General features: G+C 35.2%; 64 protein-coding genes and 4 tRNA genes (1 of these 68 only partly in view). 18 read left to right on the forward strand and 50 right to left on the reverse strand.

Annotated features, from left to right (window positions below; all coding sequences use genetic code 11):
- Positions 1–258 precede the first annotated feature (258 nt).
- Positions 259–1,641 carry a major outer membrane protein gene (locus DMB95_RS03710; protein WP_162056778.1) on the reverse strand — a complete coding sequence of 461 codons (1,383 nt, stop codon included), beginning with the start codon at positions 1,639–1,641 and terminating at the stop codon, positions 259–261.
- Positions 1,642–1,796: 155 nt separating this feature from the next.
- Here DMB95_RS03710 and DMB95_RS09545 point away from each other — a divergent pair, with 155 nt between their 5' ends.
- From DMB95_RS09545 to DMB95_RS03740, 7 genes are all read left to right on the forward strand, one after another.
- A complete protein-coding gene (locus tag DMB95_RS09545; RefSeq protein WP_162056777.1) occupies positions 1,797–1,970 on the forward strand; it encodes a hypothetical protein in 174 nt (57 codons plus the stop codon).
- A gap of 184 nt (positions 1,971–2,154) precedes the next feature.
- Positions 2,155–3,336, forward strand: a complete 1,182-nt coding sequence (nhaA, locus tag DMB95_RS03715; protein WP_142930984.1) for a Na+/H+ antiporter NhaA — start codon at positions 2,155–2,157, stop codon at positions 3,334–3,336.
- On the forward strand, positions 3,323–4,477 hold the full coding sequence (nhaA, locus tag DMB95_RS03720) for a Na+/H+ antiporter NhaA (RefSeq protein ID WP_142930985.1): 1,155 nt from the start codon (positions 3,323–3,325) through the stop codon (positions 4,475–4,477). Before nhaA (DMB95_RS03715) ends, nhaA (DMB95_RS03720) begins: the two co-directional genes overlap by 14 nt.
- A gap of 34 nt (positions 4,478–4,511) precedes the next feature.
- Positions 4,512–4,979, forward strand: a complete 468-nt coding sequence (locus tag DMB95_RS03725; protein WP_442861444.1) for a C40 family peptidase — start codon at positions 4,512–4,514, stop codon at positions 4,977–4,979.
- Between the two features lie 7 nt (positions 4,980–4,986).
- Positions 4,987–5,733 carry a glutamate racemase gene (murI, locus tag DMB95_RS03730; protein ID WP_142930987.1) on the forward strand — a complete coding sequence of 249 codons (747 nt, stop codon included), beginning with the start codon at positions 4,987–4,989 and terminating at the stop codon, positions 5,731–5,733.
- Between the two features lie 187 nt (positions 5,734–5,920).
- Complete coding sequence (locus DMB95_RS03735) at positions 5,921–6,679, forward strand: hypothetical protein (RefSeq protein WP_142930988.1); 759 nt, start codon at positions 5,921–5,923, stop codon at positions 6,677–6,679.
- 122 nt (positions 6,680–6,801) lie between these two features.
- Positions 6,802–7,896, forward strand: coding sequence for a hypothetical protein (locus DMB95_RS03740; RefSeq protein WP_142930989.1), 1,095 nt, complete (start codon positions 6,802–6,804; stop codon positions 7,894–7,896).
- A 90-nt stretch (positions 7,897–7,986) separates the two neighbouring features.
- Here the strand turns inward: DMB95_RS03740 and cutA are convergent, their stop codons facing one another.
- From cutA to DMB95_RS03770, 6 genes are all read right to left on the reverse strand, one after another.
- Complete coding sequence (cutA, locus tag DMB95_RS03745) at positions 7,987–8,325, reverse strand: divalent-cation tolerance protein CutA (protein ID WP_142930990.1); 339 nt, start codon at positions 8,323–8,325, stop codon at positions 7,987–7,989.
- Positions 8,322–9,407, reverse strand: a complete 1,086-nt coding sequence (gene aroC, locus DMB95_RS03750; protein WP_142930991.1) for a chorismate synthase — start codon at positions 9,405–9,407, stop codon at positions 8,322–8,324. The genes cutA and aroC overlap by 4 nt, the downstream gene beginning before the upstream one ends.
- Positions 9,404–10,069 (reverse strand): ribonuclease III, encoded by a 666-nt coding sequence (rnc, locus tag DMB95_RS03755; RefSeq protein WP_034905370.1) that lies wholly within the window; start codon positions 10,067–10,069, stop codon positions 9,404–9,406. The genes aroC and rnc overlap by 4 nt, the downstream gene beginning before the upstream one ends.
- Positions 10,070–10,118: 49 nt before the next feature.
- Positions 10,119–10,559, reverse strand: coding sequence for a ribonuclease HI (gene rnhA, locus DMB95_RS03760; RefSeq protein WP_142930992.1), 441 nt, complete (start codon positions 10,557–10,559; stop codon positions 10,119–10,121).
- Positions 10,546–11,532 (reverse strand): tetratricopeptide repeat protein, encoded by a 987-nt coding sequence (locus tag DMB95_RS03765; RefSeq protein ID WP_142930993.1) that lies wholly within the window; start codon positions 11,530–11,532, stop codon positions 10,546–10,548. The genes rnhA and DMB95_RS03765 overlap by 14 nt, the downstream gene beginning before the upstream one ends.
- A gap of 216 nt (positions 11,533–11,748) precedes the next feature.
- Positions 11,749–12,882, reverse strand: coding sequence for an alpha/beta hydrolase (locus tag DMB95_RS03770; RefSeq protein ID WP_238386904.1), 1,134 nt, complete (start codon positions 12,880–12,882; stop codon positions 11,749–11,751).
- 188 nt (positions 12,883–13,070) lie between these two features.
- Here DMB95_RS03770 and DMB95_RS03775 point away from each other — a divergent pair, with 188 nt between their 5' ends.
- Positions 13,071–14,963: an NAD(P)-binding protein gene (locus tag DMB95_RS03775; protein WP_142930994.1), complete on the forward strand. Its 1,893-nt coding sequence runs from the start codon at positions 13,071–13,073 to the stop codon at positions 14,961–14,963.
- 61 nt (positions 14,964–15,024) lie between these two features.
- On the opposite strand, the gene DMB95_RS03780 is transcribed toward DMB95_RS03775, so the two are convergent.
- From DMB95_RS03780 to DMB95_RS03890, 23 genes are all read right to left on the reverse strand, one after another.
- Entirely contained in the window at positions 15,025–15,882 is an 858-nt protein-coding gene (locus tag DMB95_RS03780; RefSeq protein WP_142930995.1) for a carboxymuconolactone decarboxylase family protein, read from the reverse strand.
- Positions 15,883–16,308, reverse strand: a complete 426-nt coding sequence (locus DMB95_RS03785) for a cytochrome P460 family protein (protein ID WP_142930996.1) — start codon at positions 16,306–16,308, stop codon at positions 15,883–15,885.
- A 12-nt stretch (positions 16,309–16,320) separates the two neighbouring features.
- Entirely contained in the window at positions 16,321–16,710 is a 390-nt protein-coding gene (locus tag DMB95_RS03790; protein WP_238386917.1) for a cupin domain-containing protein, read from the reverse strand.
- A gap of 266 nt (positions 16,711–16,976) precedes the next feature.
- Positions 16,977–18,167, reverse strand: coding sequence for an MFS transporter (locus DMB95_RS03795; protein WP_142930998.1), 1,191 nt, complete (start codon positions 18,165–18,167; stop codon positions 16,977–16,979).
- 10 nt (positions 18,168–18,177) lie between these two features.
- A complete protein-coding gene (locus DMB95_RS03800; RefSeq protein ID WP_142930999.1) occupies positions 18,178–18,582 on the reverse strand; it encodes a MarR family winged helix-turn-helix transcriptional regulator in 405 nt (134 codons plus the stop codon).
- A 389-nt stretch (positions 18,583–18,971) separates the two neighbouring features.
- Positions 18,972–19,460, reverse strand: a complete 489-nt coding sequence (luxS, locus tag DMB95_RS03805) for an S-ribosylhomocysteine lyase (RefSeq protein WP_142931000.1) — start codon at positions 19,458–19,460, stop codon at positions 18,972–18,974.
- A 74-nt stretch (positions 19,461–19,534) separates the two neighbouring features.
- Complete coding sequence (dcuC, locus tag DMB95_RS03810) at positions 19,535–20,917, reverse strand: C4-dicarboxylate transporter DcuC (RefSeq protein ID WP_142931001.1); 1,383 nt, start codon at positions 20,915–20,917, stop codon at positions 19,535–19,537.
- 91 nt (positions 20,918–21,008) lie between these two features.
- Positions 21,009–22,100, reverse strand: coding sequence for a DNA adenine methylase (locus tag DMB95_RS03815; protein WP_142931002.1), 1,092 nt, complete (start codon positions 22,098–22,100; stop codon positions 21,009–21,011).
- Positions 22,093–23,937 carry a DNA helicase RecQ gene (gene recQ / locus DMB95_RS03820; protein ID WP_162056776.1) on the reverse strand — a complete coding sequence of 615 codons (1,845 nt, stop codon included), beginning with the start codon at positions 23,935–23,937 and terminating at the stop codon, positions 22,093–22,095. Before recQ ends, DMB95_RS03815 begins: the two co-directional genes overlap by 8 nt.
- Before the next feature lie 114 nt (positions 23,938–24,051).
- The gene (infC, locus tag DMB95_RS03825; RefSeq protein ID WP_142931004.1) at positions 24,052–24,567 is read right to left on the reverse strand and encodes a translation initiation factor IF-3; all 516 of its coding nucleotides are present in this window, start codon (positions 24,565–24,567) and stop codon (positions 24,052–24,054) included.
- Positions 24,564–26,378 (reverse strand): threonine--tRNA ligase, encoded by a 1,815-nt coding sequence (gene thrS / locus DMB95_RS03830; protein WP_142931137.1) that lies wholly within the window; start codon positions 26,376–26,378, stop codon positions 24,564–24,566. Before thrS ends, infC begins: the two co-directional genes overlap by 4 nt.
- Positions 26,379–26,531: 153 nt before the next feature.
- Complete coding sequence (locus tag DMB95_RS03835) at positions 26,532–27,335, reverse strand: undecaprenyl-diphosphate phosphatase (protein WP_142931005.1); 804 nt, start codon at positions 27,333–27,335, stop codon at positions 26,532–26,534.
- Between the two features lie 59 nt (positions 27,336–27,394).
- A complete protein-coding gene (locus DMB95_RS03840; RefSeq protein WP_142931006.1) occupies positions 27,395–28,012 on the reverse strand; it encodes an ABC-type transport auxiliary lipoprotein family protein in 618 nt (205 codons plus the stop codon).
- Position 28,013: 1 nt separating this feature from the next.
- Complete coding sequence (locus DMB95_RS03845; protein WP_142931007.1) at positions 28,014–28,838, reverse strand: MlaD family protein; 825 nt, start codon at positions 28,836–28,838, stop codon at positions 28,014–28,016.
- Between the two features lie 3 nt (positions 28,839–28,841).
- Positions 28,842–29,570, reverse strand: coding sequence for an ABC transporter ATP-binding protein (locus tag DMB95_RS03850; protein ID WP_142931008.1), 729 nt, complete (start codon positions 29,568–29,570; stop codon positions 28,842–28,844).
- Positions 29,570–30,667: an ABC transporter permease gene (locus DMB95_RS03855; RefSeq protein WP_142931009.1), complete on the reverse strand. Its 1,098-nt coding sequence runs from the start codon at positions 30,665–30,667 to the stop codon at positions 29,570–29,572. Before DMB95_RS03855 ends, DMB95_RS03850 begins: the two co-directional genes overlap by 1 nt.
- Positions 30,664–32,562, reverse strand: a complete 1,899-nt coding sequence (gene tkt / locus DMB95_RS03860; protein WP_142931010.1) for a transketolase — start codon at positions 32,560–32,562, stop codon at positions 30,664–30,666. The genes DMB95_RS03855 and tkt overlap by 4 nt, the downstream gene beginning before the upstream one ends.
- Positions 32,563–32,580: 18 nt before the next feature.
- Positions 32,581–33,420 carry a polyprenyl synthetase family protein gene (locus DMB95_RS03865; RefSeq protein ID WP_142931138.1) on the reverse strand — a complete coding sequence of 280 codons (840 nt, stop codon included), beginning with the start codon at positions 33,418–33,420 and terminating at the stop codon, positions 32,581–32,583.
- A gap of 8 nt (positions 33,421–33,428) precedes the next feature.
- Entirely contained in the window at positions 33,429–34,553 is a 1,125-nt protein-coding gene (locus tag DMB95_RS03870) for a DUF7488 domain-containing protein (RefSeq protein ID WP_142931011.1), read from the reverse strand.
- Entirely contained in the window at positions 34,553–34,852 is a 300-nt protein-coding gene (locus DMB95_RS03875) for a YbaB/EbfC family nucleoid-associated protein (protein ID WP_034905286.1), read from the reverse strand. Before DMB95_RS03875 ends, DMB95_RS03870 begins: the two co-directional genes overlap by 1 nt.
- Before the next feature lie 59 nt (positions 34,853–34,911).
- A complete protein-coding gene (locus DMB95_RS03880; RefSeq protein ID WP_142931012.1) occupies positions 34,912–36,195 on the reverse strand; it encodes a UDP-N-acetylmuramoyl-L-alanyl-D-glutamate--2,6-diaminopimelate ligase in 1,284 nt (427 codons plus the stop codon).
- Positions 36,192–36,734, reverse strand: a complete 543-nt coding sequence (locus DMB95_RS03885; protein WP_238386903.1) for a histidine kinase — start codon at positions 36,732–36,734, stop codon at positions 36,192–36,194. Before DMB95_RS03885 ends, DMB95_RS03880 begins: the two co-directional genes overlap by 4 nt.
- On the reverse strand, positions 36,715–36,987 hold the full coding sequence (locus DMB95_RS03890; protein WP_137632332.1) for a NifU family protein: 273 nt from the start codon (positions 36,985–36,987) through the stop codon (positions 36,715–36,717). Before DMB95_RS03890 ends, DMB95_RS03885 begins: the two co-directional genes overlap by 20 nt.
- Before the next feature lie 184 nt (positions 36,988–37,171).
- Here DMB95_RS03890 and DMB95_RS03895 point away from each other — a divergent pair, with 184 nt between their 5' ends.
- Entirely contained in the window at positions 37,172–38,368 is a 1,197-nt protein-coding gene (locus DMB95_RS03895; protein ID WP_142931013.1) for a multidrug effflux MFS transporter, read from the forward strand.
- Positions 38,369–38,388: 20 nt separating this feature from the next.
- Here DMB95_RS03895 and DMB95_RS03900 read toward each other — a convergent pair whose 3' ends face one another.
- Both DMB95_RS03900 and DMB95_RS03905 read right to left on the reverse strand, forming a co-directional pair.
- Positions 38,389–38,886 (reverse strand): hypothetical protein, encoded by a 498-nt coding sequence (locus DMB95_RS03900; RefSeq protein ID WP_142931014.1) that lies wholly within the window; start codon positions 38,884–38,886, stop codon positions 38,389–38,391.
- Positions 38,887–38,951: 65 nt separating this feature from the next.
- Positions 38,952–39,620 (reverse strand): outer membrane beta-barrel protein, encoded by a 669-nt coding sequence (locus tag DMB95_RS03905; RefSeq protein ID WP_185906678.1) that lies wholly within the window; start codon positions 39,618–39,620, stop codon positions 38,952–38,954.
- A gap of 155 nt (positions 39,621–39,775) precedes the next feature.
- Between DMB95_RS03905 and DMB95_RS03910 the strand changes: the two genes are divergently transcribed.
- Positions 39,776–40,267, forward strand: a complete 492-nt coding sequence (locus DMB95_RS03910) for a hypothetical protein (RefSeq protein WP_142931016.1) — start codon at positions 39,776–39,778, stop codon at positions 40,265–40,267.
- A gap of 201 nt (positions 40,268–40,468) precedes the next feature.
- Here DMB95_RS03910 and DMB95_RS03915 read toward each other — a convergent pair whose 3' ends face one another.
- The 15 genes from DMB95_RS03915 to DMB95_RS03985 all read right to left on the reverse strand — a co-directional run bounded on the left by DMB95_RS03915 (position 40,469) and on the right by DMB95_RS03985 (position 48,001).
- Positions 40,469–41,095, reverse strand: a complete 627-nt coding sequence (locus DMB95_RS03915; RefSeq protein ID WP_142931017.1) for an outer membrane beta-barrel protein — start codon at positions 41,093–41,095, stop codon at positions 40,469–40,471.
- Between the two features lie 246 nt (positions 41,096–41,341).
- Positions 41,342–41,695, reverse strand: a complete 354-nt coding sequence (gene rplQ / locus DMB95_RS03920) for a 50S ribosomal protein L17 (RefSeq protein ID WP_137632337.1) — start codon at positions 41,693–41,695, stop codon at positions 41,342–41,344.
- A gap of 3 nt (positions 41,696–41,698) precedes the next feature.
- Entirely contained in the window at positions 41,699–42,712 is a 1,014-nt protein-coding gene (locus DMB95_RS03925) for a DNA-directed RNA polymerase subunit alpha (protein WP_137632338.1), read from the reverse strand.
- Between the two features lie 13 nt (positions 42,713–42,725).
- Positions 42,726–43,352 carry a 30S ribosomal protein S4 gene (gene rpsD, locus DMB95_RS03930; RefSeq protein WP_142931018.1) on the reverse strand — a complete coding sequence of 209 codons (627 nt, stop codon included), beginning with the start codon at positions 43,350–43,352 and terminating at the stop codon, positions 42,726–42,728.
- 9 nt (positions 43,353–43,361) lie between these two features.
- The gene (gene rpsK / locus DMB95_RS03935) at positions 43,362–43,754 is read right to left on the reverse strand and encodes a 30S ribosomal protein S11 (RefSeq protein ID WP_034905263.1); all 393 of its coding nucleotides are present in this window, start codon (positions 43,752–43,754) and stop codon (positions 43,362–43,364) included.
- 17 nt (positions 43,755–43,771) lie between these two features.
- Positions 43,772–44,137 (reverse strand): 30S ribosomal protein S13, encoded by a 366-nt coding sequence (gene rpsM / locus DMB95_RS03940; protein WP_137632340.1) that lies wholly within the window; start codon positions 44,135–44,137, stop codon positions 43,772–43,774.
- A gap of 3 nt (positions 44,138–44,140) precedes the next feature.
- On the reverse strand, positions 44,141–44,254 hold the full coding sequence (rpmJ, locus tag DMB95_RS03945) for a 50S ribosomal protein L36 (RefSeq protein ID WP_002781429.1): 114 nt from the start codon (positions 44,252–44,254) through the stop codon (positions 44,141–44,143).
- 153 nt (positions 44,255–44,407) lie between these two features.
- Positions 44,408–44,626 (reverse strand): translation initiation factor IF-1, encoded by a 219-nt coding sequence (gene infA / locus DMB95_RS03950; protein WP_034905261.1) that lies wholly within the window; start codon positions 44,624–44,626, stop codon positions 44,408–44,410.
- 128 nt (positions 44,627–44,754) lie between these two features.
- Complete coding sequence (gene dsbI / locus DMB95_RS03955; RefSeq protein WP_142931019.1) at positions 44,755–46,314, reverse strand: disulfide bond formation protein DsbI; 1,560 nt, start codon at positions 46,312–46,314, stop codon at positions 44,755–44,757.
- A 9-nt stretch (positions 46,315–46,323) separates the two neighbouring features.
- Positions 46,324–46,491, reverse strand: a complete 168-nt coding sequence (dba, locus tag DMB95_RS03960) for a disulfide bond formation protein Dba (RefSeq protein ID WP_137632342.1) — start codon at positions 46,489–46,491, stop codon at positions 46,324–46,326.
- A gap of 184 nt (positions 46,492–46,675) precedes the next feature.
- Positions 46,676–46,763: transfer RNA gene (locus tag DMB95_RS03965), tRNA-Ser, on the reverse strand.
- A 12-nt stretch (positions 46,764–46,775) separates the two neighbouring features.
- Positions 46,776–46,849: transfer RNA gene (locus DMB95_RS03970), tRNA-Cys, on the reverse strand.
- A 13-nt stretch (positions 46,850–46,862) separates the two neighbouring features.
- A tRNA-Leu gene (locus tag DMB95_RS03975) sits at positions 46,863–46,951 on the reverse strand.
- 3 nt (positions 46,952–46,954) lie between these two features.
- Positions 46,955–47,029 (reverse strand) — tRNA-Gly (locus tag DMB95_RS03980).
- A gap of 192 nt (positions 47,030–47,221) precedes the next feature.
- Positions 47,222–48,001, reverse strand: a complete 780-nt coding sequence (locus tag DMB95_RS03985) for a hypothetical protein (protein ID WP_142931020.1) — start codon at positions 47,999–48,001, stop codon at positions 47,222–47,224.
- Between the two features lie 118 nt (positions 48,002–48,119).
- On the opposite strand from DMB95_RS03985, the gene mutY reads away from it, so the two are divergent.
- Positions 48,120–49,151 (forward strand): A/G-specific adenine glycosylase, encoded by a 1,032-nt coding sequence (mutY, locus tag DMB95_RS03990; protein WP_142931021.1) that lies wholly within the window; start codon positions 48,120–48,122, stop codon positions 49,149–49,151.
- Here mutY and DMB95_RS03995 read toward each other — a convergent pair.
- Entirely contained in the window at positions 49,129–50,403 is a 1,275-nt protein-coding gene (locus tag DMB95_RS03995) for an MFS transporter (protein ID WP_260604821.1), read from the reverse strand. The two genes, mutY and DMB95_RS03995, sit on opposite strands and share 23 nt — an antisense overlap.
- 123 nt (positions 50,404–50,526) lie before the next feature.
- On the opposite strand from DMB95_RS03995, the gene DMB95_RS04000 reads away from it, so the two are divergent.
- A complete protein-coding gene (locus DMB95_RS04000) occupies positions 50,527–51,384 on the forward strand; it encodes a radical SAM/SPASM domain-containing protein (protein ID WP_142931023.1) in 858 nt (285 codons plus the stop codon).
- Positions 51,385–51,386: 2 nt separating this feature from the next.
- Here DMB95_RS04000 and DMB95_RS04005 read toward each other — a convergent pair whose 3' ends face one another.
- Complete coding sequence (locus DMB95_RS04005) at positions 51,387–52,058, reverse strand: tRNA threonylcarbamoyladenosine dehydratase (RefSeq protein WP_142931024.1); 672 nt, start codon at positions 52,056–52,058, stop codon at positions 51,387–51,389.
- 1 nt (position 52,059) lies between these two features.
- Complete coding sequence (gene surE / locus DMB95_RS04010) at positions 52,060–52,836, reverse strand: 5'/3'-nucleotidase SurE (protein ID WP_137632348.1); 777 nt, start codon at positions 52,834–52,836, stop codon at positions 52,060–52,062.
- Between the two features lie 240 nt (positions 52,837–53,076).
- On the opposite strand from surE, the gene DMB95_RS04015 reads away from it, so the two are divergent.
- From DMB95_RS04015 to DMB95_RS04040, 6 genes are all read left to right on the forward strand, one after another.
- Positions 53,077–53,766, forward strand: coding sequence for a Bax inhibitor-1/YccA family protein (locus tag DMB95_RS04015; protein ID WP_142931025.1), 690 nt, complete (start codon positions 53,077–53,079; stop codon positions 53,764–53,766).
- A 152-nt stretch (positions 53,767–53,918) separates the two neighbouring features.
- The gene (gene secG / locus DMB95_RS04020; protein ID WP_142931026.1) at positions 53,919–54,266 is read left to right on the forward strand and encodes a preprotein translocase subunit SecG; all 348 of its coding nucleotides are present in this window, start codon (positions 53,919–53,921) and stop codon (positions 54,264–54,266) included.
- Positions 54,267–54,278: 12 nt separating this feature from the next.
- The gene (gene frr / locus DMB95_RS04025; protein ID WP_142931027.1) at positions 54,279–54,842 is read left to right on the forward strand and encodes a ribosome recycling factor; all 564 of its coding nucleotides are present in this window, start codon (positions 54,279–54,281) and stop codon (positions 54,840–54,842) included.
- Positions 54,839–55,450: an orotate phosphoribosyltransferase gene (gene pyrE / locus DMB95_RS04030; RefSeq protein ID WP_142931028.1), complete on the forward strand. Its 612-nt coding sequence runs from the start codon at positions 54,839–54,841 to the stop codon at positions 55,448–55,450. Before frr ends, pyrE begins: the two co-directional genes overlap by 4 nt.
- Before the next feature lie 38 nt (positions 55,451–55,488).
- A complete protein-coding gene (locus DMB95_RS04035) occupies positions 55,489–55,899 on the forward strand; it encodes an RDD family protein (RefSeq protein WP_142931029.1) in 411 nt (136 codons plus the stop codon).
- Positions 55,900–55,911: 12 nt separating this feature from the next.
- Positions 55,912–56,511: the 5' portion of a ribonucleotide-diphosphate reductase subunit beta gene (locus tag DMB95_RS04040; protein ID WP_137632354.1), read on the forward strand. 423 nt of this gene lie beyond the right edge of the window; 600 of the gene's 1,023 nt are visible here — the first part of the coding sequence; the start codon lies at positions 55,912–55,914; the stop codon falls past the right edge of the window.

Here is a 56,511-nt window from a genome sequence, read left to right on the forward strand (position 1 = left end):
TTCTAAGACTTCGTTTCAAGTTTTTAGGCTTGAAAATTGAAAAGGAAATGAAATTATATACAAATAAGCTTAAAGTTTCATTAAATTTTGGTGGTTGGGGGAGAGATTATATTTTAAATTTTAAGAAAGTATGGATTATAAAGTATATTAAGTCGTTTTGAAACAAAGAAAAAAGTTTTTAAAGTCAAAGATAAAAAATATTTTAAGCACTATTTCTAAAAAAAACAAAGAGGCATAAAGCCTCTTTTTGTGTGAAATTTAGAATTTATAAATTGCTTGGAATCTCACAGTGTCTTTGGTGTTTTTAGCATCTTCATAGCCACCATTATTAGCTAATTCTACGCCTTTATCGCTTTTCCAGTCAAGATAAGAATACCAAAGCAAGAAATTGAGGTTTTTGCTGTAATTATAGCTTGCCTCTACAACAGCTTCCATTTTATCGCCACCGCCGTAATACTCAGCATTGCCTATATTTCTATCTCCAGCTTGAGTTGAACCATACACAAATTGCACGCCAAGTCTTAAATCAGAAGGAAGAGTATAGCCAGCTTTTACATAACCAAAAGTGTTTTGTCCAAAGCTGTTCATGATATTTGAACCTTTTACATAAAAGATTTCTCTACCGCCAGCAAGGAAGCTATCATCAAGTCTATTGATGGTAAATTTACCTTTTTTACCATATAAAACCCCACCTAAAGAACCATCAAAGCCATAGCCTTTTAAAGTTCCCATTAAGTTGATCAAATTTCCGTTTGCGATGAGTGTTTCATCTGCATTTGCACCGGCACTATTTGGCAAACTTGAAGGAGCTGATGTCATTTTTTGCGCAACCATTCTATCTTTTAAAGCAGAATCAACAGAGTTACCCAAATAGCTTAATTGCAACGCATAGCTTAAGTCTTGATCGATATCTAAACCATACACCACATCAAGAGCATAGAAAAACGCTCTTTTGTTAAGATAACCTAACCAAAGTTGTGTATCAAGGCTAGAACCACCTAGATCATAAGAGCCAATAGCAGCTGCACCATAGAAATTTTGTCTAAAGAGAAAATCGCCAACTGAATTTGCTGTTGTTGTGGCATTAGTATAATCATCTATATCGTAAAAAGGTCTATCACTATCTTCTTCAAAACTATCCACAGCAAAAGCGGTTAAAGTCAAACCTTCAATACCTGTGTAAGTTGCTCTAGCTGACATTGAAGAAATATCATCAGTCCAAATGGACGTAAATTCTTGCTTACCCCAGGTGAAACTTGTTGCATAATCAGCAAGATCATATTGCAAATACGCTTGGCGAAGATCAAAAGTTCTGTTTGTAGCCGTTGTGCTACCAGCTCCATAGCCACCATTATTATCTGGTCCGTATTGAACTTGTCCAAATACCTTAAAACCATCACCAATATCAGCTTTAGCACCCAACCTTGCTCTTATTTTGTGGCTTTGTTGCCCACCGATATTTCCTTGAGCACTAATGCCATCATTATTTTTAGAGCCGTCCCATCTACCTGTATCGTAGCGGTATCTTAACTGACCTGAAAAATCAACATTCTTAATCGCATCTTCTAAAGAGATCGCATTAAGTGCTGAAAACGAACCTGCAGCTAAAGCTGCGGCAAGACTTAGTTTAATTAGCTTCATAAAAACTCCTTTAAATTTTAAATCAAAGCAAACGCATTGTATCATAAAAAATACAAAAAAATTCCTAAAATGCGTATTTTTTGCACTTTTACTCTAAGTTTTATTTAGAATTTGACGATATAATCTTTGCAAATACTTATAGAAAAGGAGAGAAGATGATCCAAGATTCAACTTATGGTAACGCCTCTTTACTCGTTGCTACAAGCACTTCAGCTTTGCAAAAAGCTGTGCAAAGCAATGAAGAAATGATAGCTCAGCTCGTCGCAAGCACTACTGAAGCAAGCTCAAGCACCACAAGCTCAAGCAACGCACTTGATATTTATGCGTAAAAAAACTAAGGCTTTGTTTGAGTGCAAAGCCTTAGTTTTTTATTATAAAATTCTTACACATTTTTACATAAATTCTTTATTTCATTGCATTTTAAAACAAAAATTTAACTTTTTTTAAGTAAAATACCTTGAAATTTTGTCTTTACAAAAAACTCTATATTTTTAAGAAAGAACAAACACCATAATGAAAAATATCAAAAGACTTGTAAAAAATGAATCTTTTCCGGGATTTTTACTCATCGCTTGCACGCTTTTTGCTCTTGTGTGCCAAAATACTATATTTAGTGCTATTTATGAGGATTTTTTATATGTTAAAGTGAGTTTTTCAGTGAATGATTTTACTATCTCTAAAACCTTGCTCCATTGGATTAATGACGGGCTTATCGCTGTTTTTTTCCTCTGCATAGGACTTGAGCTTAAATATGAAATTTTAAGAGGACAATTACGACATATCAAAGCTGTTTCACTGCCTATATTTGGTGCTTTAGGCGGTATGATTGTGCCAGCTTTAATCTTTTGGGCGATTAATTATAATGACGCATTTGCAATGAAAGGCTGGGCGATACCAACGGCTACTGATATAGCTTTTGCGGTAGGAATTTTAATGCTTTTGGGTAACAAAGTCCCAGCAAGTTTAAAACTTTTTTTGCTTTCTTTAGCGATTTTTGATGATCTTGGTGCGATTGTTATCATCGCTTTGTTTTATACAAGTGAGCTTTCAAGCTTAGCCATTTTCGTGTGTATGGCTTGTGTGCTAGCACTTTTTATATTAAACTACTTACGCGTGAGTAAATTGCCTTTTTATTTTATCGTGGGTGTAATTTTGTGGATAGCCATGCTTGAAAGTGGCGTTCATGCGACTTTATCTGGTGTTATCGTGGCACTTTTTATCCCCATAGAAAGAAAAAACGGCGAACCTTTTTTAAAACATCTTTATCATGATCTTGATCCTTGGGTGATCTTTTTTATCTTGCCTTTATTTGCTTTTGCAAATGCTGGTATTGACTTGCGTGATATGGAATTTTCAGCCCTTTTATCGCCGGTAAGCTTAGGTATATTTTTAGGACTTTTTGCAGGAAAACAAATCGGCGTATTTTTATTTAGCTTTATCAGTATCAAGCTTAAAATCGCCACATTGCCACAAAATGTAGGTTATACTCAATTTTATGGAATTTGCATACTCGCGGGCATTGGCTTTACGATGAGTTTGTTTATCGATGGGCTTGCGTATGCTGAAAATGTGAATGCCTTTGAACATGCTGATCGCTTAGCTATCTTGCTTGCAAGCTTTGTGAGTGCTTTGGTTGCTTATATTTATCTTAAATGTATTAAGACTGAGAAAAAGGACAAACTTGCAAGCGCTTAAAAATTTTGTTAAAAACGAAGCTTTTGCCGGAGTTTTACTTATCATTGCAACCTTGCTTGCGTTGTGGATAGAAAATGGCTCATATCAAGGAGCATATAAGAATTTTCTCAGCCTTGAGGTTGGTTTTAAGGCTGGAGAATTTGGGCTTTTTAAGCCTTTTTTGCTGTGGATTAATGATGGGCTTATCGCAATTTTTTTCTTTTCTATAGGACTTGAGTTAAAAAAGGAATTTACGCAAGGCGATTTTAAAAATCCAAAAAATATTACCCTGCCTTTATTTGGTGCGATAGGCGGGATCATCGTTCCAGCGCTCATCTTTGCCTTGATTAATTTTAACAATCCTTATGCTTTAAGGGGTTGGGCGATACCAACGGCTACTGATACGGCATTTGCTCTTGCTATACTTTTGATGTGCGGTAAGCATTTGCCAGCAAGCCTTAAGATTTTTTTATTAAGCCTAGCTATTTTTGATGATGTTGGGGCGATCTTAATCATCGCGATTTTTTACACAAGCAAACTTTCAGTTTTTGCTCTTGTGATTGCCATGCTTACTATTTGTGCTTTACTTGTTTTAAATTTACTTAAAATCACACGCAAATCTTTTTATTTTATCTGCTCTTTAATCCTTTGGATAAGTGTGCTAAAAAGCGGCGTTCATGCAACTTTAGCTGGCTTGGTTACGGCATTTTTTATCCCTTTATACACCAAAGATGGTGAGCCTTTCTTAGAAGAAATTTATGAAGGTTTAAAAGCGTGGCTGGGTTTTGTGATCTTGCCTTTATTTGCTTTTGCAAATGCTGGAGTGAATTTATCAAAGATTGATTTTTCAAGCTTTTTTTCAGGCGTGAGTTTGGGTATATTTTTAGGGCTTTTTGTAGGAAAACAAGTCGGTGTATTTGCATTTAGTTACTTTAGTATCAAGCTTAAACTTACCAAACTCCCAGAAGGAGCAACTTTTAAACAGCTTTATGGGGTTTGCATACTTACGGGCATTGGCTTTACGATGAGTTTGTTTATCGATGGGCTCGCGTATGAGGTAAGCGATATTTTTAATTATGCAGATAATTTTGCCATACTTTTAGCATCTTTGTGTTCTGGAATTTTTGGCTTTGTTTATTTGAGATTTTTTGCAAAGTCTTAAATTTTAGGGCGTATTGTTAAGGGAAGTGATGAAAATTTTACAATTTGTTTTTATTGTAAGCTTAAGCTTTTTTATATCAGCTTGTTTTAGCTCTTATTCATCATATAAAACACAAAGAGGCGTTAATGCCACACCTTCAAAGCTTGAAAGCATTCGCAAAGAATGGCAAAGAACGCCGTATCGTTTGGGCGGGGTAAGCAAAAAGGGTGCGGATTGCTCTGGCTTTACTCAAAGCGTGCTTTCACAACACTTTCGCACACAAATTCCACGAACAACCGCTTTGCAGATGAAAAGCGGACAAAAAATTTCACGCAGGAATTTAAGAGCTGGGGATTTGGTGTTTTTTAGGACAGGCAGGGGACCAAATGGCTTGCATGTGGGAATTTATGTGAAAAATAATAATTTTATCCATCTCTCACCTCGCGGTGGGGCAAGAGAGGGTTCGTTAAATAGCAGTTATTGGAAACCTAAATACTTAGGTGCAAGACGATATATAAAATGAGGCAAAAATGAGAATAGGTGTATTTGACAGCGGGATTGGTGGCTTGAGCGTGTTAAAGCCTTTGCTTGAAGCGAGGTTTTTTGATGAAGTGGTGTATTATGGCGATACAGCACGCGTGCCTTACGGGGTGAAAGATAAAGAAACTATAGTGCGTTTTTCTTTGGAGGCTTTGGAATTTTTTGAGCCTTTTAACCTCGATATGCTTATCATTGCTTGCAACACAGTAAGTGCGTATGCTTTAAAAGAACTTAGAGCAAGGACTAAAATGCCTATTTTTGGTGTTATTGATGCTGGTGTAAGTGCGGTATCTAGGACTTTGCAAAACAAAAATGATGAAATTCTTATCATCGCTACTCAAGCGACGATAAAATCTAAACGCTATCAAAATCGCCTCGAAAAATTAGGCTTTTCTCATATCAAAGCTCTAGCTACAGGGCTTTTTGTGCCTATGGTTGAGGAGGGAATTTTTGAAGGAAAAGTCGTTGAAAGTGCTTTTGAATACTATTTTTCTTCTTTGCAAAGCAAGCCAAAAGCCTTGATACTTGGCTGCACTCATTTTCCACTACTTGCAAAACCCTTGCAAGAGTATTTTGGAGAAGATACCTTGCTGATTCACTCAGGACAAGCCCTTGCTGATCAACTTGAACGCAAATTCCAACTCAAAAGAAAAAACAAAAAAACAAAAGTAAGCTATTATGCTTCAAGTGATATCAAAAAGCTAAAAGAAAAAGCTAGAATTTGGCTCAAACGCTAAAAAGATTAGCTTGAGCTGGCATAGTGGCACTTATTAAAACAACTCTTAAAAAAACCTATACAATAGTCTTAACTTTTTCTCAAGCTAAGCCGATCTAGTTTTAGATGAATTTAGCAAAAGACAAGAGACAATTTTACTTTTAAAAAAACTATATTATTATTTAAATAACACAAAACAAGGAACAACGATGATAAACACAGCAAACTACAGCATCAGCTACACAAGACAAACACATATACACTCAAATGCAGAAAAACTGCTCAACAATGATACTCCCATTCAAGAAAAAGGCGCTAAAACTGATGATTTTAGTGTTTATGATCCAAGCAAAGCATACACAAAAAGACTGCATATTGATGATTTTAAAAATATGTCGGATATGGAGAAAAAACATAGACTTTTTGAGATTATGGATCAAGCACCTGAGGTTAAAGTGGCTCAAAATAGCATATGGCAAAAAATGTGGGATGGGACTTTAAGCAAGCAAGAACAAGATCTACTTAATGCAGTAACTGCTGAAAAAAAGATTTATGGCACTTTAGATAAAAACTCTTTTGATCTTGAAAAAGAACAAGATACGCTTTTAAAAACACTGACAAGTGTGCAAGAATATGCAAAAATTTGGGGCGAAATAAGCGATAAACAAAAAGAGAATTTTTTCGCTCAAGCAGAATTAGACTTTAAAGAACACTGGGAAAAAGCAAAGCAGTTATCAAAAGAAACAAGCATTTCATCAAGCCTAGATCCAATCTCAACTCAAGATATCACGCATGCTGATACTTCTTCATTTAAACCCATACAAGCTAAAAGTTCAAATCAAACTTATAAAGATCAAAGTTTAAGTGTGCTTCGAAAGCTTTTGCAAGATAAATTTGATGATTTAAATTTACTCAAAATACTCTTTGAAAACTTACAAGAAGATAAAAAACTTGATATAAGAGCATAAATTAAAAAATTTATTTTTTATCTTTAAAAATACTAAGCTAAAACTTTTTAAATCTAAACCGATTTAGTGTTAAATGAGCTTATCACTTAATTTATTTTTGTTGTGATTAATAAAGGTTATAAATGATAAATTCTATATACTCAAGCTCTTATGCAAATTTTGAAGGCGTATCAAAAAATGTATATAAGTCTAAAAATTTAAGTTCTTTGCAAAAGGCTGACGAACTTTTCAAGACTGCAAAAAGTTCTAACTTAAACCTTGTTAAGGATAAAAGTGAAGCAGTATCTAAACTGCTTGGCTATGGTGTTGATAGCGAGGGCTTTTTTACGAGTGATTTTAACGAAAATACTGGCATACCAAAAAGCTTTAAGATACATTCTAAAGAATTTGAGCTATTCGAGGCAAGAGAAGTTAATTTGATACTCACGGCAGATTATACAAGCATTGATTGGACTGAAAGTTTTACAAAGGCGTATAAGGCTTTTGAAGGGCTTATGGGAAACTTGACACAAAAATACACTCATGAACAGCTTAATAACCTTGATTTTAAAGGAGCAATTCATAATGAGTTTTTTGACAATGCCATAGATTTTCAAAAAAGACAAGAGCTTTATAATTTGCCTGATTATGATATAAGTTTTGGGGATATGAAAGCAATTTTAAGATATAAAGATGAAGATGGGTTTTTTGATAAAAGTGCGCTTTTTCACGCATATTTTAAAAGCAACTATAATAATTTTATAGTAGGTGAAACAAACATTAGAGGTAAGCTTGCTGGGCTTGATAAAAATATAAGCGAAGAAAAAGTAAGGGATTTGCGTAATTTTCTTAAAGAAAATTCAGATTTTGATACTAATGATAGCAAACTTTTAGCGCAATATCAAAAAAAAGAACTTGAGTTAATGAACTCAAATTTAAGCATAGAAGAATTTAAAAAGCAATGGCTTGAGCTTAACGAAGAAATGAAAGCTAAGGTTCAAAATTTAAAGCCTGCACAAACACAAACTGACACAAACTCAAACAAGCAAAGCAAAGAAACTCAAGATATAAAAAAGACATTTAAACCCATACAAGCTAAAAGTTCAAATCAAACTTATAAAGATCAAAGTTTAAGTGTGCTTCAAAAGCTCTTGCAAGATAAATTTGACGATTTAGATTTACTCAAAATACTCTTTGAAAACTTACAAGAAGATAAAAAACTTGATATAAGAGCGTAGGTTGCAATACCTGTTTTTAAAGCTTGTTTAAAAACTGAATTTTATATGATTTTTAGCCTCTTTGGGAGACGCTTAGATAATCGAAAAAACCTAAAATTTAAGCTTTATTTTTTTGCTATTTTTAACGCTTTTGCACTCTTTCTCAAGCCATTTTTTATACTCTTTACTGATAAAATCAGCTTTTAAAGCTACAAATTGAGGCACTTCATAGCTATGGTTTGCTTTTACAATGCTTTCAAGCTCGTTTAAATTTTCTTTTGTTGTTTTAAGGATAAGGAGGTATTCTTTAGCTTTGCAAAGCGTGTTTTCCCAGCGATACATACTTTTTATTTTAAGTCTTTGAACGCAAGCAACAAGCCTTTTTTCAAGCAAAAGCTTGCCTAAAGCCTTTGCTTCTTTTTTGCTTGCTGTAGTGCTTAAAACGATCATTCATACGCCTTTTTAAGCCTTGCTAAACTCGCATTAGCATTAAGGAGTAAAGTATCAGCGATCACAAGCCTTGCCATAGCCGAGCAGACTACACTTCCACGCACACCCACACAAGGATCGTGCCTGCCTTTAAGCTCGCAAATCGTATTATTACCAAATTTATCCATAGTTTCTTGCGCTAAAAAGATCGATGGCGTAGGCTTAAAATAAGTCCTTAGCTCTATATCAGCTCCACTGCTAATGCCCGCTAAAATACCACCTGCGTGATTGCTTAAAAATTGCTGATCTTTTATGAGATCGTTATTTTGCGAGCCAAAGCTTTGACTTGATCTTATACCAGCTCCTATTTCAACGGCTTTTACTGCATTTATCCCCATTAAAGCGTGAGCGAATTTACTATCAAGTTTATCATAAAGTGGTTCGCCAAGTCCAGCTTTTACGCCACTAATACGCGTAAAAACAGCCGCTCCAACACTATCTTTTGCCCTTAAAGCTTGAGCAATCTGTTCTTTAAAGCTTGCTTCTAAGGCTTTATCAAGGGCAAAAACCTCACTTTTATCTGCAAATTCAAAGTCAAAATCCTTACTTTCAAGCTCGCTTTGCACTTTACCTACAGCAAATACGCCAGATTTTACGCTGATATTAAACTCAGCTAAAAGCATTTGTGCAAAAGCTCCTGCGGCTACTCTTGCAGCACTTTCTCTTGCGCTTGCACGTCCTCCACCTCGGTAATCTCTTATGCCATATTTAGCAAAATAGCTCAAATCCCCATGAGAAGGGCGAAATAAATCCTTAATGTTATCATAATCCTTTGAATGCTGATTTTCATTAAAAATCACCACAGCTATGGGCGTTCCGGTGCTAAAGCCCTCAAAAACTCCACTTAAAATTTCAGCCTTATCACTTTCCTTTCTTTGAGTGCTAAACTTGCTTGTTCCGGGCTTTCTTTTATCAAGCTCGCCTTGCAAAAATACCTCATCTATACGCACGCCAGCAGGAAAGCCATCTATCACGCAACCTATAGCCTTGCCGTGAGATTCTCCAAAAGTTGTGATTTTTAATCTTGTGCCAAAAGTATTCATAAAACTCCTAATTTTTCAAGAGCGATTTTTGCCGCAAGCTGCTGGGCTTCTTTTTTGCTCTTTGAAGTGGCTCTTGAGACTTCTTTGTTATCAAGCTTTAAAGCGATTTCAAACTGCTTTAAATGATCTGGTCCAAAGGCACGGATAAGCTCATATTCTGGTGTTTGAGCCATCATACCTTGTGTAAATTCTTGTAGCTTGGTTTTATAATCCTTAATAAGCTCTTTTGCGTCTATATTTGGATAAATGCTTTCTAAAAGGGCTAAAACAACTTCTTTTGCTTTTAAAAAACCAGCTTCTAAAAAAATCGCTGCGATAATGGCTTCAAAAGCGTCTGAAAGTATAGAAGGTTTAGCTCTTCCACCATTGTTTTCTTCAGCAACTGACATAAAAAGATATGAGCCAAGATCAAGACTTAAAGCAATTTGCATAAAAGATTTTTCATTCACAAGCGCGGCTCTTAGTTTTGATAAATCCCCTTCAGCTTGATCTTTAAATTTATGAAACAAGAACTCGCCCACAACAAGATCAAGCACAGCATCACCTAGGAATTCAAGCCTTTCGTTATTATAGGTTTTTTTGGAGCTTTTATGCGTTAAAGCTGCTTTTAAAAGCTTCTCGTCTTTGAAATGATAGCCAAGCTTATCTTGTAAATTTTTCATTTGCACTTCCATTGTCCTTTTTCTTTTTCAACGCACATTGTAACAAGTTTTAGTTACAATTTTTTGTCTCTTCTTTTAGTGTTAAAGCCGCCGTTTTGGCTAAGTGATCGCAACGCTCGTTAAGCTCATGTCCGTTGTGTGCCTTGATCCAAAAGGCTTTGATTTTGTGATCTTTGGCTAAGCTAAGGTATTCTTTCCAAAGCATAACATTTTTTTTGCCTTTAAAGTCTTTTTTTATCCAGCCTTCAAGCCATTCATTTATGCTTCTTACCATTAAATTTGAGTCCGTAAAAAGAGCAATTTCACATGGTTCTTTTAAAGCTTTTAAAGCCTCAATAATCGCTTGAAGCTCCATTTGGTTATTTGTAGTATCAGCTTTTGCCCCAAAGCCTTCTTTTTGATGTTTTTTATAGCAAAGTATATACGCCCAGCCGCCAAAGCCCGGATTTTCAAGACAAGAGCCATCTGTATAAATTTCAATCTTCTTCATCTGAACGAACTTCATATAAAATTTTACATTGTGCAAACTCGTAACAAAGCGGACAATGATAAAAAAACAAAGGCATAGTCGTTTTGCACGACAAGCACACAAAAGAAAAGCTAAGTTTGGCTTTAAAATCGTTATCCTTTAGAATTTGAAGCATTTGAAGTTTTTTATCTTTAAATTTGTGTTTTTTTTCTGGTTTGCAAAGCCCCAAAGCACAAAAAAGCTCAAAATACGCCTCATCTTCTAAAAAAATCGGTGTTTTGCTCTTATAAAGCAGATCAATAAACAGCTTAAAATCCCCATGCACGCTTACTTTATACTGCTCAAAAACAAAACGTTTGATAAGATCATTATTCTCATCAAGTTGTAAAGAAAGCTGGGCTCTTTGATCTATTTTTTGATTTAAATTTTGAGGCAAGTTTTGAAGCTTTAATGCCTTGATAAAAGCCCTTTCTTTACTTACTTCAAGTCCTAATTCAAAAAGACTATCCAAAGTATAAAGTACCTCATCAAACTTTCTTAGCCTTAGATATACAAGTTTTAAAAGTTTTAAAGCCTTGATATTTCGTGGGCGAGTTTTTAAAGCATTGAGCAATACCTCAGCACTTTTTTGCAAAAAACCAGCCTTAAAATACACCTCAGCCAAATCATAAAAAATCAGCTCTTGTTCGTCTTTGCTTTTCGTTTTTTCAAGGGCGATGAGATAAATTTGCACCGCTTTTTCAAATTCCCCGCTTTTGCTAAAAACACTACCTAAAAAATGCAAAGAGTTAAGATTGAGGCTAGATGCTCGCAGTAAGGCTTTGTGTTCGTTTTCTATCTCAAATTTCTTGATAAAATCCCCAAGCCCTTTTTCCTCACCCCTGCTTGCATAAATTCTATAAAAATAATGTCCCACAGCCACGACAAAAATTAAAATCGTCAGTATGATAAGCCCTACAATAGGATCTCTATACTCTACGAAAAAAAAGTCCATTTGTTTCTTTCTTTGCTTTATTTTTTGTATTATAGCTAAAAGTTTTTAAAAAGCTGTAAAATGATAAACTTGGTATAAGGTAAAGGAACTTAAGCGAGAAAATAGCAGCTAAATTCCTTTATCATTAAAAAAAAATAAAAAAGCTATAATAAGCTTGTTAGGATATATCAAAACATAATTTTAAACAAATCAGTTTTTCAAACGCAAAAGCTTGTATTATAACTTTTCCTTAAAAAATGTATCAAAGCTTTCAAGTGCAGCTTCAACCAAATCACTCCTATAATAAGTTTGTATATGAGTAGCATTTTTAAGCTTGATGAGCTTTTTATCTTGAGCCTTAGTCGCTAGCTTGAAAATTCTTTCACTCATATAAGCAGTATCAGCCTTATCGCCTACTATCATAAGTAAGGGTTGATTTAAAAGCTCTATATTATCACTCACATTAAAGCTCATCAAATCAAGCAAGGAACTTGTCGTATAAGCAAAAGTTGAGTTTGGATGAGCGTGTGTATCACCATAATACACCATGCCCTCTCTATACAAATCTGTGCTAATTTTTGCTAGCTCAGCCTCACTTAGCTTTTTAGGAGCTGCGCCTATGTAGCTTACTTTTCCTGTTAAAGCCTCTTCCTGCCTTGCTTTACTTGCTTTTTCTAAACGCTCTTGTATGGTGTTTAGCTCAGAGTCTAAAAAGCCATTTCTTCTTACTAAACCTGTATCAAACATACTTAAAGTCGCTACTGCCTTAAAACGTTTATCACTTTGTGCAGCTTTTAAGGTATAGCCTCCACCTCCACAAATTCCTATAATGCCAAGCTTTTCTCTATCCACTCCACTTTGTTTTTCTAAAAAATCAAGAGCAGCTCTTATGTCTTCTGTTCTATTTGCTGGGATATCAACATTTCTTGGCAAGCCCTCACTTGCTCCTTGATAGGCTGAATCAAAAGCTAAAGTGATATAGCCTCTTTCAGCCATTTTTTGAGCATAAAGCCCTGCAACTTGTTCTTTTACCCCTCCATTTGGGTGAGCTATAACTAGGGCTGGGTATTTTTTATTTGCCTTAAAATTTGCTGGTGTGTAAAGATTGGCAGCCAGCTTTAAGCCTTTGTTGGTATAGCTTACTGGGTGAATTTGCACCTTATTTGCTTCATTTTTGCTTATTGCTCCTTCATAAACTAAGCCAAAAGGATTTTTCTTAGCATTGTTTAAAGCTTGAGTGCTTTCATTTGCTAATTCTTGTGTCATTTTATCCTCCTTATTTGTCCCCTTATGCTCTTTGGCTAAAATTGGACTTACAAAAGCACCAACACCTAAGATCATAGAACCTTGCAAAAAACTGCGTCTTTTCATTTACTCTCCTTTTTAAATTTTATAAGGCATATTATAAAAGCTGACACCTAGTGTTTGTCAAGACTAAATTTGAAAAAATACAATTTTTTGTGTTACTTTTTGAAAACATATATTAAAAGTATGAATTTTTAAACTAGGCTCGTTTTAATAATGAGCTATAATCTTGAGAAATACAAAAAAGGATAAAAATGTTAAGAAGAGACTTTTTAAACGGAATGGCTTTGACTTTAGCAGCAAGCATGAGCCCTTTGCAGTTTTTAAATGCAAAAGAACTTGACTTAGATGAGAAGTATTATCCACCAGCTTGGCAAGGACTTAGAGGCAGCAATGATGAAGCTTATGAGTTTGCTCATATGTTAAGAGATGGAGAAAACTTTGATTTTAAGAGTGTTAGTCCTTTTCAAAACTATGATTTAGTTATCGTTGGTGCTGGGCTTAGTGGCTTAAGTGCGGCTTGTTTTTATCAAGAAAAATTTGGCAAAGATAAAAGCATACTGATCTTAGATAATCACGATGATTTTGGAGGACATGCAAGACGCAATGAAATCAGGCTTAAAGATGGCACACTTATCAGTTATGGAGGAAGTGAAAGCTTTCAGTCTCCAAAAGCCTTATACTCAAAAGAGGTGCTTCATTTGCTTGATACTTTAAAAATCAGCGTTGATGGCTTGGCAAAATGCTTTGATGTAAGCTTTTATCCAAATTTAGGCTTAAGTCGAGGGGTATTTTTTGCTAAAGAACATTTTGGCGAGGCAAAGGTTGTAAATGGCAATCCAAGAAAAGTCATTTGTGATGATATACCTGAAGAATTAAACAATGGCAAGGATATGAAGGATTTTATCAACGAATTCCCTCTTTCAAATGAAGACAAACTTGCCCTAATCGCCCTTTTTACCCAGCCAAAAGACTATCTTAAAGGCATGAATAAAAAGCAAAGAGAACATTTTATGGCAAAAACAAGCTATAAAGACTTCTTAATCAATCAAGTCAAGCTCAAGCCTTCAGCTATAGCCTTTTTTGAGGGTATGACTGATGACTTTTTAGCCTTAGGCATAGATGCCATTTCTTGTGATGATGCAAGATATAGCTTTTTACCCGGCTTTGATGGCTTGAATTTAGAGCCTATAGAGGGCGAGGCTTTGGCTGAAATGGAAGAGCCTTATATCTATCACGCACCAGATGGCAATGCTATGGTAGCAAGACTTATGGTAAAAAAGCTTATCCCAAGTGTAAGCAAGCAAGATGAGGATATGATAAGCGTGAATGCTTCTGTGTTTGATTATTCAAAGCTTGATAAAAGGGGCAATAAAGTTCGTTTAAGGCTTAAAAGCACGGTTTTAAATGTTGAAAATCAAAAAGATAAAGTCTTTGTCTCTTATATCAGTGCTAAAGATAAGAAAATTTACAAGGTTGAGGCTAAAAAAGTCATCATGGCAAATTATAATAGCATGATACCTTATATGATACCAAACTTACCAAAGGCTCAAAAAGAGGCTTTAAGTAAAAATGTTAAAACCTCACTTTTGCATACCAAAGTCGTGATTAGAAATTGGCAAAGCTTTATGAAGCTTAAGGTGCATGAGCTGTATTGTCCTAAAATGCCTTATGCAAGGGTAAAACTTGATTATCCTGTAGATGTTGGCTCTTATAAACATCCAAGGGACCCTAAAAAGCCTATAGTGGTGCATATGGTTTGCTCACCTTTAGCTTTAGCTGATTCTCAAGGTATTGATCTTGCCGGACTTGATGCAAGAGATAGAGCAAGAATAGGACGCAATATACTCTATGCTATGAGTTTTGATGAGCATGAAAAAATCATTAGAGATCAGCTTCAAGCCATGCTTGGTGCAAGTGGCTTTAATCACAAAAAAGACATACAAGCCATAGTGCTTAACCGCTGGGGGCACTGCTATACTTATACTTATAATTCGCTTTTTGAAGATGAAAAAGATGATGAAAAGATCATAGCACAAGCTAAAAAACCTTTTGGCAATATTAGCATAGCAAACTCAGATGCAGCACATTCAGCCTATATGCACTCAGCCATAGATGAAGCTTATAGAGCTGTGCAGGAGCTTTGAAAATTTCAAAATAAATAAAGCAAAGTTTTAAGCTTAACTTTGCTTTATTGTTTAAGTTTTTCTAAGGCTTAGTGATTTCATTAATCGCACTAAAGGCATTTAAAGTCTTTGGATAGCCTATGAATGGGATAATGACAGCTATGGCTGAAATTAAGATAGAGCGATCATTTCCCATGTTAAGATTGCCTCTAATATGCCCTTTTAACTGAGGTTCTACCCCACCAAGAGCAGCTAAAATCACAAAGGTTAAAAGCTCTCTAAATTTTAAATCAAGTCCCTTTCTTGTATAATAATCCCCAAAACAATTTGCCGATAAAAAAGCACGGATAAAATGCGTATCCTTAGGCATATCCTTTGGAATTTGCCTCATACCTTCTCCAAATATATCCACTTGAGTTTGCAAGCCCTTTTCAAAGCGGTTATTTTCATTTGTCGTGCCTCTGTTATCCTCTAGTTTTATGTTTAGCTCCTTAAAAAGCCTTGCACTTTGCTTGATAAAACTTGCACTCCTTGCAAAACCCACATAAGGCGTAGCTTGATATAAAAGTTCTTTGATCTCTCCAGCTTTTACACCAGCTTTTAAGGCTGCTCTTGCATAAGTGTCAAACTCGCTTAAACCCTCATTTGCTACAAGGGCTGCTAAGATGAGCTTGAATTTGGTTTTATCATCAAGCTTGCTTGTGACATAAGCTTCTGAAAGGCTAAAATTTATAAAATTACCCATAAACTCGGTATCACTTTTAGCTAGTTCAAGCTGTGTTGAGCTAAAAAATTTATTAAAAAGTTCTTTTGCTTTTTGATTAAGCTTCATTATATCCTCCTTTATCTTTGCTGTTTTTTGCTCTGCATATAGACTTAAGCTTGAAAAAGCTAGAGCCAATACACTTATTTGCTTAAAAAATGCCCTTCTTTTTTGCATTTACTCCCCTTTATAGCTTCTCATGGCTTCAAGGCTAAAGACTATATCTTCCCCGCTTATGCTTTTGTGACAATTTAAACACCTTGTGGTATTTTCAGCACTATTAAGGCTTTTATCTGCTTTAAAAGCTTGAAATTTCCACTCTTTACCTTGCTTTTGCATGATGATATAGCGATTAAGCCCTGCTCTTACTCCTGCATCATTTGCGTATTCTTCCATAGTAATGATAGTTTGATCAGGCAAGTTTTTACCCTCTTTTAAAGCTAAAATTGCCTCCTTTGGTGCATAAATATCCTCGATCACGCCCCCACGAATCACACTTGTATAAAGCACGCCTTCTTTATACTCTTTTGGAAAGGCTAAGTTTTGATTTGCCATAAGCAAGGTTAAAAAGCCAGAGCAAGCAAGCAAAAGCCTCATTTTCATCTTTAGCCCTTTTTATTTAGCGTTTTTGATCGCTTTTTCATATTCTTCATCGCTTAATTTTTCAAGCCAAGTTACATTTTGTCCATCTTTGACACCTGTTAAAGCGATATGAACGCCTTTTTGCGTAGCACCTGCTCCATGCCAGTGTTTTACACCAACTGGGCATTCTATCACATCGCCTTTTTTGGCAATTTGCGTAATGCCATTTTCTGTGCCTGTGTAAATTTCTCCTTCTACGACAATCAAAGTTTGTCCTGCTGGATGCGTATGCCAAGCGCTTCTTGCACCCGGGCTAAACTCAACCAAACCTCCACTTACATTGCGGTGTTCATTTGTGCCAAACATAGAAGTAACCTTAACTTCTCCACTAAAGATTTTTGCATCGCCTTTAAAGCTTTTCATATCCTCAAATTTAGTAAGCTTTTGACTTTCTGCTGCACTTAAAGCACTTGTTGATAAAGCTAAGCCTAAACCTAAAGCACCAAGCTTTGAGCTGATTTTCTTTGCCATGATTTTTCCTTTGAAAATAAAATTATAAAACTCAAAAAAGTTTTAATATTAAAATTATAAAACCTTACACCTAGTGTTTGTCAAGAGAAAATTAAAAAATTTTGCTTATTTTTTAAATGATTAAAATTTTCTTTCAAAAAGATGATTTTTATAAGCTCTTAGCCTTTCTTTAAAGCTTTTTTCTTTAAGCATGATGAGTAAAAATAAACAATAAGAGCCACAAAGCTAAGAGCTGCAGCGATTTCATAAAGACGCGAAAAGCCTACAAAAGGTTCTAAAATGCCTAAAAAATAAGGACTAGTGCCTATACCAAGATCAAGAGCGATAAAATAAGTTGAAGTAGCCAGTCCCATTTTGTGCTTTGGGGCAAGTTTTATGGCTAAAGATTGACAAGCTGAACAAGCATTGCCATAACCTAAAGCACAAAGCACGGCAGATAAAAAAATCATAGCTGAGTTTTGCGCATAAGCTAAGATGATAAGACAAGCGATGAAAAATAAAAGCGAGGGAACGATAATAAAATCCGCCCCAAGCTTATCAAAAATTTTCCCAGCTATAGGACGAGAAAATAAAGCCACAAAGGCATAAATTCCAAAGAAAAATGAGCCTGCAAAGCTTAAATTTAAAGTCTTTGAATATACACTCATAAAAGCTAATATAAGCCCATAAGCACAGCCTATTAAAAACACCACCACAGCAAGGCTTAAGCAACTTTTTTCTATATAATTATAAATATGTATTTTAGAGCCTTGCACAGCTTTAAACTCAAACTTTTTAGCCCTTACTTGAAAGATCAAAGCAAGGATAAAACAAAGCACTATACACACAAGACAGAGGATAAAACTTGTAAGAAAAGCCCCAGCAGAATCAAGCTTTATAGCCAAAAATGGACCCAAAGCAGAAGCTAAAATAGCACTTAAAGCATAATAACCTATGCCAGCACCTCTTTTATTGCTTGGTATAAGTCTTGCTACAGCTGCACCGCAAACACAAGAACATAGCCCAAAAAATACACCTGAAACAAAGCGAATGAGCACAAGGGCTAAAATGCTATGAGCGAACAAATAGGCGATATTGATACAAAAGAGCAAAGGTAAAAAGATAAGTAGGGCTTTTTTAAAATTGATACTATCAACTATTGAGCCATAATAAATTCTTGAAAATAAAGCTCCAATAACAAAAACACAAGTCACAAGCCCTGCCATACTTGCATTTTCTTTTAAGATAAGCAAACTATAATCAGAACAAGTAATAGTGCTCATATAAAACATAGTATAAATAAAAAAATTAATCCAAAATATACACATAAAATCCCTGTTAAAAAGCTTATATTTTCTTTTTAGGCTCATTTTCTTTCCTTTAATACTCTAATTTTTGATTGATTTTATCAATGATTTGTATAAAAAATTCTTTATCCTTAGCATTTATATCAGCAAGAATTTTTGCCTCATATTCTCTAATGCAAAAATTAATATCATAATAAATCGCCTTACCACTAGCACTTAAAGTAATGATCTTTTCTCTTTTATCTTCAGCTTCTAAAAAGTCTATAAAACCTAGTTTATGAAGCTTTGAAACTGATCTTGTCAGTATAGCCTTGTCAAGATCATAAAATTCACAAATTGGCACCAAAGCAGTGCTTTTTGTATGGCTAAGATACAAAAACACACGCCAATCACTCAGGCTCAAGCCAAAGGGTTTTAAAATTTTATTGACATTATAAACTATCTTTCTGTGCATTAAAGCTATTTTTTGAAAGAACATTGCTTTATATCCTTAAATTTAAGTCTTTATATAATAGATATTATCAACTATATAGTATAGCTTTAAAAGCTTAAAAATTTGTTAAACAAACGATACGCTATAGAAAACAAAGAGTGAATTATTTCTTGTAATAACAAAGAAAGATTATCGCGAAAAATATTGTAGCTGGTAAGGTTGATAAAAAGAATGAAACTTATATGAGTGGGAATTTAGAACTTAGATATAGGTTTTAAAGACTTAGAGTTTTTTAGTTTTATGATTTCTTTTTTACTTATTTAAAGTGATTTTAGAAGTTTTTAAGGTAAGGGTGGTTTATTGTCCTTACCTTGTTTTGGTATCTTTGCTTGGTTTTTGTGCTTTTTCTACACTGAATAAATATAAACTTAAACTTAATCCAAATCCTTCAGCAAAAGCTCTTGAGTATTCATTATACCAATACCACTATCAAGCACCTTTTGAGCGATAGCCTTTGCTTCATCGATAGAATGAAGCTTGCAAGTGCCACACTGAAATTCATTTGCTTCTGGAATTTGAGTCGCACGGATAACATCTTGCATACTCGCAAGCCACGCTTTTTTCACGCTTTCATCATCTGGTGTGCCAATAACACTCATATAAAAACCAGTGCGACAACCCATAGGCGAAATGTCAATGATCTCAACCTCATTTGAATTCAAATGATCTCTCATAAAACCAGCAAACAAATGCTCTAAAGTGTGAATGCCTTTTTCTGGTAAAATATCCTTATTTGGCACGCAAAAACGCAGATCAAACACGCTTATAGTATCACCTTTTGGTGTTTTCATCGTTTTTGCTAGACGCACCGCTGGAGCTGGCATTTTGGTATGATCTACCTTAAAACTATCAAGTAATGGCATTTTTTCTCCTTTTGTTAAAATGTGTGCTGAAATGATACCCTAAATTTAACAAACAAAAAACCTTAATTATAACATTACCAAGTAAAACTCCAAGCCACGATGATATTAACAAGCATAGCCACAAGTAAAAGCGGGGTTGTTCTTTTAACTATAGCTATAGGACTTATCTTTGAAAATCCTGCTAAAACAAGTATCCCACCAGCAATTGGCGAAGCTGCGCGTCCCAAACAAGAAGCAATTTCTATAGGTAAAACCAAAACTATAGGCTCTATATGAAGCTTTGCAGCTATATCTGGGGCAAGTCTTCCAAAGGCATTAAACGCAGCAATACCACTTCCCATAATCACACTAGCAAAATACACAATAAAGCTTAAAAGTGCTATGCTTAAGATCACAGCTGAAGCTCCCATAGAAGAAATGGCATTAGCCACTATCCCTATACCACCAAGTGCTTTAATACCCTCAGCAAACACAGAAGCAGCGATGATAATGCTTACAACCGAGATGAAAATATCAGCCATAGCCTTAATGATCACTACCATATCTTCACCAAGTTTTTTAGCGTTTCTATGCCTTGCGTATTCAAGGATAAACACTATAGCAATGCTGATAAAATTTGCAGTGATAACATCAAGCTTAACTTGTAAAAAATACGCCGCAAAAAGAAAGACTATAGGAAGCCAAGGTAAAAAGATATAGTAGGTAGGACATTGTGGATTTTCAATCTTTGGAATTTCAACCTCTTCGTTGTTAATGCCTTTTATCCTATCTCTTTTATCCATAAAAGAAAAATAAAATGGTATCAACACAGCGATTAAAACCACATAAGCGATCACGCTATAAATTTGATAATTTAAAAACAAACCTATAACATTGTCTTTTTGTCCAACCATCTCTGCCATGTTGATGGAATTTCCATCTTTTGGACCATAATCAAGTGCGATTAAAGAAAGCACACTCACAGCAGTAATTGGGCGAATTTTAAGAGCAAGCAACACCGGATAAATACAGGCAAGAAGCAAGATAAGCAAGCCAGCATAACTTGAAATCACGATCTTAAGTGCCATACCCACTACAAAAGTGCCACTTAAAACAAGGTATTTGTTTTTTACCTTAGCTAAGGGTTTGTTTGCAAGATAAGCAAGTTTTGCTGAAGCATTAATGTGCTTCATAAGAGCTGCAAAACCTGCCACAGACATGATAATGAGCCCCACCCCAGCTAAGTTTTTCTTAAAGGTATCGCTAATAAAGACAAAACTATCCATGATGTTACTTAAAAAAGTTGCTTCAGTGTGCTTAACACTACTTGGGATAGGCACTCCACTTAAATAATATGCTGACATTAAAAAGATTATGCCAGAAAAAAAGAAAATGAAAATGGGATTATAATTTTTAAGCACCAAATAAGCTACAATAACTACGCCTATGAGAGTAAAAAGAATTTGCAAGCTTTGCATGAGCTTTTCCTTTGAGTTTTTATAAAATATTGTATCACAATTTGAACTTTTTCTTGAATTTTGCAATGTTTTTTCGTGCGAGTTTTACTTTTTAGCTTTTCACTAAGATGTAAAGGTGCTCTTTAATATGCAAGGCTCTATCTTTGAGATTGCGACTTGCTCTAAAGGCTGGGTATTTTTGCTCTAAAATGTGGCATTTTCCAAGTTTGGCAAGCTTTTTTAAAAACTCCTCTTTTTTGATAAAACCTTCGTTATTGTAAGAAAGCAAGATAATTTTTGCCTTTGTGTGCAAGATCAACTCAAATAAAGCCTCACTAGCTAGCCTTGCTTTGTTAAAATCACTCCTATTCCACTCTTTTGGTATGCCTGAAACCTTTGAGATCTCATTTGGTTTTTTATAAGTAGCGATTAAATTAAGCATAAAATAATTTGAAGCGTAAGGGTGCTGATTATAAGGTGGATCAAAATACGCTAAATCCACACTATCAAGTTCTTTAGCAAGGCTTAAAGCATCTTCTTGTCTAACTTCAAAGGGACAAGAAAAATTTGAAAATATAGGCATTTTAAGGCTCATTTGTCCTTTTATGCGTTTAAGTGCATGTTCTCCTGTGCCGCCAAATTTACCAAGTCCCATTTTATCCTTATAAAAGCCCTTAAAAACTCCACTTGTGTTTGCATGCACACTGGCTTCATAGATGAGAGGAGCGATGAAAAAATGCTGCAAGGAGCTTGGAATTTCTTTGCTGATAAGCTGTCTCATTGAGTCAAGATACAAAGCATTTGCTGGGGTATAAAATACTCTTTCACCAGCCTTGATCTTAAGTTCATCTTTTGGGGCATAAAGTTCGCTGATAAAGCCTTTTTGAGGCTTTAGATTATGGCTTAACTCATGATGATAATTTTGCAAGCTTTGAAGCTCTTTTTGGCTAGGATTTGCTAGATAGCATTCATTGATGATTTTTGAGTAATGCTCTAAATCATTTGCAATGATAAAACTTGAATGAGCCTTAGCAAAACGCGACACCACCCCACTTCCACTAAAAATATCCAAAAAGCTTAACTTTTCTTTTTTCAGCTCTTGTTTTGCAAATTCAAAACCTTGCTCTAAAAAGGGTAAAAGTGAGCGTTTATTGCCTAGATAAGTGATGATTTGTTCTTTTAGATAGGCTTTATTTTCACTCATACCCTACCTTTGAAATGAGGCTTAAAAAATCTTTCGCATAGTTTTTAAATTTTTCTTCGCCTACTCCAAAGACTGCTTTAAACTCAAGCTCATTTTGAGGTTTAAGCTTGCACATAGAAATCAAACTTTTATCGCTAAAGATCATAAAGGCTTTTTTATTTTCATGTTGTGCTAGCTTTAATCTTAACTTTTTAAGCTCTAAAAACAAAGCCTCGTCTTTGCTTTCAAGCTCAAAACTATGAGCCTTGCTTTTTGGTATTTTGCTTTCTTTTTCGAGCATGTGTTCTTTATCTTCTAATCTTGTTTTTAAAAATACTTTTTCATTATTAAAAAGCACCTTTTTAGCCTTTGGCAGGGTTTTTAAAACAGGATATTTGTCCTTGCTTTGCTCTAAAAGCTTTAAAGTTAAAAGCTCTTTGATGAGTGTATCAAGCTCAGCCTTGCTTTTTTCTTTCATCAAGGCAAAGGTAGAAAGCTTATCAAAGCCTAAATTCACAGCTCTTTGACTTGATATTCCTCTTAGAATTTCACTCACAAAGCTTATACCAAAGCCCTCATTCATTCTAATGATACAAGAAAGGATTTTTTGAGCTTCTATGCTAATGTCTTGAAGCTCAAACTCACTTTTACAATTGATACAACAATCACAATTTTGCGTTAAATCCTCCCCAAAATAAGCTAAAATATAAGCCTTTAAACATTCCTTATGAAAAGCAAAACCTTGCATAGCCTCAAGCAGTTTAAGCTCGTTTTGAATGAGCTTTTCATCTTTATCATCAGTGCAAATAAGCTTTTTATTCATCATTATATCGCCTTCATTAAAAAGCAATAAACAAGAGCTTTTAAGTCCGTCCCTACCGGCTCTGCCTATTTCTTGATAATAATGCTCTAAATTTTTAGGTAGATTAAAATGCACTATAAAACGTATATCTTTTTTATTAATCCCCATGCCAAAAGCATTTGTAGCCACCATGATCCTTGTTTTACCTTGCATAAAGCTTTCTTGAGCCCTTAGCCTTTCATCAGCCTCCATTCCAGCGTGGTATTTTTCACACTTAAAACCCTCTATATAAAGCCTTTTGTGTAATTCATCTGTGATTTTTCTTGTCATACAATAAACTATGCCATTTTGTCCTTTAAAATCTTGCAAAAAGGCAAATAATTTAGCGAATTTTTGCTTTAAACTGCCCTTAAAAAGCTCTAAATACAAATTTTCTCTATGAAAACCAGAGCTTAAAATGAAAGGATTTTTAAGCCTTAAAGCTGAGATAATATCCTCTCTAATCAAAGGCGTAGCTGTGGCTGTAAAAGCTGAAACTACGACTTTTTGTCCAAGTTTTTCTATAAAATCAGCAATTTGCAGGTAAGATGGGCGAAAATCCTGCCCCCAAGCACTAATGCAATGTGCTTCATCAACAGCGATTTGAGCGATTTTTTGCTTTTTGATAAAATTTAAAAAAGCCTCATTTTGCAAGCGTTCAGGGCTAACATAAAGCAGTTTTACCCTAGCTTTTCTAAGCTCTTTAAACACCGCTTCATTTTGGCTTAAATCTTGAGTGCTATTGATACAAAAGGCGGGGATATTTTTACTCCTTAGCTCTAAAACTTGATCTTGCATTAAAGAATTAAGCGGAGTAATAACCAAACTAAGCCCATCTAAAGCCAAAGCAGGGAGCTGAAAACACAAAGACTTCCCAGCTGAAGTAGGCATTAAAGCCAAAACATCTCTTTGAGCTAGAATTTCACTCATAAGCTCAAACTGCCCTTTTCTAAAGCTTGTGTAGGAAAAATGTTTTTTGAGTAAGGAAAGGAGCTGTTCTTTGTTATAAGATCTCAAAATGAAAGCCTTTTTATGTGAGTATTGATATACTAGCCTTAATTTTTCATAATCACCCTAGGTTTTAAAATTTCAAAATACATTTTAAAACCTAGTTCTTAAAAATTTATATGCTTATTTTTTAGGCACCACAAGCATATTGACATAACGTCCTTCAAAATTTGGTTCTTTGTCTCTGCTTGCTTTATCTTCTATATCTTGCCATATTTTTTCAAGTAAGGCTACGCCAGCTTCTGGGCTAGCCATTTCGCGTCCTTTTAAGAAAACTCTAAATTTGACATGTTTGCCTTGTTCTAGGAATTCAAGAGCGTGTTTTACCTTGTAATTGATGTCATTTTGAGCGATTTTCACTGAGAGTTTGATCTCTTTTATATCTATGACTTTTTGCTTTTTCTTGGCTTCTTTTTGCTTTTTTTCTTGTTGGTAGCGGTATTTACCAAAGTCCATGATTTTGGCAACTGGAGGTTTAGCATCAGGGGCGATTAGCACTAGATCAAGTCCTTTATTTTGTGCTAGTTTTAAAGCCTCATCACGTGATAACACTCCAAAAACTTCCCCACCATCGCCAACGCATCTTAGCTCACTTGCTCTTATTTCTTCATTAAGAAATACTTCTTTTTCCTTACTCAAAACACAACCTCATTCATTTTTTCCTTTATCAAAGTGTAAAAGTCCTCAAGGCTTATATTTGCCTGAGTTTTAGCTCTTCTATCCCTTAGAGCAACGCTGTTTTGTGCCACTTCCTCATCGCCTAAAACAATAATCATTGGTAATTTTTGCTTTTCTGCGGTGCGGATTTTTTTACTTAAGCTTTCATTTTTATCATAGATAGCTGAATCAACCCCACACTCAAGCAAGGCTTTTTGAATGCTTTTTGCATAACTTATGTGATTTTCATTGATAGGCACTATACCCACTTGAATTGGAGCGATGAAAAATGGAAATTCGCCTCCACAATGCTCAGTTAAAATGCCTATAAAGCGTTCAAAAGAGCCTAAAATAGCTCTATGAAGCATTACAGGACGTTGTTTGGTGTTATCACTTGCGGTGTATTCAAGCTCAAAACGTTCAGGCAGGTTAAAATCCACTTGTATAGTGCCGCACTGCCATTTTCTTTTTAAAGCATCAGTGATTTTTATGTCTATTTTTGGACCATAAAAAGCACCGCCACCCTCATCTATGCCGTATTTTAAGCCTTGTTCATCTAAAGCTTCTTTTAAAGCCCTTGTAGCATGTTCCCAAACTGCATCGCTTCCTATAGCCTTAGCAGGCTTGGTTGAAATTTCCATCTCATATTCAAAGCCAAAGGCTCGCATGAGTGAGCTTACAAAATCAAGTATTTCTAAAACAAGTTCTTTAATTTGAGCTGGCATACAAAAAATATGTGCGTCATCTTGAGTAAATTCACGCACCCTAAAAAGTCCGTGTAAAACTCCGCTTTTTTCGTGCCTATGCACAAGTCCGTATTCAAAGTATTTTATAGGCAAATCCCTATAACTTCGCACCTCACTTTGATAAATTTTAATATGTCCTACGCAGTTCATCGGCTTTATGCCGTATTCTTGCTCGTCAATGTGCGTAAAATACATATTTTCTTTATAATTATCATAATGTCCGCTGATCTTCCATACCTCAGCCTTTAAAAGCTCAGGTCCTCTTACAGGCTCATAGCCTCTTAAGCGGTGGATTTTGTATAAAATTTGCTCCAAACGACTTCTCATCTTTGCACCATTTGCAAGCCACAAAGGTAAGCCTCCACCGATTTGTTCATCAAAGGCAAAAAGCTTAAGTTCATTGCCAAGTTTTCTGTGATCTCTTTTTTTGGCTTCTTCTATGATGTGAAGGTATTCTTTTAAGCTTTGTTTGTCTGCAAAGGCTGTGCCATAAATGCGTGTAAGCATTTCGCGTTTTTCATCGCCTCCTAGATAAGCTCCAGCCACACGAGTGAGTTTAAAATGCTGTAAATACTTTGTATTTGGCACATGAGGACCACGGCATAAATCCTCAAAATCCCCTTGCTTATAAATGCTTACCTTACCATCTGGAATGCGTAGCATAACTTCTTGTTTTAAGTCATCATTTTGAAATTTAAGCTTTGCTTCGCTTTTGTCAATTTCATATTTGCTGATGTCAAGCTTTTGTTCAGCATACGCTCTCATCTTAGCTTCAATACGAGCTAAATCCTCTTCATTAAGCCTAGCATTTACTCTAAAATCATAATAAAAACCCTCATCAACCACAGGACCAACAAAAAATTTAGCCTCAGGATACAAAGCCTTAATAGCTTGAGCCATCAAATGCGCACAAGAATGACGCAAAAGACAAAGGCTAGCTGGGGAATTATCAAGATAAAGTTCTTGAAATTCACTTGTTTTTGTGCTATCTTGTAGGCTTTGAGTATCAAGGATAAAATCACTTTCATAGTATTCTTTGGGGCTCATTGCAGTGCTGTTTGTTTTTGTGTAGGCAATACATTCTTTGCTCAAATTCATAAACTCCTAAAAAATAAGTATAATTGTAGCTTTGCAAGCCTTAAGCTTATTTTAAATTTCATAAAATTTTTATAAAAAAGAGCTAAAATCATAAAATGCAAATCAAAACTTGAAATTTTCAGTATTTAAAATACCGCTTGCAAATAAAATCAAAAATAAAATTCCTAAGATAATGCGGTAATACCCAAAAGGCACAAAATCAAATTTAGAGATAAATTTAAGAAAAAACTTAATCACAAAAACAGCCACCACAAAAGCTGTGATAAAGCCTATAAAAAGAGGCATAAAAGCATTTTGCGCTAAAAGCATTTCATGGTTTTTAAAAATATCATATCCAGCTGCTATAAACATAGTAGGAATGGCAAGCAAAAAGCTAAACTCAGCTGCTGTTTTTCTATTTAAGCCAAGTAATAAGCCTCCTATTATGCTAGCACCACTTCTTGAGGTGCCAGGAATCATGGCTAAAGATTGGATTAAGCCTATAAAAAAAGCATGCTTAAAACTTACTTCATCAAGGGTATTGATCGCATAAGTTTTATTTTTATGTGCTTTTTCTATAAAAATAAAGACAAAACCCCCAAAAATAAGCATAAAAACGACGATAAAAGGATGAAAAAGCGTATCGATAAAAGAAGCTACGCCCAAGCCAATAAGTCCAGTTGGGATAAAACCAAAGGCAAGTTTAAGCCAAATTTCAAAACTCCTACTAAGTTTTTGCCAAAAGACAAAAATCACAGCTAAAATAGAACCAAGCTGAATGATGATAAGAAAAGAACGCCAAAAATCATTTATTTGTATGTTTAAAACGCTAGTAGCAAGGATCATATGTCCTGTTGAACTTACAGGTAAAAACTCTGTTAAACCCTCTACCACACCTAAAATAAGAGCATTAAAAATATCTTGCAAATGCTACCTTTAAAAGAAATTCAAAAAAGGCATTTTACTTAAACTTTTTAAATCAATCATCATTGTGCCGTTTTTATTTCATTTTCAAGCCAAAAAACAACTTCATTTCCAAGCTGATTTAAGGCTGTGTTAAATGCTTCAATCACAGCATTGATGTTTTGTTCTTTTATATTGGTTTGAAATTTAAAATGCTTGTGAGCAAGGATTTTATTGTTTTTTGCGTCGATTAAATTAACGCTTAAAGCTGTATTAACAAAGCTTTTATCTTTTTCAAAAACCTGCTCAAAATTATGCAATCTGCTTTCTAAAAATAAATCCGCATTTGCTTGGGTATTATAGCTTAAAACAGCCTTAAAAAGTTCGCTTTGCTCAAGTTTATATGCAAGCAAGGCTTCAAAAGCACTACTTGGCGAGCTTTTAAATATATGTTTAGCATATATACCAAATTCGCCATTTTGAATATAAGCGATTTCATTGCTCTTAAGATAAAGCAAGGCTTGCACAGCGTTGATTTTAAGCACTTTATTTTGCACGCTAGAAAGCTTTTTCATACTCTCATCGCTTTGAAGCAAATACACATTTAAAGCAGGCTGGGGCTTAGGACTTAAAGAGCAAGCACTGATGAACAAAAGGCTTATAGATAGTAAAAATATGCTTTTTATCGCTTTTGCTTTCATTTTATTCTCCTGGGGCTAATTTTTTTTGCGTACTTTTAAAAAGCAAGTCAGAAGGGTTTTGCTCTAAATTTGCACTTAAAGCATTAAGCCTTATAAGCAAGCTTTCAAGCAAAGCAAGGCTATTATTTAAATTTGAATCAAGATTATTTAAAGCCAAAGAGCCTTTTTGACTAAGTTCAGAAAAATCATTTGACGCAAGATACACAGAATCAGCAGCCTTAGCTACTTTTGAAGAAGCTAGGCTTAAATCCCTAAGCGTTTGTGAAAAAAATGCTGAGGCTGAGGCTGAATTCTTTAAAAGTATGGAGAAATTTTTTATATTTTCATCGCTAAGTATCATTCTTGCACTTTGATTAGTATAATCAAGCAGGTCAAAAAGCTTATCACTTTGCTTGTCTATGGTTGCTAAAAAGCTTTCTTTGGTTTTAATGATCGCGATATTTTCATCACTTGTTTGAAGCGGCACTGATGTGCTTTCATCACTTTTTAACTCTATATACTTAAGCCCTGTGATACCTTGAAGTTGCAAGGTTGCATAGGTGCTTTCATAAATGGGCGTATTGGCTTTAACTTTTATGAGTATTTTTACCCCTATGCCATTTTGGGCGTCTATGCTTGTATCCTCCACACTACCAACCTCAACCCCAAGCAATCTTACCGGTGCTTTTATACCAAGTCCTGAGATTGATTCTTTAGTATAAATTTGATAAAGCTTAAATTCTTCTTTATGTGAAAAACCACTCATAAAGATCAAGACAAATAAGCTTGCAAAAAATACCCCAAAAACAAAAATTCCTATCCACAAATAATTTGCCCTATTTTCCATACCCTACCCCATAAATCTTTTATACAAAGCCTCATCTTGAGCTAAAAGCTCACTTTGAGTGCCAAGAAAAGCCACTTTTTTATCCTTTAAGATCAAAAAGCGATCCAAAACATTTTTCATAGTTTCTTCATCATGTGTAACCATAACAATGCTAAGTTTAAAGCCTCGTTTAAGACTTAAAACAAGTTCATCAAATTCCCTTGAGCTATGCGGATCAAGCCCAGAACTTGGCTCATCTAAAAACAAAAGCTTAGAATCAAGTGCTAATGCCCTAGCAATAGCCACCCTTTTTACCATACCTCCACTAAGCTCGCTTGGAAAAAGCGTAGCCACACTCTCATCAAGCCCAGCCATTTTAAGCTTCATAAAAACAAGCTCTTTGATAGAGCTTGGGCTTAATTTGGTGTATTCTTTTAAAGGTAAGGCTATATTTTCAAAAACATTAAAAAAACTAAAAAGTGCGCCAAATTGAAACACCACTCCCCAATTTTGCCTCAAAAAAGCAGCGTCTTTTTCACTAATATTACTTAGTTTCTTACCAAAAATTTCATACTCCCCACCATCAAAATGCTCAAGCATCAACATTTGCTTTAAAAGCACTGATTTTCCGCTTCCAGAACCACCTAAAATACCAAAAATTTCATTTTCTTTTACCTCAAAACTCACCCCATCATGAATGCATTTTTTACCAAAGTTAGTGATGATATTTGAAGCCTTAATCACAGCTTTCATTAAATACCTGCCTGAGTTAAAAAAACAGAAAAAATCGCATCAAAAGCAATCACCCAAAAAATCGCATTTACAACGCTTTTTGTCGTGTAAATTCCTATGCTTTCTGTGGTATTTTTTACTTCAAAGCCACGAAAACAAGCAATAAGTGCGATTAAAAAGCCAAACATAGGAGCTTTAGCTACACCTATAATGATATGCTTGAGCTCTACAGCTTCTTTAAAACGGCGGATAAACTCTACATAATTAATGCCTAAATTTAAATCCGCTATCACCATGCCCCCAAGTATGCTCACAAAATCAGCCACGATGACGATTAAAGGCATAGCTAAGGTTAAGGCTACAACGCGTGGTAAAATGATAAAGCGAGCTGAGTCAAAGCCCATAGTATTCATAGCATTAATCTCATCAGTGATTTTCATCACCCCAATTTGGGCTGTATAAGAGCTTGCTGATCTACCAGCTATAACAATGGCTGCGATTAAAGGGGCGATTTCTCTTGTAGCTGAAATTCCTACTAAATCAACGATAAAGATATTTGCCCCAAATTGAGCGAGTTGATATGCTGCTTGATAAGCTAATACCACGCCTACAAGCAAAGAACTTAAAGCAATGATACCCAAAGCCCTTAAAGCACTATGTTCTATATGATATAAAAAGGCGATGAAACGAAATTCATGGGGGCGACGCAAGCAATGAAAAAAGCTTGCAAAAACCATACCTGTAAAAATGATAAAACGTTTAATCGCTTGTAAATTTGCTACGCTTTTCTTACCAAGCAAAACCAAAAAATCATCATACTCAAAGCCTTTTTTTTCTAAAGGTAAATCCTGAGTATAATTTTTCTCACAAAGCCTAAACAAATCAAGAGTGGCTTCATTTAAATTTATCCTTGAAAAAGCGATATTGCTTGCCTTAAGCTCATTTTCTAAAGCTAAAAAAAAGCAAATGCCAGCTGTATCTATGCGAACAAGGGCGAAGAAATCAAACACTACACTTTTAGCATCTTTTTGAATTTGCACGGAGTTTTTTAGGCTCATTAAAGTGTCTTTATCCCACACTCCAGTGATTTGAATTCTTTGCTCTTTAAGCTTATTCATCGCTTCAGCACAAACTCACATAGCTTATTTGGCTCAAAACCAAAGTATGCAAACACATCTTTATCTTTGCCACTTTCACCAAAACTTTCTATACCAAAAACCCTATCACAAAATTTATAAAGCTCATTTGAATGAGCGGCTTCAACGCCGATAACCTCGCCTTTTAAAAGCCTTTCTTGATAGCTTTTATCCTGCTTTTCAAAAAGTTCATAACAAGGCATAGAAACAACATTAACTCGCTCGCCCTTATTTTCTAAAAGCTTAGCTGTTTGCAAACAAAGACTTACTTCACTTCCACTTGCTAGAAGGGTTATGCTAGCATTATCAGCCTCTTTAAGCAAATACGCTCCATTTTTTACATCCCCAAAAACACCCTCATTTAAAGCCTCAAGTTTTTGACGACTTAAAATGAAGGCACAAGGTAAATCCTGAGCTAAAGCAAAGATCCAAGCCTTAACATTTTCAACCCCATCAGCTGGACGAAAGGTTAAGAAATTTGGCATGGCTCTAAAGGTGCTAAGTTGTTCTATAGGCTGGTGCGTTGGTCCATCTTCTCCAACTCCTATACTATCGTGCGTAAAGATAAAATAATGCCTTAATTTCATCAAAGCACTCAGCCTTGCAGCTGGTTTTAAATACTCACTAAAGATAAAAAAAGTTGCTGAAAAAGGCACAAAAAGCCCATATCTTGCAAAGGCATTATTGATCGCTGCCATAGCATGCTCTCTTATGCCAAAATGAATGTTTTTTCCTTCTATAAAATCCCCCATGCCTTTAAGCTCGGTTTTATTACTTGGAGCTAAATCAGCTGAACCTCCCAAAAAGCCTTCTATCTTAGCAGCAATGGCATTTAAAATTTCGCCATTACTATCTCTTGTAGCTACGCTTTTACCCTTAAAATCTGGATACGCAACTTCATTAAAATTTGGCTTTAAAAGCCTTTCAAGTAAGTCTTTTTTGCCTGATTTTTCAAGCAGACTTTGCCATTTTGCCTCCTCTAAATCCCCAAGCTCTAAGCCTGCACTAAAAGCAAATTTCACCTCTTGACTGATAAAAAAATCTTGATTTTCATCAAAATGAGCTTTTGCTTTTGCTCTTTTGATAAGCTCAGCTCCTAAAGGTGCGCCGTGGCTGTGGTGTGAGCCTTCAAGCTCTAGAGCACCTTTGGCGATTGTGGTTTTTGCGATGATTAAGCTTGGCTTTTTGCTGAGTTTTGCAAGCTCTATGGCGTTATTTATCGCATCAAAATCATGTCCATCAATCTCCTCAACGCTAAAACCTTGTGCTTCAAATCTCATTTTAACATTTTCATTAAAGGCTAAGCTTACATCGCCTTCTATTGAAATGGCGTTGCTATCATAGATCAAGATGAGATTATCAAGCTTATGAAGTCCAGCTAAAGAACAAGCCTCATAACTAATGCCCTCTTCTAAGTCCCCATCTCCACAAAAACAATACACCTTATGATTGATAAGCTCGCTACCAAGTAAGCTTTGAGCCTTTTTAGCCGCCATAGCAAAACCTACTGCATTTGCTACGCCTTGTCCTAAAGGACCTGTGGCTATTTCTACCCCACAAGTGCTGATCTCTGGGTGTCCCGGAGTTTTTGAATGCAATTGGCGGAAATTCTTAAGCTCATCTAAACTTAAATCATAACCACTAAGGTGTAAAAAGCTATAAAGCAAGGCTGAGGCATGTCCGCCTGAAAACACAAGACGGTCGCGGTTAAGCCAGCTTGGGTTTTTAGGATTGTGTTTTAAATGAAAGCTTAAGATAGTAAGTATATCAGCTAGTCCCAAAGGTGCGCCCGGGTGTCCTGAATTTGCCTTTTGCACCATATCAGCGCTTAAAAATCTTAAAGTATCAGCTTGTTTTTGAAGTAAATCAAAATTCATTTTTATTCCTTTTTAAATTTAAAGATAGGTTCGCACCAGTGTTTTTAGGCTTAAAGCTAAGTTTTTATCTAGTGTATCAAAGGCTTTAAGGCATTTTGCATTTAAATCCTCTTTTGCCTTTAAAGCCCCCTCAAGTGAGAGTAAATTCACAAAAGAGTTTTTGTGAGCATCATGTTTTGTTGGCTTTCCAGCAAGCTCTTTGGTGCTTGTTGCATCAAGTATATCATCATTGATCTGAAATAAAAGCCCTAGATCAAGTCCTAGTTTATAAAGCTCTTCGCATTCTTTAGTATTAAATTTACAAATCAAAGCCCCCATTTGAAGACTTGCTGCTATAAGTTTTGCGGTTTTGTGTATATGTAAAAACTCAAGCTCTTTTAAATCAAGCTTTTTATCCTCAAAAAAGCAATCCATAGCCTGCCCTATAACCATACCTTTAAGCCCAGCATTTAAAGCCAAACTCTTAACGAGCTTTATTATAAGCTCAGCTTCAAACTCAGCCTCACTTAAAAGTAAAAAAGCCTCAGTATTTAAAGCATCGCCTACTAAAATCGCTGTAGTTTCATCATAAGTCTTATGTAAAGTTGGCTCGCCTCGCCTAAAATCAGCATTATCCATAGCCGGTAAATCATCATGAATAAGCGAATAAGTATGGATAAGCTCTATAGCTAAAGCCACTTTTAAAGCCTTTTCAAGCAAGATAGGCTCTTTTACACTCACCACATTTAAAAGAAGTTGGGCTCTAAAATGCTTTCCTCCAGCTTTTAGCATTTTAGCTAAGGCTTCATTAAAAAAAGGGTGAAAACTTTGCACTTGGGGCAAATTTGCATTCAAATATGCTTTAAAAAGCCCCAAAATATCATGCTTCACTTAGTAAGCCTTATAAAAAACTGAAACATTCCATCGCCTATTGGATTGGAGTTTTGCTCTTGTATAGGTAAATTTTTGCTCGCTCTTGATATAAGTATATTCAGCTCATTGCTTGCATTAAAAGCTCTTTGCAGATCATCTTGAGAATTGATGATTTGATTATTTACCCTTAAAATTTTATCGCCAACCAAAAAGCCAGCTGTACTTGCTTTGCTTCTTGGCTCTACTCTTACAATGTTTAAGGCTCTATTTACGCTTAAGCCTAAATTTGAAGTAAAAAGTGCTCTAGCAGCAGCTGCAGCTGCTTGTCTTTGACGCACATTTGGATCAAGAGCTGCACTCATCGCCCTTGCACTTGAACTTAGAGTGCTTAAGTCTTTATTAAAAACTTCAGTTGAGATATTTAAGTCTTGATTATCTCTTAGCACTCTAAAATACAGCGTCGCACCACGATCGGCAAAGAGAATTTTTTCATTCAGCTTGCGTATATCATTGGCTGCTTCTCCATCAAGGCTTACAACCTCATCATTGACAAGAAATTGTCCGCTTTTTCGCACATTTTGCACATAAATTTTATTATCTCTAAAAGCAAAGTCAACACCCACATCGCCCCAATATACATCATTGTATTTTGCAAAATGATCTAAATAACGATTACCTATAAAAGAACCATCACTTAAACTAATACCAAGCATAGAACAACAAGGCGTATTAAGCTGTCCTACCTTAGTTGCAAAATCAAGCTGATCTCTTTCATCTAAATTTTGAGCTAAGTATTTTAAATGCCCTATATAAGGAGTTTTATCATCAATTATACCCACCCAATCATTACGAGTGAGGTTTTGCTCATCATATCTTTTAGTAGGAAATAAGCTAAAATCAGTCCTTACAAGGTATAAATTTAAAAAAGGATCGTATTTGACATAGCGATTGAGTTTTTTGCCATTTGCTGGTAAAACAGCGAGTAAATTTTCACTTAAAGCAAAGGCTTGCAAGCCCTCATACACTAAAACACTGGCTTTATTTTTGACAAAGCACGCTGCAAAGTCTTCAAATTTAGGACGCTCAACCCCAAACACAAAAGATATACTTACAAAAAACAATAAAAGGTATTTTTTCATCACCTAAATCCTCCTAAAATATCTCCAGCCAAGCTTTGTCTGCTTTGATTCACCATGGCAAGAGCATCATTTATAGCTGAAATGAGTAAAATTTGCAAAGACTCTTTATCCTCAAGCAAACTTTCATCAATGCTTACATCGATGATCTCGCCTTTGCCATTTGCACTTATTTTTACCAAACCACCGCCACTTTTAGCACTAAATTCTTTCTTGCTTAATTCTTCTTCAAATTCCTTAGCCTTTGCTTCTGCATTTTTAAGCAATTCGCCAACCTTAGAAAAATCCATATTTTCAAACATATATTTCCTTAAATTTTTAAGTAATTTTAGCTAAATTTTGATTATAAATCATTTTTTTATCATTTTTTTAAAAGCTCTTGCACCACTTCTTTGTCGCTAAATGGGTATTTTACGCCTTTAATTTCTTGATAATTCTCATCGCCTTTTCCCAAAATCACAACAAAATCGTCTTTAGTTTGTAATTTTAAAGCTTTTTCAATGGCTTTTTTTCTATCCACTTCAATAAAAACATTTTGCATATGCTCTTTGATACCACTTTGAATATCCTTGATGATAGCCATAGGCTCTTCACTACGCGGATTATCACTTGTAATGATAAGTGTTTTAGCGTATTTTAAAGCACAGCGAGCCATTAAGGGGCGTTTGCTTTTATCACGATCCCCTCCTGCTCCAAAGACTACGATTAAAGGCTTGTAATTTAAAGCCTCTAAAACTTTTTCTATGCCATCTGGAGTATGAGCAAAATCAACGATGACACCACAAGCTACACTTTCTATCCTGCCCTCAACACCCTTAAATTCGCTCACAGCTTGTTCTAAAGCCTTTATATCACATTTTGTAAGTTTAAGCACACAAGCAAGTGCTGCAAGGAGATTGTATAGATTAAAAAGCCCTACAAGAGGAGAATGAAAACTTAGCTCCTTATCTTTACACACAAGTTTTGCACTAATGCCCTTGCTTAAATCATAGCTTATGATCTTATAATCAGCCTCATTTTCAACCGCATAAGTAAAGGCGTTTTTGGGGTTATATTGTATAGCTAAAGCGTCTTTATTGATGAATTTCAAGCTTTTTTCATCTGTAAAAAAGCTTTCTTTTGCTTCTTGATAGGCTTTAAAACTCTTGTGAAAATCTAAATGATCTTGGCTTAAATTAGTAAAAATTTTAGCTGCAAATTCAAGGCTTTCTATACGGTTTTGTACCAAAGCATGAGAACTGACTTCCATGATAAAAAACTCACATTTAGCCTTGCTCGCCTGATAAAGATAAGACAAGGTTTTTAAAATCGGCGAGGTCGTTAAGCCTTTTTCATCAACCAAAACTCCATTTAAAAACGCCCCTCTTGTGCCACATAAAAAGACTTTAAAGCCAAGTTTTTGCAAGAAAAAAGCTATCATATTTGCCGTGCTTGTTTTGCCATTTGTGCCTGTTATCCCAATAAGTTTGATATTTTCGTCTATGTTTAAAAGTTTTTTGCATTCTAAGGGCGTGATAATCTTTAGTTTTTTTTCCTCAGCTTGCCTTATAAAGCTTTCATTTTGAGCTGTTTTAAGCCAAAAATCATTTGCTTCACATTCTAGGGTGTTATCGCTTATAAAGCCTTGCTCGCAGTGAATTTTCATTTTTTGCTTTCTAAAAGGCGAACTTTGAGCCTTTCAAATTTTTGATTTCCACTAAAAATCGTGCTTGTATTTTCAAGATAATTAAGCATTACTTCTTCATAGCCATTATCAAGTAATTTTTCTAAAAAGTCTAAAAAATCATTTTTATCGCTAATGATAAGTTTGTTCGCAAAGATCACATTTTCAAAGCTTTGCTTAAAACCAAGCTCTTTTTCACTTTCTAAAAAGTCCTTATAACTTAGAGCTTTGTTTTCATCATCTTTAAGATTTTTAGCCAAATTTGATCTTGATTCACTGACATTTAAAAGCTTTTCCATATCCTTGACTATGCTTGCGTGTTTATAATGCTTTAAATAAAACTCAAAAAGCAAAACCGCTTCTTCATAGCTTGTTAAAGCAAGCGTGCAAAGGCTAATAAAGACTAAAAGCTTTTGATTTTTGCGTTTTTCATATGCAAGGGCAAAAAAAAGCTTGGCATTATGAAAGTCATTTTCTCTAAATGCTTTTATACCAAGTGCTTTATAGCTTTGCGAACTCATCTTTACCACCATTTAAATTGATCAAAGTCAAATCAGGATGAATGTCGATTTTAAGATTTTTTTCAAGGGCATATTTTAAAGTCGTATGGCTTGCCACACAACCGCTACACGCTCCTATAAGTTTGATATACACCACTCCATTTTTTACGCCCAAAAACTCAAGCCCCCCGCCATCTCGCTCAAGTATGTAAAGGTTTTTAGCCAAACTTGCTTTAGCTGGTTCTATAAGTTCTTCATCACTAAAAGGAAGCATTATTTTCCTTAAAAAATTTTCTTTATACTTTACAACATTTGTCTTTAAAAAAAGGTAAATTTGCTGTTTTGTTTTGAATTTGCTTAGGCATTATAGCAAAGAAGAAACAATGTTTTTTTAAATTATTCTAAGATTTTTTTGTTAAAATTGTAATCTTAATTATAGAATTTCAAAGGCAAAAAATATGCAAAAAACAACGCAAATTCAAGGTTTTCATAAATTTAAACTCATTTTTATACTCGCTTTAATGTCAAGCGTGGCTCCACTTTCAACCGATATGTATTTACCTGCGCTTGAAAATGTCCAACACAGCTTTCAAACAAGCCCTTATTTAACCCAACTTTCCTTAGCAAGTTTTTTCATCGCCTTTGCTCTAGGGCAGCTCATTTATGGACCATTAAGCGATGTTTTTGGGCGAAAAAAGCCTCTTTATGTAGGTATAGGCTTATTTATACTCTCAAGCCTTGGGTGTTTTTTGATTGACAATATCTATGCTTTTATTTTTTTGCGTTTTTTAGAAGCTTTGGGCGGTTGTGCTGGGGTAGTGATCGCTAGAGCTGTAGTCAATGATCTTTTTGAGCTTAAAGAAGCTGCGGCTGTATTTGCTTTAATGATGGTTGTAAGCTCGCTTGCTCCTATGCTTGCGCCAAGTTTTGGTTCTTTGCTACTTCAATTTTTTTCTTGGCATAGTATTTTTGCGACTTTATTTGCTTTAGGTGTGCTTTTACTCGCACTTATAGTCTTTTGGCTTAAAGAATCAGCCCCACCACAAAAAGATGTGAAATTCTCAAACAAAGAAACCTTGCAATCCTATGCTTTTGTGCTTAAAGACAAGCCTTTTTTAGCCTATGTTGTCGCTGGAGCCTTAGCTATGGGCGGAATGTTTGCCTATATCACAAGCTCCTCGTATATCTTTAGTGAAATGTTTGATTTGAGTAAGCAAGAATATGGGATTTTATTTGGAGTGAATGCTCTTGGTTTTGTCATCTTTGCAAATATCAATGCAAAAATAGTGCTTAAATCCTCACCTTTCATTATCTTACCGCGTGCCTTTGTTGTGATGTTTATTATCAGCGTATTGTTGTTTGCGCTTCATTTTTCAGATAGCTTTTTAGCCTTTGAATTACCTTTGTTTTTTGTCATCGCTATGCTTGGCTTTTTGATGCCAAATTTAACCACCATAGCTATGGCTAGATTTAAAGAGCATTCTGGAACCGCTTCTGCTGTGCTTGGAAGTATTCAGTTTGGCTTTGCTGGCTTGATCTCATTTTTAGTGGGTAAGTTTAATGCTAATGATACTTTTTCTTTAGCTCTTATCATGGTGATTTGTTGTTTTTTAGCAATGATGATTTATGTTGTGGGAAGTAAATTCAAAGAGTGAAAAATCACTCTTTGATGAGGCTACTTGCTAAACAATTCTTCACATTCTTCTTTAGTAATGAAGCTTAAATTTGGGCGTCCAACCCATACTCCAGCTATAACTTCACTTTCCACGCAATATATCTTACCTCTTGTAGGTGTAAAATATAAAAATGAGTATTGCCCTAAGTCAGTAGTTGAAGTAATTAAAGCCAAAGGTTTGTTTTCCTCTACACTTAGAATTTTAGCAATTTTGCTTGGATTCATTACAACTCCCAAGTGTTCATCAAAGTGAAGGTGATTTATAAGTGTATCGTCTTGCAATTTTGGAGCCTTATTAACATTTAGATCAAAATTAACAATCGTTCCCCAAAAATTAGCAGGTCTTACTGCATACACACGAATTTGATCTTGTGCTGGGTTTTCAAGCACGCTATTTTCATCTACATTAAAACCCAAAGATGCGCTTTGTTCTTGATTATATACAAGATGATTTGGTGTAGCCGCGCATGCACTGAAAACTAGAGCAAAAAAAGCCAAAGCAATCATAAAAAAAAGTATTTTTTGTCAAAATTTGTTTCATTGTATATCCCTATTTATAATCATTAAAACGAGTAAATATATCTTACAAAAAAATCAAATTGTTGTTTGGCTTCAACCGAGAATGAGCCATAAGGTGTGTCAATATCAGCTTTTGATGTTGAAAAGGGCACTTTGACTCCAAATTCAAAAGAAGAACCTGATCCGTTGTTGGTTTGTGAATAAAATCTATAGCCTATATTACCAACTAGACCACTTTCGCTTGCACTTTTACCATAGGTTTGGGTAAGGAAATAACTTGAATTACGGATTTCTACAGCCATAATATCTTTACTCCATTTTGTATTCACAAAGCCAAGTCCAGCAAACAAACCATGAGAAGAGCGTTTAGAATCGATAAAGTTATAAAGCATATCTACATACGCTCCATAACTTGAGTTTGCAAGTATAAGTGACGCGGAAGGGCTAGCTTCATTTTTTTTACTGGAAATTTTAGCTTCAATATCAGCATAAGCCCTTAAACCAAATTTTGGGGTAATAAAATACTTATATCCAGCCAAAAACCCAAGACCTAAAGTAGATCCTGATGCAGATGAATTCGACATAGTCGCAGATGAACTGCTTGTTATTTCGCCATTCGTTTTTATAAACCCAGCACTCATGCCAGCACCCAAGATAATCCCGCTTTCTTCAGCAAAAAGAGCTTTTGTAAAGGCAAGCAAGAAACAAAACATGAAAACTATCTTTTTCATTCTAACTCCTCTTAGAAAAATATAAAATAGCTGATATTCTACCCCCCCCCCCCCTGAAGAAAAGCTTAAATTTAAGTTTAATTAAATATTTTTAGCTATGATTAAGCCTAAAAATTTAAATTTTAAGAAAGGAAACAATGAAAAAGATAGTTTTCATATCTTTACTTTGCATAAGTTCGGTATTTGGCTTTAGGCTTGGAAGCTTTGAACTTACGCCAGAAATCGGTGCTGGAGCCCAAAGAGTCAATGTAGATGGCGATACGCGTAATTATTGGAGTGCATACGGACGCGTATGGGTTGGTGCAAATAACCTTGTCATCACACCTCAAGTAAGATACACAAAGATGGATAATGCCTATAGCGATTTTACAAATTGGCAATACGGACTTTCTTTAGGTTATACGCTTGATCTTATCGCTTTTTATGCTACGCCTTATTTGGGGGCGAATTATTCACATTTTAGTGAGTATTATGATGATACTTTAGGCTATAATGCTGGCGTAAGAGTGCAGCCTGCGATTATCCCGCTTTCTTTAGGGCTTGAGTATGAATACCAAAGACCACACGATCGTTTTGGAAACTCTCATACTATAGATGGAATTCGCTTTAGTGTGGGTATAAGTTTTTAAATCATTTTTTTGATCTAAACGCTATCACTAGCACAAACTACCCTAGAATAATTAAGCTAGGGTAGTTTAAGGATTTAGAAAGTTAAGTTTTGTATCACACTTTGAAAGTTTTCAAACAAGTCTATAAAAAGACTTATTTGAGTAAATTCCAGCTTTTTAAGTAAAACTTTTCCAGCTAGAATTCAATGAATTTCTATAAAATTAGAAATTGAAAGTATAGCGAAGTCCTACAGCATAAGGTTGGCGAATTTTTAAATCGTCGCTAGAACCATCTTCCCAAGTTACACTTTTCTTAGTATCATTTAAGCCAAATCTGCTCCAAAGCTCAAAGCCATGAGTTTGAGTGTAGTTCATTCTTAAACCCAGATTGATACCAAAATCAATGCCTTTAGGTTTTACACTAAGTTCTTTGTGTTTGTATTTATTGCTTGCATAATCAAGGCTCAAACCACCAAAAGCACCATACTCAAAATCGCCACTTTGTAAGAAGTTATAAAGCACATCAGCATTTATGCCTATGTCAAATCTTGTGATTTGTCCAGTGCTTAAAGAAGGACCTGTATCTCCTGTAGTGTTTTTAGTGCCTGTTGTTAAATTAACATAGCCTCTAAAACCTAAATTGTCATCAAGGAAGTATTTATAACCACCAACTAAACCATAACGAAAACCCTTAAAGCCACTTGCTGAATCGCTGCCTTCACCTGTTATTTTTGCTTTATGTGAAGCATAGCCTCCGTCAATACCGACAAAAGCACCTGATTGTTCTGCTAAAGCTGCCGAAGAAGCTAAAGCTGAAACGAGAGCAAAGCTTGTTAAAACTTTTTTCATGTTAAACCTTTCTTAAGATAAGATAAAAAAGGAAAATTATAGCCCCCCCCCCCCTTAATATAAACTTAAATAGCTCCAAAACTTACAAAAAAATGAGAATTTTTTTAAAAAGATTAAGTTTTTTTGAAAAAAGATAGATTTTTATGTTTTTTAAAAAAGCATTTTTATTTTTAACTAAGAGAATTTTTTAATATACAATGAAGATTGGGATAAAATTTAGCCTTTAAAAAAGGCTAAATTAAGTTTTTAGGCTACAAATTCAATATAAGCCATAGAAGCCGCATCGCCTCTTCTTAGTCTTGTTTTGATAATCCTTGTGTAGCCACCATTTCTGTCTTTAAATTTTGGTGCGATTTCATTTACAAGTTTATTTGTCGTAGTTTTATCTTGTAAACTTGCAAAAACCACTCTGTGAGCGTTAAAATCACCTGCCCTAGCTCTTGTAACAAGTCTTTCTATATAGCCTCTTAGTTCTTTGGCTTTTTCAAGTGTAGTTTCAATCTTGCCACTTTTAATAAGCGCTATACTTAAATTCTTAAGCAAAGCTGCTCTATGAGCTGAAGTTCTACCAAGTTTTCTATATCCGTGTTTATGTCTCATTGTTTATCCTTCGTGTTTTGCTTTAAGCTCAGCGATCTTTTTCTTGAGTACTTCTTTGTTGTCGCTAAGCTTTGAAGTGCCTACTGGCAAGCCTATACTTTCCATGATGCTTTTGATCTCATCTAGGGATTTTTTACCTAAATTTTTAAGAGAACTAAGCTCATTAACGCTCATTAAAGCAAGTTCGCCTATATAGGTAATGCCTGCTTTTTCAAGGCAGTTAAAGCTTCTTGCACTTAAATTTAAATCAGTAATATTTTGAAGCAATTTCATATTTTCAATCTCATTTACGGCATTTTGATTTTTAATCACTGCACCGATATTTGTGATCTTATCAAATACGCTTAATTGCTTATACATAGCCTCAAGAGCATTTTCAAAGGCTTTATTTGGACTGATTTGTCCATCAGTTGTGATGGTAAAAACAACTTTTTCGTAGTCTGGATTATCCTCAAAAAGCACTTTTTCTATATCATATACTGCTTCTCTTACAGGAGTAAAGAAAGCATCAAGAGTGATATAATTGGTATCTGTGATGATATTTCGTATCTCTTCACTTGGCACATAGCCTATGCCTTTTTCAACAATAAGGCTAAATTTAAGCTCAGCATCTTCATTGATAGTAGCAAGATAGCTATCGCTATTGACTACTTCAACTTGATCGTTGTTTAAATCTTTGCCATAAATTTCTTTAGGTCCTTTAAAGTGAAATTCTAAAACCTCTTTTTCACTCTCGTTTTTAAGCTTGAAGCGGAGTTTTTTAAGATTGATGATAAAAAGAGCTACATCTTCAAGCATACCTCTCATACTATCAAATTCATGGCTTACGCCTTCTATATGCAAAGCTGTTGGAGCAAAACCAACGGTTGAGCTATAAAGTAAGCGACGAAGCGGATGGGCTAAAGTGATACCATAACCTATCTCAAAGGGCCAAGCTGAAATTTTCGCTGTGGTTTCGCTTACATTTTCAACGCTAAATTCCGTAGGTGTGTAAGCACTAGTTGTTATATGTCTCATCTATAAGCCTTTATTATTTAGAGTAAAGCTCAACGATAAATCTTTCCTCAACAGGAATGACAACTTCTTCTCGTTCTGGATTTCTTGTGAAAATTCCAAATCTTTTTTCTTTTTCCACATCTACCCAAGCCACTATACCAGTTTGAGCGGTAAGTTCTATGGCACGAGTAATTTGAGGATTGTTTTTGCTTTTTTCAGCAATTTCTATTTTTGCACCAGCTTCTACTCTAAAGCTTGGTATATCAACTCTTTTGCCATTGACTAAAATGTGTCCGTGTGTAACAAGCTGTCTTGCAAAACGACGAGTTGTTGCAAAGCCCATTCTATAAACTACATTGTCAAGTCTTTGTTCTAAAAGCTGGATAAGTAAAACCCCTGTATTGCCATCTTTTCTTGCAGCTTCAGCAAAAAGGCGGCGGAATTGCTTTTCACTTACCCCATACATAAATTTAGCTTTTTGTTTTTCTCTAAGCTGAAGTCCGTATTCGCTTATCTTGCCTCTTCTTGCTCCGTGTTGTCCTGGAGCATAAGGGCGTTTATCAAGCGCTGATTTGCCTGCTAGTCTTCTTTCGCCCTTTAAAGCAAGGCTGACTCCAAATCTTCTTTCAAGTTTTTCTACTGGTCCTCTATATCTTGCCATGATCTATCCTTATACTCTTCTTCTTTTTGGTGGGCGGCAGCCATTGTGTGCTAATGGGGTGATGTCTTTTAAGAAAAGCACTTTTATGCCCTCAACTGCACCTACGCTTTTTACTGCTGTTTCGCGTCCTGAGCCTGGACCTTGCACCTTGATACCTACTTCTTTAATGCCATGTTCTTTTGCCTTGCTTAAAGCATCTTCAACGGCTTGTTGAGCTGCATAAGGTGTTGATTTTTTAGAGCCTTTAAAGCCAAGTCCGCCAGCACTGCTCCATGCTATAGCATTACCCATTTCATCAGTAACTGTAACCATAGTGTTATTAAAGGTTGCACTGATATATACTATACCTTTTGCTATATTTTTTTTAGCAACTTTTTTCTTTACTATTTTTCTTTTAGCCATAATTTTTCCTTATACCACTATGATTTTGCACCGACTGTTTTGCGTTTGCCCTTGCGGGTTCTTGCGTTAGTCTTAGTTTTTTGTCCTCTTACTGGTAAGCCTTTTCTATGTCTTAAGCCTCTATAGCTTCCTAAATCCATCAAAGCCTTAATGTCCATAGCTACTTGCTTTCTTAAATCCCCTTCAACCATGTAAGATTCTTGAATTTCTTTACGAATGGCAGCTGCTTCATCTTCACTTAGTTCATGCACTCTTTTATCATAAGAAATGCCTGTTTTATCAAGAATTTTTCTTGAAGTGTGTAATCCTATACCATAGATGTAGGTTAAGCCATACTCAATTCTCTTTTTCTTTGGTAAATCTACCCCAGCAATACGAGCCATACTTTATCCTTGTCTTTGTTTGTGTTTTGGATTTTCGCAAATAATGCGAACAACGCCCTTGCGGCGAACTACTTTGCACTTGTCGCACATCTTTTTCACTGATGGTCTGACTTTCATCGTGTCTCCTAAAATGTAAATTCCACTTACACATTTGCTTCGGTTTTTTGAGTGAAACCAACTATTTTCAAAACAAGTGGTGAATTTTGAAAATACTTCTTCGCATAGCAAAAACGCTAATTTTATCTAAACTGAGCTTTAACTTCGCTTAGATCATTTATAGCGAAAAGTGATACGCCCTTTATCAAGGCTATAAGGTGTAAGCTCTACTTTTACGCGATCTTGGGGCATAATCCTGATATAATGCATTCTCATCTTACCAGCGATATGGCACAAAATCACATGTTTATTGTCAAGCTCTACTTTGAAATTTGCATTAGGCAAAGCTTCAATAACCGTGCCATCAATCTCAATAACATCGTCTTTTGCCAATTCTTCTCCTTTCCTTTAAAATAAAAAAGGCTCTATTTTAACAAATTTTTACTTTTATTTTTTTTAAATTAAGAAAAATAAGAAGAAAAACAATTTAAATTTTGAGTGGAAGAGCTCCACTCAAAATCTTATTTACTCAAAGTAAAGAGTAAATTTTCGCCATTTTGGTATGAGAGTATATTAAGTTTTTTATCCTCATCAAAGAAAAGGCTTCTTGCATTTGTGATATTTGCAGGGAAAGATAGGGTGCGGATTACTACCTCATCTTTAGGCTCTATCACTAAAATGGTATTGTAGTTTTTACTTAAAGCATATAAAAGTCCGTCTTGATAAGCTAGAGCTGTTACATAAAGCTCGCCTAAACTTCTATTTTCTTTAAGTTTATTATCAAGCATTTGTGGTGTAAATTCGCCTGAAAGCACTCTATCAGAAAGAGAAAATTTTGAGATTACAAAGCTTTTTTTATCTTTATTGTTTGGCACACTTGCAGTATAAAAATACTTGCCATCGCTTGCTAAACTTTGTATATGATGGAATTTCGCACGCACAGTGTCAAGTCTGCCTCTGCCAAGTCCTTTGCCTTGTCCTTCAAATTTATCATAACCTCTTACAAAATCAGCCCATTGCAAGCTTTCATCGGCATTTTCATTTTTACCAAAACGTAAAAGGCTTTTATTTGATCCTATAAGCATATATTTATCTTGCATATAAGGGATAATGCCTACGATTGGATCAATAGTAGCTGAAAAATACGGATCGATCTCAAAATCGCTTGTAAGTTTAAAATCCTTATCAAAGAAGAATACTTCAAATTTTGAGCTTGCTACAAATTCGTTATTGATGGAAGCAAGTGTATTTAAAGGTTTTGCAAAGTCTATTTTTTGTTCTTTGCTGACATTTAAAGCTTCATCAATCGCTACAGGAGCGTTATTTGAATCATTGCTAAATGTTATACCAAGTTTAGCTTCATTTGGTGCAAAAGCATAATCAGGTGCTTTAACATCTCTTTTTCCAAGCACGCTAAAGCCATTAAATTTACCATTCCAACCATCTGTGCTCCAGATGATGAATTTTGGATTTAAGCTAAAACGAACCGGATCGCCTTGTCCTGTATAAGGAGGGATACCAGTGCTGATAAAGGCTTGAACCACATTTGAAGCGACGATGATAGTTGAAATTAATACAGCTGAAAAGCTAAATTTGCACCATTTACGAACGCTTTCTCCATTCATTTCTTTATCAAAAGCACTTAGTTTTGGAGCAAAGAAAAAGAAAACGCCAAGTAAAAATACCACAGCAAAAAACACTACTTCAGCCCAAAAATAAGTATGAATTCCAAATACTTGCAAGCTAAAGCCTTGATCTAAGTCCCTGTGAGCGTGCATACCAAATTGAGCAAAAGACTGATAAAAGCCAAAAGCTGTCATGATTAAAAGCATGGCTAGGTATTTGCCTTTAAGCCCGTAACGCACGATGAAAAATGCCATTACGCCGATGAAAATCATAGCTTGTCTTTGTCCCCAGCACAAGGTGCAAGGGCTATCGCCCATTATATAACCAAAAATAACATTGGCTATACCAACCGGAAAGAGTATAAGCACCAAACCAGCTAAAGCCATTAAGAAGTAGAAAAACTTCACTTTGCAAGCATCTTTTGAGCAAGCATTATTTACACAAGTTTCACTCATCTTCTCTCCTTAAGGGTTGATAGTGGTTAAAAGCCCACTGCTCTTATGCCCTACATAAAGCACGATCATAATCGCCCAAGAAGCGACAACTAAACCAAAAGCGAGTTTTTCTTTTTCAGGTTTTTTAATGATGAGTATCAAGGCTATCAAAACCATTAAAAGTTCTAAAAACTCCATTTTTACTCCTTTTTTAAAGAATTTTTCGAGGCTAATAATAGCACTTTATTTTTAAATAAATCTTAAAATATAAGCATAAATTGAGAATTATTTTAAAAATACATAGCTTAAAATATCAAAATTTCAATAGTTTGAATTTAAATTTCATATAAGAGTATGATGAGGAAAAGTTATATAATGAAGATGGCCGGGAGAGAGGGATTCGAACCCCCGGAAGCTTGCACTTCAACGGTTTTCAAGACCGCCGCTTTCGACCACTCAGCCATCTCCCGAATTTCAGCCAATGGAGGCGACACCCGGATTTGAACCGGGGATCAGAGCTTTGCAGGCTCGTGCCTTACCACTTGGCTATGTCGCCTTACATTAAAAAGTGGTGCCCGGGGCCGGACTTGAACCGGCACGGAAGAAAAATTCCGAGGGATTTTAAGTCCCTTGTGTCTACCAATTCCACCACCCGGGCAGGTGGAGCGGGAAACGAGATTCGAACTCGCGACCCCAACCTTGGCAAGGTTGTGCTCTACCCCTGAGCTATTCCCGCAATTTTTAAACATAAAAGGAAAATTTTAGCAAAAAAAGCTTAAAAATGCTTGAAATTTGCTAGAAAACGCTAACGAAAGATTATTGCAAAAAGCCCTTGCTTGCTATAAAAAAAGGGCTTAAAAAGCAATCTATAAATTTATAACTAAGTTAAATTATAAATTTACTCGCCAAAAAAGCAAAGAGCTTAAATTTACTTGCAGCGATAACGCGCTAAAGCACTTAAGCTTCTATCTTCTTCGCCAACTATAGGTAAGGCATTTTCAAAAGCGCTATCAGCTTTTGCACTGCTCGCACTTAAAGCTACACTTCTAAAAATAGGCACATGAGAACTGGCTGTATTAAAATCAAGGCTTTCAAGCGTGCAAGCTTTTGCTGTTAGGCTTGAGTAACGTTCTTGCTCGCTTAAAGCTTGTTTTAAAAGCTCTTCGCTAAGAATTTTTTCATTATTTACCAGCTGTTCTTTTGAAAATTTGGCTTTTAAGGAAGGCATAGACATTGTAAAAAAGCCACTTTTGCTAGCGATTTTATCCATATCATTTAAAAGAGTATTATAGGCGCTAAGCTGTTCTGCTTTAATCTCGCAAGTTAAACTTGCTTCAAATCTCTGTCCTTTAGGGATTTGCAAGCCATTGTTATACTCAAAGGTTGGTTCTACGCTGTATGAACCACCGCGACATAATTTATCTTGAGCCACTCTATCTAAAATTTCATTAAAAGCACCGGCTATACTTGCTTTTTCATCGCTGGTGAGATTGGTTTTTGTGCTTAAAATAGCGCTTGCTGAAAAACTTGGTGTTGAAGTAAAAGTATCTGGGGTAAGTTTGTTGCTTGCTTCAAGTTCATTTGTGAAAACAAAACCATTGCCACTAGAGCTTTTTGGATTTAAAAACTGGGTATTAAAAACGACGCCAACAACAAAACAAACTATACATAAAAGCCCTATTCCTAAGCCTTTAAAAAAACTAAGCATAACAATCCTTTTTTCAAAAAATATCACTAATTATAGCTAAATTTTTGCTACTTATACTTTTTTGAGTAAAATTTCAAGAAAAAATTGCTAGTATTAGCCCTTTAAAATAAAGGTTAAAATGAAAGATAAAACAAGTATTATAGCCCTTCAAAACAAGCTTTTAAACTGGTATGAAAAGCATGGACGCAAAGCTTTGCCTTGGAGGAATTTAGATAAAAGCAAAAATGAAGCTTATTTTGATGAGCGTTTAAATGGCATTAATAGGGCTTATGGGGTGTATATTAGCGAGATTATGCTGCAGCAAACCCAAGTTTCTAGGGTTTTAAGGGATTTTTATTTTCCTTTTTTAGCAAAATTTCCAAGCCTAAAAGCCTTAGCAAAAGCTGATGAAAGTGAGCTTTTAAAGGCTTGGCAGGGGCTTGGGTATTATAGTAGGGCTAGGAATTTAAAAGCTTGTGCCTTGCAGTGTGAGGCTGAATTTAAAGGCGTTTTGCCGCGTAAAAAAGATGAGCTTTTAAGGCTTAAGGGCATAGGAAGCTATACAGCTGGGGCTATTGCTTGTTTTGCTTATGATGAGGCAGTAAGCTTTGTTGATGGCAATATCAAACGCGTTTTAAGCCGACTTTTTAAACTGAAACAAGCAAGCTTAAAAGAGCTTGAAGAACTAGCGGAACGCATTTTAAATAAAAATAATCCCTTTGATCATAATCAAGCCTTGCTTGATTTAGGAGCTTTAATTTGCACACCCAAAGCCCCAAAATGCGGACTTTGTCCCTTATATGAGCTGTGCGAGGGCAAATTTGAGCCCTTAAACTACACAAAAAACAAAAAGACTGAGTATGAAAAGCTAAATTTACACGCCCTTTTCATCACTTATAAAGATAAAATCATCTTAGAAAAAAGCAAAACAAAGCTTTATAAAGGACTTTACAATCCTATCTTGCTTGAAACAAAGCCAGCAGATGCTCTTTATCTAGGCTCTTTTAAACATAGCTATACTAAATACAAGCTTGAAGTTAAAGTCTATCACAAAAGGCTAAAAAACAAAGAAAAACACAAATTTATAGCCCTAAAAGAACTTGATCTTCTACCCCTTTCGAATTTATGCGTAAAGGCTCTAAAACTTCTTAATCAAGCAAGGCTTTCTTAGGTAAAAGTAAAACCACAAAAAAGACTATTGCCATCATCAAGGCTACATAGATGAAAAAGCTATTTTCAAACCCATAATTTTTAAATTGCAAAGCCACATAAGGAGCAGAGCCACCAAAAATGGCATTAGCAATGGCATAACTTAAGCCAGTTCCCAAAGCCCTTACATGCTCTGGAAAAAGTTTAGCCTTGAAAATCCCAGCTACAGAGGTGTAAAAGCTTAAGATGATAAATAAGGCTGTGATGATTAAAAAGGCTAAGAAAGGACTAGAAGCTGAGCTTTTTAAAAGCATAAACAGTGGATAAATGCCAACAAAGGCTAAAAAAGCAAAGATAAGCAAGGAAGTTTTATGTCCTATCTTATCGCCGATTAAGCCAAATACAGGCTGGATAATCATCAAGATAAACAAAGCATAAAGCATGATATTATTAGACAAACTCTTATCAAAACCAGCTGAATTAATCATAAAAGTTTTTGTATAAGTTGTAATGGTATAAAAGGCTAGCGAGCCTCCTGCTGTAATGCCTAGTATGATTAAAAAAGGCTTATAAGACTCAAACAAGGCTTTAAAACTGCCCCTATCTTCATGCTTGTGTAATTCTGTAGCACTTTCGCTCATCACAGAGCGGACAAATAAAGAACCAAGCGCTAAAAGCCCACCTATAGCAAATAAAATTCGCCAAGCATATTCATGCATTTCATTTTCACTAAAAAACAAAAGCATAATACTAATGCTAGCTACTGCTAAAAGCTGTCCGCCTACAAGGGTTACATACTGAAAAGATGAGTAAAAGCCTCTGCGTCCAGATGTGGCAAGCTCTGAAAGATAGGTTGCTGCTATGCCGTATTCTCCACCTACGCTTAGTCCTTGAATGAGTCTTGCTACAAGAAGCAAGATAATAGCTAAGTCCCCAACACTGTCTTTACTTGGTAAAGCTGCGATTAAAAACGAGCCTATAGCCATTAAAATCACTGAAAAAACCATGGAGGATTTTCGCCCTATTTTATCAGCTAAAGAGCCAAAAAGCCAGCTTCCTATAGGACGCATAAAAAAGCCAGCCGCAAAGACACCAAAGGCAGAAATTTGCTGGATAGTTGGATTGTCTGAGTTTGAAAAATTATGAGCAAAATACACAGCCGTAAAAGCATAGATATAAAAATCAAACCATTCAACGAGATTTCCACTACTTGCAGCTATGATGGAGCGGATTTTTTGAGCTTTAGTAAGAGTTTGGGTATTTGTATTTTGCACTATATATCCTTTTTTGCATTTATTGTATCTTAAAGGTAGCATAATTTAAATACAAATTTATGAGAACTTAGCAAAATTTAAGATGAAATAAAATAAAGTGTTACCAAAAATAAAAGCAAATAAATGAAATTTGAAAAAATATATATAGAATTAAGCGATATTTGTGGGCTAAATTGTTCTTTTTGTCCCTCGCAAAAGGGCGTGCGTGGAGTGATGAGTATAAAAGACTTTGAACATATAGCTTCAAAGCTTGCTAAAAAGGCTAGAATTTACACTTTTCACTTACTTGGCGATCCTTTGCTTGTACCTAATTTAAAAGCTTATATTGAAATAGCAAGTTTGTATGATATGGCTTTAGAGCTTACCACAAGCGGTTTTTATCTTGATGAAAAAAAGCAAAATTTGCTTTTAACAAGTAAAAATATCAGGCAGATAAATATCTCCTTGACTTCTTTTTTTGAACAAAAAAAGCTTGATTTTCAAAGTTATATAAAGCCCATTTTAAAGCTTTTAAACACTCATATACAAAATAAAAATATAAATTTTATCAATCTTAGACTTTGGAATTTAGATCATAATTTTTGCTCGCCTAAACACAACAAAGAAATTTATGAGTTTTTAGAACAAAACTTTAAGCTCAAGCTTGATTTAAACGCACAGAAAAACCGCCTTGCAAGTAAGATATTTTTACATCTTGACAAACGCTTTGAGTGGGCAAGTTTAGAAAATAAAAACTCACATACTCAAGGCTCTTGTCATGCATTCACTAAGCAACTTGGGGTTTTAAGCAATGGTAAATTAGTTCCATGTTGTATGGATACAAAAGCAGAACTTAGTCTTGGCTCGCTCTTTGAATGCTCACTTGATGAGCTTTTAAACACTCAAAGGGCGATAAAGATGAAAGAAGGATTTAAAAAGGGAATTTTAGTAGAAAAACTTTGTCAAAAATGCGAATTTCATCAAACAAAAGTGAAGTCCTAGTTTTACGCACCAAATTCTTTTTCAAAACGAAGCAAGGTTTTTCTCACAGCCAAACTTGCCAAAGTCAAGCCAAAACACGCTGTAACGCCCATAAAAGAACCCAAATCCTTACAAAGTGGTTTTTCATCAGAATACACCACATCAAAATCCCCCTTTAAGCCCGTTTTTTTAAGCTCATAGCGGAATTTTTTTGCTAAAGCATCGCCGTGCGTTTTGTATAAAGGTGCAACTTTGATACGCGTTGGATCAAGCTTTCTAGCTCCACCTGTTGCAGAGATAAAAATTTGTTTTTTCATATCAACGCTATTTGCCAAAGCAACCTTTGCTGGTATATCATCAATAGCATCGATGATAAGATCAAACTCACTTAAATCAAAATCCTTTAAAAAAGCCTCATCAACCCTAGCAACTATACCCCTAGCCTTGTAAATTCGCTCAAAAACCTTTGCCTTTTCTTCACCTAAATGCTCGCTGTGAAGCTGGCGGTTTAAATTTGTTTCTTCAAAGCTATCTGCATCAACAAAAGTAAAATCCTTAAAACCTGTGCGGAACAAAGCATCAACGCACATTCCACCCACGCCCCCAAGTCCAAAAATAAGCACCTTTTGCTTGCCAAAAAAAGCGACCTCATCTTCGCCAAAAAGCCATTTTACCCTTGTGTATCTTTCTTGCATTTTACTCCTTTATCCATTTTTTTAGTGTTTGAATTTGATTATAAGCGGTAAGATCAAGCATTATAGGCGTTATGGTTGCATAGCCTTTCATTAAAAGGCTTATATCTGAGTTTTCTTCTGATTCATGATCAAGCCCAGCAGCTGCTAGCCAATAATACTGCACCCCTCTTGGATTAGTATTTGAATACGCTTTGTAATTATACACTCTTTTGCCTGCCCTAGTGATTTTTATGCCCTTAAATTCATCTTTGCTTGAGGGAAAATTCACATTTAAAAATTCTTTTTTATCAAGTGGAAAACCTTTATCAAAGATAGTTTGGACGATTTTTTTAGTGATTTTTAAAGCATTTTTAAAATCAAGCTTTGAGGCATTTTCACCCTTTTTAAAAAACTGGGATAAAGCCAAAGCTGGAATTCCTTGTAAAACTGCTTCCATAGCTCCTGCACAAGTGCCAGAATAAGTTATATCCTCAGCTATATTTGCTCCATGATTAATCCCGCTTATCACAAGATCAGGCAAACGTTTTTTATATAAAGCATGCAAGGCTAGATATATACAATCAGCTGGCGTGCCATCATCAAGCTTGTAAAATCTTTTACCAACTTTAACAAATTTTAAAGGACGCGTTAGGGTTATGGAGTGCGAGCAAGCTGATTTTTCACTAGCTGGAGCAACTATGGTGATTTTAGCTTTAAATTCTTTTTTAAGCATTTTAATAAGCTTTTTTAAGCCCTCGCTTTCAAAGCCATCATCATTTGTGATTAGAATTTCTTTCATTGTTTGTCTTTCCTTAAAGTTGCTCGCAATTCTAACACAGAAAAGCTAAATTTTTAAGAAAAAATATTTTTTTACCTTCAAATGGGCTTCTTAAAGCCTTTTGATCGTCATGACTTTTACGATAACTATATTTTTATAAAAATATAAAATATAAAATCGAAATTTCAAAATAAAAGATAATTTGTTTATTATTTTTTGTTAAATTTATACTTTAAAAACACTTTTATTAAAGGATAAAAAATGAGTCTTTATGATAGAGATTACTCAAAAACACAGGAGCTTTCAAGCAGACAAAGTTCAGCTTTAAGCACCTTTATCAAACAAACTTACCAACTTTTTGCCGCTTCGCTTTTAGCTGCTACTGCTGGAGCTTATGTTGGAATTTATGCTCTTGGTGGCATAAGCCAAATGGCATTTTGGATACTTTTTATAGTAGAAATTGGCTTGCTTTTTGGCTTAATGGCGAAAAAAAGAGAAGCCCCGCTTAACCTCATCTTGCTTTTTGCTTTTACTTTTTGTTCAGGACTTACTCTTACACCTTTACTCTCTTCAGTGCTAGCCTTACCAGCAGGAGCAGTGATAGTTGCACAAGCTTTTGCACTCACAACGGTTGCTTTTGGAGCTTTAAGTATTTTTGCGATGAATACAAAAAAAGATTTTACCACTATGGGAAAAATGCTTTTCATCGTGCTTATCGTTGTGGTATGTGCATCTTTGCTTAATATCTTTTTTCATAGCCCTATGCTTCAGCTTGTGATTTCTAGCGTGGCTGCGATTTTGTTCTCATTTTATATACTTTATGATACACAAAACATTATTCGTGGCAACTATGAAACACCGATTGAAGGTGCAGTAGCATTATATCTTGACTTCGTCAATCTTTTCACTGCTTTGCTTCAAATTCTAGGGCTTACAAGTAGTAGAGAATAAAACTTAACCTTGCAAGAACTTCTCTTGCAAGGAATTTGTTTTTTGTAAGACTTTTCTAAAAATAATTTCTATTTTCTTTGTATTTTTCAAGCTTTTTCAAGCTTTTTTTGATTATAATTTCTTTTTATAATTTTAGTTTTTTAAGGAAAAAAATGACTACGCTTTTATTTATTATCCAGTTTCTTTTGGTTTTAATCATCTGCATTGTAGTGCTTTTGCAAAAAAGTTCAAGCATAGGTTTAGGTGCGTATAGTGGCAGTAATGAAAGTTTATTTGGCGCAAAAGGACCAGCTGGCTTTTTAGCTAAATTCACCTTTATCATGGGACTTTTGCTTATCATTAACACCATAGCATTAGGTTATATCTATAACACAAAAGCAACTTCAAGCTCAGTAGCTGAAAAAGCAAGCTCGCTGATCCCGCCAAGCACAGAAGCTAATGTAAGTGTTGCACCAGCTGCACCAAGTGCTCCACAAGTTGAAAACAACACAAGTAATTAAACCCAGCAAGGAATGATCATGCTTAATGAAATTTATCAAAAACAAAAAACCCACTGCGAAAAGGCTTTAGAAGCCCTTAAAAAAGACTTTACCACTCTACGCACAGGCAAGGTAAATATACACATTTTAGATCATATCAACGTGGATTATTACGGCTCGGCTACACCTTTAAATCAAGTTGCTACAGTGCTTGCAAGCGATGCTTCAACCATCACAATCACGCCTTGGGAAAAACCTATGCTTAAAGGTATAGAAAGTGCCATAGCAGCAGCAAATATAGGTGTCAATCCAAACAATGATGGCGAAAGTGTAAAGCTTTTTTTTCCACCGATGACAAGAGAGCAAAGAGAAGAAAATGTCAAACAAGCTAAGGCTATGGGCGAAAAAGCTAAGGTTTCAGTGCGTAATGTCAGAAAAGAAGCCAATGATAGCGTAAAAAAACTTGAAAAAGACAAAACTATAAGTGAAGATGAGGCAAAAAAAGCTTATGATGAGGTGCAAAAACTCACTGATAGCTATAGCGCGAAAATCGATGAAAACGTCAAAAACAAAGAAAGCGAACTTTTAAAAGTATGAATTTAGAACAGATTTATAAAGATTGTGGAGCATTTTTAGAAGGGCATTTTTTACTAAGCTCTGGCAAACACTCAGGCTTTTATCTACAAAGTGCAAAAGTGCTTGAAAATCCTTTACTTGCAAACAAACTTTGTGAAGAATTAGCCGCGATTATAGAAGAACATGGACTTGAATTTGATAGTATCTGCTCGCCTGCACTTGGTGGAATTTTAGCTGGCTATGAGCTTGCAAGGGCGTGTAAAAAACGTTTTATTTTCACAGAAAGAGTTAATTCTGTGATGACTTTAAGAAGAGGCTTTGAGGTTAAAAAAGGCGAAAAATTCATCATTTGTGAAGATATTATCACAACAGGTGGATCAGCTTTAGAAAGTGCAAATATCATACAAAGTTTAGGCGGAGAAGTTGTAGGTTTTGCGGCCTTAGCAAATCGTGGAATTTGTAAGGTTAAAAATCTTACAAACTCTACAAGAAAAGACAATGCAAAACTTCCAGAAAATTTGCCACTTTTTACCTTAGGAAATTTTGAATTTGAAGTCTATGACGCAGCTAATTGTCCTTTGTGTAAGCAAGGAAGCACTGCCATTAAGCCCGGAAGTCGCGGAAACTAAGTCAAAACTTGATAGAAGGGGTTTGATACAAAGAAAAAATGAAAGCAAAAGCAAAGATAGCCTCAAGATTTATGCGTTTTAAGGCATTTTTGGTTGATATTTTTTTGATTTATACGCCGATTTTATATATTTGTTATTTTGCTTTAGGCTCAAAACAGGCGTTTTTAGAAAATCACCTTGTTATTTTTTTATGTTCTTTGTGTTTTGGGCTTATTCAGGCTTTGTTTTTAAGTTTTAAGGCTCAAAGTCCGGGTTTAAGGGCGTATGAGCTTTATTTGATTGATTCTAAAAAAGGCAATAAACTCGGTTTTTTAAGGATTATGCTAAGGTATGTCGTGTTTTTATTTGGCAGTGCTTTTCTTTTTGGCTTAGTGATGAGTTTTTTTAGAAAAGACGGCTTTATGCTTCATGATATACTCACTCGAAGCTGTATAGTCAGCAAAATTTAGAAAGGCTTTATAATGAAAAGAAAGAAAATCTACAATCCAAACTCCACCGAAACCCTCACCGAAAGAAAGGTGTTTGATGGCAACCCGCACGGAATTTTAAATTTTACCAAAGCAAAATACACTTGGGCGTTAAAACTTTGGGATTTAATGGAAGCAAACACTTGGTTTCCAAAAGAAGTTGATACCACAAGAGACGCACTTGATTATCGTTGCAATCTTACAGCAGCTGAAAAAAGAATGTATGATCTTGTCTGGAGTCAGCTCATCTCAATGGATAGCTTTCAAGCAAACAATCTTGCTGATAATATCAACCCATACATCACAGCCCCAGAAATCAACGCTATCTTAACGCGTCAAGCTTATGAGGAAGCCAATCACTCAAAGTCCTATGCTGTAATGGTTGAAGCCATTTGTGAAAACACTGACTTGATTTATGAAATGGAAAAGCACGATGAAACTTTAAGAGAAAAAAATGACTTCATAAGCTCGATTTATGAGGAGCTAGCTGGTGATGTTGATGATAATAAACTCTTGCTTGCTATGGTAGCCAATCAAATTTTAGAAGGTGTGTATTTTTACAGCGGTTTTACAGCCATTTATGCTCTAGCTAGA

The sequence above is a fragment of the Campylobacter sp. MIT 12-8780 genome, from assembly GCF_006864535.1.
In the GTDB taxonomy this organism is placed as follows: domain Bacteria; phylum Campylobacterota; class Campylobacteria; order Campylobacterales; family Campylobacteraceae; genus Campylobacter_D.

Coding starts and splice junctions, on each gene's coding strand:
- DMB95_RS03710 (WP_162056778.1), bottom strand. CDS start 1,641: ATGAAGCTAATTAAACTAAGTCTTGCCGCAGCTTTAGCTGCAGGTTCG.
- DMB95_RS09545 (WP_162056777.1), top strand. CDS start 1,797: ATGATCCAAGATTCAACTTATGGTAACGCCTCTTTACTCGTTGCTACA.
- nhaA (WP_142930984.1), top strand. CDS start 2,155: ATGAAAAATATCAAAAGACTTGTAAAAAATGAATCTTTTCCGGGATTT.
- murI (WP_142930987.1), top strand. CDS start 4,987: ATGAGAATAGGTGTATTTGACAGCGGGATTGGTGGCTTGAGCGTGTTA.
- DMB95_RS03735 (WP_142930988.1), top strand. CDS start 5,921: ATGATAAACACAGCAAACTACAGCATCAGCTACACAAGACAAACACAT.
- DMB95_RS03740 (WP_142930989.1), top strand. CDS start 6,802: ATGATAAATTCTATATACTCAAGCTCTTATGCAAATTTTGAAGGCGTA.
- cutA (WP_142930990.1), bottom strand. CDS start 8,325: ATGATCGTTTTAAGCACTACAGCAAGCAAAAAAGAAGCAAAGGCTTTA.
- aroC (WP_142930991.1), bottom strand. CDS start 9,407: ATGAATACTTTTGGCACAAGATTAAAAATCACAACTTTTGGAGAATCT.
- rnc (WP_034905370.1), bottom strand. CDS start 10,069: ATGAAAAATTTACAAGATAAGCTTGGCTATCATTTCAAAGACGAGAAG.
- rnhA (WP_142930992.1), bottom strand. CDS start 10,559: ATGAAGAAGATTGAAATTTATACAGATGGCTCTTGTCTTGAAAATCCG.
- DMB95_RS03765 (WP_142930993.1), bottom strand. CDS start 11,532: ATGGACTTTTTTTTCGTAGAGTATAGAGATCCTATTGTAGGGCTTATC.
- DMB95_RS03770 (WP_238386904.1), bottom strand. CDS start 12,882: ATGAAAAGACGCAGTTTTTTGCAAGGTTCTATGATCTTAGGTGTTGGT.
- DMB95_RS03775 (WP_142930994.1), top strand. CDS start 13,071: ATGTTAAGAAGAGACTTTTTAAACGGAATGGCTTTGACTTTAGCAGCA.
- DMB95_RS03780 (WP_142930995.1), bottom strand. CDS start 15,882: ATGCAAAAAAGAAGGGCATTTTTTAAGCAAATAAGTGTATTGGCTCTA.
- DMB95_RS03785 (WP_142930996.1), bottom strand. CDS start 16,308: ATGAAAATGAGGCTTTTGCTTGCTTGCTCTGGCTTTTTAACCTTGCTT.
- DMB95_RS03790 (WP_238386917.1), bottom strand. CDS start 16,710: ATGAAAAGCTTTAAAGGCGATGCAAAAATCTTTAGTGGAGAAGTTAAG.
- DMB95_RS03795 (WP_142930998.1), bottom strand. CDS start 18,167: ATGAGCCTAAAAAGAAAATATAAGCTTTTTAACAGGGATTTTATGTGT.
- DMB95_RS03800 (WP_142930999.1), bottom strand. CDS start 18,582: ATGTTCTTTCAAAAAATAGCTTTAATGCACAGAAAGATAGTTTATAAT.
- luxS (WP_142931000.1), bottom strand. CDS start 19,460: ATGCCATTACTTGATAGTTTTAAGGTAGATCATACCAAAATGCCAGCT.
- dcuC (WP_142931001.1), bottom strand. CDS start 20,917: ATGCAAAGCTTGCAAATTCTTTTTACTCTCATAGGCGTAGTTATTGTA.
- DMB95_RS03815 (WP_142931002.1), bottom strand. CDS start 22,100: ATGAGTGAAAATAAAGCCTATCTAAAAGAACAAATCATCACTTATCTA.
- thrS (WP_142931137.1), bottom strand. CDS start 26,378: ATGAGCCCCAAAGAATACTATGAAAGTGATTTTATCCTTGATACTCAA.
- DMB95_RS03840 (WP_142931006.1), bottom strand. CDS start 28,012: ATGAAAGCAAAAGCGATAAAAAGCATATTTTTACTATCTATAAGCCTT.
- DMB95_RS03845 (WP_142931007.1), bottom strand. CDS start 28,838: ATGGAAAATAGGGCAAATTATTTGTGGATAGGAATTTTTGTTTTTGGG.
- DMB95_RS03850 (WP_142931008.1), bottom strand. CDS start 29,570: ATGAAAGCTGTGATTAAGGCTTCAAATATCATCACTAACTTTGGTAAA.
- DMB95_RS03855 (WP_142931009.1), bottom strand. CDS start 30,667: ATGAATAAGCTTAAAGAGCAAAGAATTCAAATCACTGGAGTGTGGGAT.
- tkt (WP_142931010.1), bottom strand. CDS start 32,562: ATGAATTTTGATTTACTTCAAAAACAAGCTGATACTTTAAGATTTTTA.
- DMB95_RS03870 (WP_142931011.1), bottom strand. CDS start 34,553: ATGAAAAAATACCTTTTATTGTTTTTTGTAAGTATATCTTTTGTGTTT.
- DMB95_RS03875 (WP_034905286.1), bottom strand. CDS start 34,852: ATGTTTGAAAATATGGATTTTTCTAAGGTTGGCGAATTGCTTAAAAAT.
- DMB95_RS03880 (WP_142931012.1), bottom strand. CDS start 36,195: ATGAAAATTCACTGCGAGCAAGGCTTTATAAGCGATAACACCCTAGAA.
- DMB95_RS03885 (WP_238386903.1), bottom strand. CDS start 36,734: ATGAGTTCGCAAAGCTATAAAGCACTTGGTATAAAAGCATTTAGAGAA.
- DMB95_RS03890 (WP_137632332.1), bottom strand. CDS start 36,987: ATGCTTCCTTTTAGTGATGAAGAACTTATAGAACCAGCTAAAGCAAGT.
- DMB95_RS03895 (WP_142931013.1), top strand. CDS start 37,172: ATGCAAAAAACAACGCAAATTCAAGGTTTTCATAAATTTAAACTCATT.
- DMB95_RS03905 (WP_185906678.1), bottom strand. CDS start 39,620: ATGTTTTGTTTCTTGCTTGCCTTTACAAAAGCTCTTTTTGCTGAAGAA.
- DMB95_RS03910 (WP_142931016.1), top strand. CDS start 39,776: ATGAAAAAGATAGTTTTCATATCTTTACTTTGCATAAGTTCGGTATTT.
- DMB95_RS03915 (WP_142931017.1), bottom strand. CDS start 41,095: ATGAAAAAAGTTTTAACAAGCTTTGCTCTCGTTTCAGCTTTAGCTTCT.
- rplQ (WP_137632337.1), bottom strand. CDS start 41,695: ATGAGACATAAACACGGATATAGAAAACTTGGTAGAACTTCAGCTCAT.
- DMB95_RS03925 (WP_137632338.1), bottom strand. CDS start 42,712: ATGAGACATATAACAACTAGTGCTTACACACCTACGGAATTTAGCGTT.
- rpsD (WP_142931018.1), bottom strand. CDS start 43,352: ATGGCAAGATATAGAGGACCAGTAGAAAAACTTGAAAGAAGATTTGGA.
- rpsK (WP_034905263.1), bottom strand. CDS start 43,754: ATGGCTAAAAGAAAAATAGTAAAGAAAAAAGTTGCTAAAAAAAATATA.
- rpsM (WP_137632340.1), bottom strand. CDS start 44,137: ATGGCTCGTATTGCTGGGGTAGATTTACCAAAGAAAAAGAGAATTGAG.
- rpmJ (WP_002781429.1), bottom strand. CDS start 44,254: ATGAAAGTCAGACCATCAGTGAAAAAGATGTGCGACAAGTGCAAAGTA.
- dsbI (WP_142931019.1), bottom strand. CDS start 46,314: ATGAGTGAAACTTGTGTAAATAATGCTTGCTCAAAAGATGCTTGCAAA.
- dba (WP_137632342.1), bottom strand. CDS start 46,491: ATGGAGTTTTTAGAACTTTTAATGGTTTTGATAGCCTTGATACTCATC.
- DMB95_RS03985 (WP_142931020.1), bottom strand. CDS start 48,001: ATGCTTAGTTTTTTTAAAGGCTTAGGAATAGGGCTTTTATGTATAGTT.
- mutY (WP_142931021.1), top strand. CDS start 48,120: ATGAAAGATAAAACAAGTATTATAGCCCTTCAAAACAAGCTTTTAAAC.
- DMB95_RS04000 (WP_142931023.1), top strand. CDS start 50,527: ATGAAATTTGAAAAAATATATATAGAATTAAGCGATATTTGTGGGCTA.
- DMB95_RS04005 (WP_142931024.1), bottom strand. CDS start 52,058: ATGCAAGAAAGATACACAAGGGTAAAATGGCTTTTTGGCGAAGATGAG.
- surE (WP_137632348.1), bottom strand. CDS start 52,836: ATGAAAGAAATTCTAATCACAAATGATGATGGCTTTGAAAGCGAGGGC.
- DMB95_RS04015 (WP_142931025.1), top strand. CDS start 53,077: ATGAGTCTTTATGATAGAGATTACTCAAAAACACAGGAGCTTTCAAGC.
- secG (WP_142931026.1), top strand. CDS start 53,919: ATGACTACGCTTTTATTTATTATCCAGTTTCTTTTGGTTTTAATCATC.
- frr (WP_142931027.1), top strand. CDS start 54,279: ATGATCATGCTTAATGAAATTTATCAAAAACAAAAAACCCACTGCGAA.
- pyrE (WP_142931028.1), top strand. CDS start 54,839: ATGAATTTAGAACAGATTTATAAAGATTGTGGAGCATTTTTAGAAGGG.
- DMB95_RS04035 (WP_142931029.1), top strand. CDS start 55,489: ATGAAAGCAAAAGCAAAGATAGCCTCAAGATTTATGCGTTTTAAGGCA.